Origin of the sequence: Sulfoacidibacillus ferrooxidans, assembly GCF_022606465.1 — a bacterium.
Taxonomy (GTDB): Bacteria; Bacillota; Bacilli; order Alicyclobacillales; family SLC66; genus Sulfoacidibacillus; species Sulfoacidibacillus ferrooxidans.
Map to the genome: position 1 here is coordinate 288,358 of NZ_JALBUF010000001.1, position 57,671 is coordinate 346,028.

Genomic DNA, 57,671 nt, shown 5'->3' on the forward strand with positions numbered 1-57,671 from the left:
CATATCAAGTTGGATTAACCTTTAGAAGAATACAATGCACACCAGATATGCTGCCAGCGGATATCCTAGGGGCACTCATTTTTAATCCTAAAACAAGCGAATTTCAACTTCGCAAAGGTCCTATCTTTAGCCAACTATTGCTTGTCGATGAGATCAACCGCGCGTTACCACGCACGCAGTCTGCATTACTAGAAGCGATGGCGGAGGGACAGGTCACCATTGACGGTGAAACGCACATGTTACCACAACCATTCATGGTCATCGCGACACAAAACCCGATTGAGTCACAAGGTGTTTTTCCACTTCCTGAAGCACAACTTGACCGGTTTCTTTTAAAAACCTCATTGGGTTACCCTAATTCCGAACATAGCTATCATCTATTGAGTTACCATCTGAATTTACCTGTTGATCTGTATACAAAAAAGAACACCACACCAGAATCTTCTACAAATGATGCCGATACTTATGAGTCAAGTCTAAAGACGTTCTCTCCTTTATTTAATACTGTACAACATGTACAGTTACATGAAGATATTTTGCGCTATATGATTGCCATTGCCGAAGCGACACACTCTCATCCGGATATTGAAATTGGTGCAAGTCCACGCGGTATGATCATGATGGCAAAGGCTGCAAGAGCCCTTGCAGCAGTAAAAGGGCGCAACTTTGTCATACCAGATGATGTGAAACGCGTCGCTCCTCTGGTACTCTTTCATCGCCTCGTATTTCGCGGCTTTCACCAAGAACAAGATCTCCATCCACGCGAATGGATGATGAATTTGCTTGAATCGATACCCGTTCCCGTGGAAGAAGGCATGTAATCATGAGCGTTGCCATTCTCCTATTCATTTTATTTTTATTGGTATTATTATTTTCCTGGAATTCTATATGGCAACGCTATGTACCTCCGCATATTCAAGTACAGTTATCTGTTTCCAACCCATCCATTCGGTATGGTGAACAGGCAGAACTACACATTATCATAGAAAATCGCTCCTCTCTACCTGCACCAAATGTACTGTGTTTTTTTGAACTGCCACCACAAATTAGCTTGCATCAGAAGTCAGATAACACAGAATCAAGTATCCTTTCAAAAACAAAAAAGGCGGAAGAAGTTTCATTTGTTATCGCAATGCGACCACGTGAAAGCGCAACGGTTAGTTATCCGATTTTCGGCATACATAGAGGTCACGGCCATATTCAAAAAATTCGCGTGGAGCTTTCTAACGGATTCTCCACTTACCAATTTACCGATATCGCAACATACTGCGATATCGTCGTTCATCCCGCTCATCGATCATCATCCCTAATACAACAGTCTTTACACAAACGCCCAGGGACAATGCCTACGTTGCGAAAATTATTCCCCATGTCTACCGATTGGGTCGACCTTAGACCCTATCAGTCCGGTGATTCAATGCGAGACATTGCGTGGATGATCAGTGCAAAGCAGCGAGAACTTGTCGTATTTGAACGTGCCACTTCTTTACGCCAGCAAGTGCTGATCGTGTCAAATATTCAACTGTATAAAGACTACTGGTCAGGCAATATCCCTAGTGTCATAGAACGCATTTATGAAGAAACCATGGCATTAGCACTATCTCTTCTCTCAAGTTCAAACGCATTGATCACCATATTAACTAATGCAATAAAAGGACAACGATCACATGCCTACCAATTACTACACATAGAGGGAGCAGCTACTTCCCGCAATCAATTTCGCATTGGTCATGAACTAGGAAGGCTTTCCACTTATGCAATGGATCCAATGTCGGCTGTGTTAGCATCCATCTATAGATCACAACTGGCTCCTACTCACATCATGATACTCACTGCCTATGAAGACGAAGATATGTTGCAACAGTATCATCGACTGACTCAAGTCGGCCATGAAATTCATAAAATAATGATCCCTATTCAACCTATCCAAGATCAGGAGTGAGCAGTATGAACTGGCCAGCTGCTTTATCAGACCTAACCATGAGTGCTGGCCTTACGGCTATACTTAGCGGTTTAATCACAACCACAGATATCTCTTTAACGCTTTTTATTACCTTCTTTATTGGCCTCTTATACATATATAGCTATCATTTTTTAAAAACACAGCGCACTATTCTTGGACTGCTGTTTGGTGCGATGATCTTACTGATCGTATGTACGATGATTTTCACTACGGTAGGTATTGCCGTGATGAGTATGTTTGGTTTTATGTTATTTTTTGTACGCTCCTATCTCTCTATCGGAACAACGCCAGATGATACACCAAGTATGCGCAACTTATTCATCGATCTTGTCCTCATGATCATTTCGCTGACAATTGCTTTCAATGCCAATGAATATCTCGCTTTGCCAGCTACGCTATTTGCGCTTGTGGTTCTGTGGCGTATTGCGGCTTTGCGTTATGCCGATATCTATAGTTTACGAAAGGTTACAAAACAACACATTCCATCTTTATTTAGTTCCATGTTTAGCTTGGGGTTAATCATCACTGTGGTTTCTGTGATCCTTGTCTCTATGCATCAGGCAATCTTCACTCTCTTTGGAAAAATAATTTGGCCCATTGTCAATATCATTGGAAACGCATTTTTTGCATTATTTGATATGCTTATTGCACATTTACACGACTCGAACCATCACCACCATCAAAAGATCGCATCAAAGGGTCCATCTGCATTAGAACAACTACAAAAAGCGCATGCAAGTGCACATGTACCATGGTGGTTACACCAAATTTTCCTCCTTATTTTAGCGTGTGTCATCATTTATCTGTTCATGATTCTATGGAGAAAACTTGCCATTCATCAAAAGATAAATACTGACGTCGTCAGTCCAACGATTGTACGATCTAAGTTACCAAAAAAGAAAATGAAGACGAACGTACCACCTACCCCTTTACGTACACTGTTTAAAGAATGGGTACATGATATTGAACAAAAAGGCGTACTAAAAACACGACATCATTCGACTGCTCGCGAACTCTTTATCAGTAGCAAGGCTCATGAACATGACAATTCCAACAGTCATGAGCGCATGCTTCCAGATGTGACAGAAACTTTGATTACACGGTATGAAAGAGAACGATATGGGGGGGACATTGCAAGTGGACAAGAAGTTGAAGACTTACGAGCTGCTTTAAAACTCGCCAAGTCACTGAAATAATAAAAACGAACAAGAAGAGGATACCAAGCTAATTGGCATCCTCTTCTTGTTCAGTGGCTGCTTCTGTATTTTTCTTCACGGTTACAGCTTGACTGCCAATCTGTTTCCAGCTACCCCAAAACAGTTTAGCATTGACGCGTTCCGCCTGATCTCCGTTTAATGGATTATCGAGATACAAACTACCATGTCCGTAACCGACTAACACAACTGCATGTTCATCAAATGTTGCGTGGACAGGTCCATGATCACTCATCCATGTGACCCAATCAGTAACGGGACGAAAATAGACATTCGTCCATACTTCAACAGGGCGACCACTTTCTAGCACACGAATAATCTGTTGCGGACTATCCCCAGTCAAATCATCAACGTCGTGCGGAAGATATCTTTTCATAAGTTGCGCAATGGGGCCATTGTATACACCATATCCTGGTTGACCAGACATCTTACCCACGAATCCATCATTTGGATTACCCCAACGTACCACTTGCCCATCATCTTCAACTAAAGGCGTCTTTGCTCTCGCTACTTCACTTGCAAGAGTCATATTGGTCACCGGAATTCCTTCGAATTGGAGCAAAATTGATAGTGAAGTGACCTCGCACCCATTGGGTAACTCAGGCATTTGGCAAATTGATTTGACAGGAAGAATCACTTGGCGCGGCATGGGTAAAAATACGCCAGTGGTATTTGGCAAGTTGCCATTTAACAAATAACTAAGGTTATTTAAGATTTGCTGTGCCGTGACTGCAGTTAAAGTCTGTGCAGAACTCGTTATACCCGTTGCATGAAATAATGATAACTGAGTTGCCCACATATAGGGACTCATATCCAAATGATCCATCATCCGTGAAATATTTTCATGCTCTGCAAATACTTGAAGCCATTGTGCAGCCTGACCTGCCGTTATGGTCTGATCAGAGTCGACATTCAATCCTGCTAACCAAGATGCAGGTGAGAAGGAACGGTTGCTAAGGTGGGTTACTGTATATTGTAAGCCAGCCATAAACCCACCTTCAGTCGTAAGCGGTGCGCGATGCAAGTCTGCCCATCCCACTGGGCTTAGTAAGGCCTGCATATGTTGGTGCGCTACATATCGTTTAACATTTTCTATAAACGTGTGAGCACTATCTACCGTAAAATAAGAGTTATGTGGCATGGACTGAAACCATCCCGCCTGTGTTGCAAATGCCATAGGTGTTTGATTGTGAAGCGTAATACCAAACATAGCCGTAAGCATGCTCGCTGCTTCACCGCGACTAAACGGCTGCGAGACGCTAAATGTATACGAATTGATGGTGGGAATGTGATCTAACCACCCATTGTCTCGATCAAAAGAAATAATATTCCCCATTGGCGAACCAGACTGAAGAACATCCCAATAGGGTGTTGATCCTGCAAAAGAAGGTACTGAAGGCACAGCGATCGCCGTTAATTCAGTCATCATATCCCCTGCATCCATCCACTGTGTTGCATCAGGATTTGTTGAGGACGCAAATGCAGACGTAATGTACGCTGCAGATCCGAGTGTTACAACTACGACAATCATATATGTCAGCCATTTACGCCTCACCACTATACCCCCATCGTGTACCTAGCTGCTCCTCTGATGTCGAATTGTATGTTATGTTAAAGAGGAAGATGCTAAGACCACTATGTTACTGTAAATATACTATATGAAAAGTTAACGAATATGCAATGATAACTATTGAAAAGCTAGTCAATCACCCAAATTGCCGGTCGCTCATACATTCGTCCTTCGTATTGAACTTGCTGATAAGCCCACTCCCCGCTATGCGTTAAGAATTCATTTCCAGTACTGTTAACAACCAATGTATCTTCTGATTTAAATCCACGAATAGCTGGATTCCATGCAAATGCTTGATTCTCATCGATCAGCTGATCTGAGTTCATGGTTGCAAGATATTCACGAGATGCGTAACCAGTTGGGCCACCTTGATGGAGCAACTTCCAATCATCTGGATATCCAATATCCGCATAACCTGCAAGGCCTGCTTGAAACACATCTCCCACTCGGACACCTTTTTGCGTCATGGCATTCATACGCACGTCAATTGAAGCACATTGTTTCTGGCTTATGTCTAACTCATGAGGAAGCTTGCCCAGATGTACAAAGCGAGTAACATTAGCAACCAGCCCATATTTTTGTACACATAAAACAAGCATAGCGTATTGCAATAACGGTTTATGGGTTGGAATGGGGTGGCGGTAACGCATGATTCGTTCATCTGTGGCAACAAGCGTAACCACAGGAGTGCCTCCGCCTGTCATCACTGCACTTGCAAGATCTGCTGCTATGACATGTTCAGTGAGTCCAGGGTGTAACCTTTTCCCTATGCTTTCAATGGTATTGACAGCTAACCCGCACACTTCGCGATACTGAGCAATCTGTACTATAGATAATGATTGACGAGCTTTTGACAAAGCAACCGTGAGGTCTTTTGTACCTGACTGAAGTCCATCCGTTCCTACTCGTAATCCCTTAAGTAACGATTCCATGATGACTTCTATCCCACGTGTCCAGTCACCTGAAATCACTTCAATACCTAGAGCGGATAGCTCCTCTTCTTGTATGCGCCGCTCTTCCATACTGGTTGTCACACAGAGAACGCGATCTTTAAAGACAAGAAGAAAAGCCACACCCAATTCTGATGTATTGATAATATGATTGTCGCGGCCGCCTGTCATCCAAGCAAAATTTGCTCGCGTCCGCAAGACAGCAACATCCAATTGTTGTTCATCGAGTACACTTCTTATGCGTTCATGTATTGACTCCACATGTTCACGTCCGCCGAATATCTCATCATTTTGATTGAACACTATAGTCTACTTCTCCTCATAGCCATTTGGATGACCTTGGTGCCACCTTACTGCAGAAGATACGATGTTCACAAGATCACTATAAATTGGAATAAACCCTAACATATCACGAGCCTTAGTAGAAGAAGCGACAAGTTCAGCTGGATCTCCAGCACGTCTATCCCCATAGGTAACAGGTACTGTGCGACCCGTCACCTTTTCGACAACGTCAATCACTTCTTTCACAGTAAACCCCTTACCATTTCCAAGATTAAAAATCTCGGCTCCACGATGTGTCATCAGGCGTTCTACAGCAAGTCTGTGAGCAGTTGCTAAATCTAAGACATGAATATAGTCGCGCACGCATGTTCCGTCTGTTGTTTCATAATCAGTTCCAAACACAGTTAAATGATCACGTTTTCCAAGCGCAGCTAAAATGACTAGGGGGATTAGGTGCGTCTCTGGACGGTGATCTTCACCTATAGGCAATGTATGATGTGCTCCAGCTGCATTAAAATAACGAAGACTAATAGAGCTTAGCCCATACGCTTGATAACACCATGACAACATGTGTTCTATCGCTAATTTTGTATCTCCGTAGGGGTTGGTTGGAATCGTAGTATGTTCCTCCGCAATCGGTATCTCTGTCGGTTCTCCATAGACAGCAGCAGTTGAAGAAAATACCACTCGTTTGATCCCGGCCATAACAAGTGTTTCGAGTAAATTACGCGTCTTACAGACATTGGCTTCATAATAAGCTAGTGGTTCATGTACACTTTCACCGACAAGTGAGTGTGCGGCAAAATGCACAACCGTATCAATTGAATGTTGTTTACAAATTTCTAGTACTAACTTTTGATCAGAAATATCGCCTTCATAAAATGGGGTATCGAAAATGGCCGCACGATGTCCTTGGCGCAAATTATCTAATACGACGACTTCATATCCCATCGTGCGTAATTCCTGCACAGTATGACTACCAATATACCCCGCTCCACCAGTCACTAAAACGGCCATCGATCCATAACCTCCTCTGTCACTTCATGAACACCATCTCCAACGTCACTCACGTAAAAACTTGGTTGATAACCAACCTTACGCTGATACACTTGAGTAACAAACCGTTCAAAAGACGCTAGCTCTTGTGTTTGTACAAGGCTGACTGTGCAACCGCCAAAACCTGCTCCAGTCATACGCGAGCCAATGCAACCTGGTGCCTCATTGGCAGCCGACGCCAGTGCATCCAAATACTTACCAGTCACCTCATAATCATCGCGTAATGATTGATGAGATTCGTTCATAAGTGTGCCAAAACGCTCAATGTCATGTTGGCGCAATGCATTAGCTGCTGCAATCACTCGAGCACTTTCTGTCACTACGTGCCGCCCGCGTTTCACTAATGTATCATCTTTCATATGACTGGCGACTTCTTCCCACATACTCTCCGTTACATTTGCCAAATGCAACACATCTGGATAAATAGAATGTACCGCTACAAGCACTTCCTCACACTGACTGCGCCGCTCATTATATTTTGAATCAGAAAGTTCTCTTCGAAAATTTGTATTAGCAATGACTAACTGTACATGATCCGTCTTAAAAGGAATCTGTTCATAGCTGAGATCCGCCGTCTGCAAAAGCAAGGCATGATGCGCCTTGCCAAAACCCACTGCAAATTGATCCATAATACCGCATTTAACACCCACAAACTGATTTTCAGCCTGTTGTGCCAGTAACACTAACTGCTTTATAGACATTTCACAGTGCGATAAACGATTGACAGCAAAGGCTGTGACTACCTCCAAAGCAGCTGAACTCGATAGCCCAGCTTGGCTTGGCAAGTTACTCGCGAAAAGAAAATCCGCACCTTCAAATGTCGCACCCGCTTGACGCATGACCCACAACACGCCTTTAGGATAATTGGCATATCGATCATCTTCTTGATACTGCAGATGTTCCATATGCGCCGTTACCTCATGGTCAAAATTCAATGAATGAAATCTCACGATGCGATCGGTACGCGGCCTAATAAATAGCCAAATACCTTGTGTAAGGGCAGCTGGAAATACATATCCTCCATTGTAATCTAAGTGTTCACCAATTAAGTTCACTCTCCCAGGAGCAAAAAATACGCGCACTTGATGTGCTGGACCTGGAGAAAACGTTGTAAAAGCTTCAGCTACTTGCTTCAATAATTGATCATTCATCTTATTTCTCCCTCCGCAGTTGTGGCGCGATCCACAGCCGCACGCAAAAATGCAGCCGTTTCTTCCACCGCCATCGGATTGCATGGCGCCCATGCACCAGTCTCTGAGGAAGCTAAATACTTCATTTTAGACTCGTCACGTAAAGGGGGATAAAACTCAATATGAAAATGATAATAGGATTCCACATCAGATCCATCCACAGGTCTTTGGTGTAGTACCATCATATACGGAAATTCACGCGAGAAAAGCTCGTCCATACCAGCTGTGAGACGCTTTACGATCAGTGCAAGATCATCTCGTTCATCTAAAGTGAGATCAGGCAATGCAGTTTTATGAGCCTTACTAACAATAAATGCTCCATACGGATAATCAGAAAAAAAGGGGATATAACTAATAAAATGCTCCGTTTCTACTACTACCCGTTGTGAAAATCTTTTTTCTTCCTGATTCATTTGACAAATCAAGCACTCTCCATGTTCATGGTAGTGTGCTTTCGTTGCATTTAGCTCTGTGGCTATTTTCATAGGGACATACGGATAAGCATAAATTTGACCATGTGGATGTGGCATTGTGACGCCGACCTCGCGCCCACGATTTTCAAAAATCAGCACATAGTGATGGCGAGGATCTTTTTCTAATGTAACAAATCGGTCCGTCCACACATCGACAATCTTGCGAATATGCGTGACCGTCATCGTTGATAATGTAGCCACATGATCTTCTGAATACAATATCACTTCACATTTCCCATAAGCTGGAGCTGTTTTATATAACGGCGTAGATAAGACATCTGATTGTGGGGGATTCCCTGATAGTGCAGGAAAATCATTGTCATATACGTATACATCGTAATGATCAGGTACTTTACCTGACCCAGGACAAAATGGACAATCATCTTTAGGAAGATTCGGCCTCCCTTGTCTCCCTGAAGCTACCATGGTCCAATCTTGCAATAAAGGATTATATCGGAGTTCTGTCATGATCATTCTCTTCTTTCAATAATATCATTCATCATATGATCGCATAAACCTCTTGAAGTATAAAGCAAAAAAGACAAAGATAACACAAGACTTATGTACATGCGCCTTCGCGCACACAGAAGTCTTGTGCTATCAAGCAATGACACTGACACCATGCAAAAACCATGATTTTATACTACTGTGTAAGCATCTCCATCACAATAAAACGCAATAAATCACCGCGACTAATCACACCGATCACCTTGTTTTCTGTGTTCACAACAGGCAATTTTTTAAATCTCCGACCAGCAAATACCTCAATGATTTCTTCAAGTGGTGCATCTACTGTTGTAAAAATAAGTTGACGGCTTGTCATGATCTTCGTTACAGGTTCTTCTAACATGACTTGAACGCGCTCAGGCAGTGAATTTTGTGCTGTATAGAATGTCATAAATGTAATCGCATCAATTGAATGATTCACCTGTGGTTGCAAATGGCGAAAGACATCGCCAACCGTAACCATTCCCTTAAGCTTACCATCTTTTGAAGTGACAATCACTCCACTCACATTGCGTTTTGCAAACAGCAATAATAGTTCCCGAATCGATGCATTAGGGTCAATGGAAATGACATCACGAATCATAAAATCCTGTGCAGTATTCATAACATATCACGTCCTCTATAGAAATTAATGAGGCAACCCATTAGGTTGTGCTACTATTTCTCTATCATACGTCATGTTGGATGTGATGTGTTCATCTAATTGTAAATCTTTGATGTCTTGTAATATTACCGCATTTGCACCAGTAAGTTTCGTCTTGACACCAGGAATACTGGAAAAGGGGACAGTCAATTGAACATTCATTTGCTCACTATTCAGTTGATAGCCATTTGCGGTTGCTAATACGGTAAACGTAACTTCTGTTTGCATTTGATTTAACACACGAGTCATAAACTCTTCAGAGCTTTTACTACTCATACCGCTAGATTGTGACAACATGGGCATAGAAGAAAACAATCCTTTGATTATTGCATCCATTTTTTGTGTATTTAATGAACCCTCAAACTGATACCCTCCGCTTATAGGAATAATAGTCATGTCCTGCAAAGCACCAATGGTTAGCGCTGCACCTCCCAATTGATTCGATAATACAGACTGGAGGTCATACAAACCAGGAATGTTTTTCCACCCAGAACCCGAATTCATATAAAGATTCCCATTTGCCACATACTCCTGAACTTCTGTTAACGCAGAGACAGGCATGTTATCAGATGGTGATGGTATCATCGTCACTTGTGAGGACAAGACCGGTTCCCCATCGTTAAAACCCTTATTTTCCTCAATATTCATGTGCAGCGTATTTTTCATTTGTTGAAGGATACCCTGAGCCAAACTACTTTGCGCACCCTCTGTCGTCAGATCACCTGATGTCTGCATGATCATACTAGCTTTCAATTGCATGTACGGAGACGCCATGCTTTTCTTCAATGCTTCACGCAACACGGATGCTTCTGTTTGAGTCATGTGCCAAGACGCAGGTACACGTTGCGATGTAGTCTGCATATCATTTTCGATACGAGTTACAAACAGCACCTCATCTCGCAATGTCATATACGGATGATTGATCAACCCATTCAAAAATCCTTGTTGTTTAGCAAAAGCAAACGCACTTTCTCCATTATTTAAATGAACATGAAGAAAATTCACTGCAATTTGTGCAGCCTGACTGGCTGTCACATCGGAATTTGCCCCAAAAAATGTAGACGAAACAGGAGACAATAAGTGTAACTGCAATGCTTTATGCACATAGCCCCACAGATAAGAATGAGTTGCTACATCCTTAAATGGAGAATGACCTGATTGATCTGGTGCTTGTCCCAAAATAGCTAAAAAGTCATAAATAAACTGTGCTTTCGTCTGATAGTAAGGTTTAGCTACTGGACGCGCCAAGATGGCTAACCCTAGCTTCGCAAGTTCTTGTTGACCGGCAACAGTTGGATGAACATGTCCAGGTAGTACATAAGTAGACAACTGCTGATTAAATGCTTGATATGCATCAGCTACAGCCAGATGATCCTCTGAACCTTCTGTTGCAATGATAGCATTCTCAGATCCAATCAGCAGTTCACTGATCATACGCAGTTTTACATAAGATTCCGGAATGGGATCATAAATATTGTAGAGAATAATTTGTGCCTGTGGATTGACAGTGTGTATTTTTGTAAGAATAGCATGGAGGTTTTGCCCAAATGTAGCGATTGCATCAACAAACTGCAACTTTTCTGCGGAAGTGAGTGTGGGTGGTTGACCTGATGCATGTAACAGGCCATCTTTAATCGCTGGCTGTAAGATATCATTGCTACCAATATCTACTGTAATAACCTTTGCACCACGAATAGCTGTCATAAAACGTGGCGTTGTCAGCGCCTGCAGCAAATTCCCAGATGTCCACCCCGGCACTCCAAGATCAGTGACTCGATACCCCTTTGCAGAACCTATTACATATGGGAAAGCTTTTTGTGATGGCGCTTTATTATTACCAAGATTGTAACCGAATGTAATCGAATCACCAAGTGCAACTAATGATGGCTGTGATGTCTGCGTCGTTACGGAAGTGTCTGCCATTGCAGCTGGTGCAGATAGCATGGCAAAAATGATACTCATGATAGCGAGACGAGATCGTTTACCGCGTTTCATGGAATAACCCCTCTCTACAATGTGCATTCTATGAATTTTATTTATTCTATTCGCGATTGTAGACCTATTTCCTTCTATAAATAAATATCATTTATGCTATATTATACCTGGATAGCTTGGCCGAAATGATTCATACTGACATGGAGGTTTAATGAAGTCGTCACTATTGACATGCACTGATTAATACAGTATTATGATTAAGTCATTACAGATGACCATGAAGGGATGGGATCATATGAATACAAAGTTTCTCATTATTGTACATGCGAGTGATACAGAAGGTGCAAAAGCTGCTCACGCTTTACTTTACGCAAAAGAATTGAATGAAGCAGGGATTGAAGTTAAGATCATGTTTGATGGTGCTGGCGTAAAGTCGCTTGCTGGATTCATCACAAATACAGAGCGTCCAACACACAATTTATATCTGCAGTTAAAAGAACAGGGAATTATAATTGGCGTGTGTGAGTATTGCACAACAGCCATGGGTGTTGCCGATCCTGTACTACAATCCGGCATTATGGCACTTAATGAAGTCAATGGCCATCCAAGTATTGCAGAATATGTGAAGCAAGGCTTTACACCTATCATTATGTAATCCCATCGTAAAGGAGAGAACGATTGATGAGTGATAAAACAGCAGATCAACTGAGGGAAGAGTTAGTACAAGTTGCACATCGTTTATTTGATGCAGGTGTTATGTTTAAAGGAGAACACGCCAATTTGTCAGCGCGTTTAGGAAAAGATCAGATGGTGATTACACGGGGTGGAAGCGTAGCAAAATTATCAAAAGAAGATTTTGCTATCGTAACATTAGATGGTACCGTTGTAGAAGGTCATGTTGAACCAGTACTTGCAGAAGTCATTGAAATGCATGCTGCAGTATATCGGGCACGTGAATCAGTGGGCGGTATCATTCATAACCATGCGCCCCATATCACTACGTTTGCGATTGCACATCAACCTATTCCTGTCGTGTACGAACCATTGTTGCGGTTTGGCATCACAGAAGCAGTACCAGTTGTTCCTTGGGCTCCTAGAGGGTCTGCAGAATCAGTAAATGGCATTGTAGATATTGTTAAAAATCACCCTGGTTTGCCAGCAGTCATTTTAGCTAATCATGGCGTCTTAGCATTTGGTGCAACACCACTTGCAACAGCGCAGATTGTTACAACTCTTGATGAAGCTGCAGAACTGGTTATCCAAGCACGTATGATCGGTGGAGAAAAAGCATTACCACAAGCAGCATTTGCAAAAGTGCAAGAGCATATGTTGCAGTTTGCTCAAAAATAATCGTTTCTCACATACAGCCACATAATCTGTGTTGTTCATGACACTGATTATGTGGCTGTTATTCATGCTAGATAGGGTTGTTATGGGCGTACAACGATACCTTCACCCGCGGCCACTCGACCAATCACGTGTCCCACTTGACCTTTAACTCTTAAATCTGACAAAACATTCTCAAGTTTATCAGCAGAGACTGTTACTAAAAGACCCCCTGAAGTTTCTGGAGAAAACAAAAGATCTTTTTGGAAAGACTGTAAGTTAGGTGAAAACTCTATCGTTCCTCCAAAATACTCTTGATTTTCCCATGTTTTCGTTGGCCAATAACTCCCATCTTTCGCCTGAATAAGCGCTCCTGGTAATACAGGAATGGAATCATACGAAATATCAAACTGTACATGAGAAAGGTTAGCCATTTCTGACATATGCCCAAGCAAAGCAAAACCTGTTACATCAGTTCCTGCGCTCAACCGATGTGTTATCGCAACCTCTGAAGCCACCTTATTACTTGTTAGCATACTTCGCTGCGCTATGTCTAGATGTTCCTTGGCTATCACAGCGTGTTTTCCGCATTTAGCCAATAATCCCGTTCCAATTGACTTTGTCAACACGACATAATCTCCAGGTTTTGCATTGCCTTTACGCAATAATTGGTTAGGATTCGCAAAACCAATAACAGCTAATCCAAACTTTGGCTCTTCATCTTCTACTGTATGTCCACCGACCACCAGAGCGCCTGCTTCACGAACTTGCGTAAAGCCTCCCTCCATGACTTTGGTCGCAATTTCAGTAGGCATATCTTTTGGAAACCCAACAATGTTTAACACAAGTGCTGGTCGTCCGCCCATCGCATAGACATCACTCATAGAATTAACGGCTGCAATGGCACCCCACATATATGCGTCATCCACAACAGGTGTAATGAAATCCGCTGTAAAAACAAGTGCCGTTTGGTCATCCATCTGGTACACTGCTGCATCATCCGGTTCAGAGATACCAATTAGTAACCGTTCATCTGTACGTTGTTGTTGCAATAATGGCCTCATCATCGCTGCAAGGTCCCCCGGACCTAATTTAGCTGCTCAGCCAGCGCAAGAAGTAAAGGCGGTCAACTGAGACCAATCTCGTTCAAAAAAAACATTCATGATAACTCCCCCTTTCATTGCGCAGGTTGTGGCATCTGAATCATTGTAAGACATCGCAGAGTAAGAGACAAACTTATTGACATAAAAAATCCTTTATCGCAAAACAAATGCGATAAAGGATCCACTCTCACCATGCTTTGTTACAGATGATGAAATGCGCTAAAATTCACATACAACATGTAAATAGCCACCACGATAATGACGCCTGAGAACACATAATTGAGCATTCGCTTACTCTTACTTAGCCTTGTGGCTAACATGGTGCCAAGAATTCCACCGACTATACCGCCTGCAACATATTCAAGAACGACCATCCAATCCACAAGTCCACTCGAAGCGTAGTTTACAGCTGTCGTTAATCCAAATGTACCTACCGAGAAGAGTGAACTCCCAATAGCCCAAATCATAGGCATGCCCGTTGAGAAGAGCAATCCAGGTACGATGAGGAATCCCCCACCAATACCAAAGAATCCAGATACAATACCAACGATTAGTCCAGCAGGAATAACCTTCGAAAACTTAACGTCAACATCTTTTGTAAAATCTGTTTCTACATTCTTTTTTGGTTTTAACATGATGACTGCAACGACCATCATCAAGATAGCAAAAAGAAATAATAAAGCCTTCCCATCCATATCTTTACCAAGCGTCGAACCAATATACGCACCGATTGCACCAGGTATTGCAAATGACACGGCAGCTTTCCAACGTACATTTCCTGCTCTTGCGTGTGGAATAAGATTTAAATAAGCATTAATTGCTACTGCAAGCGCAGTGGTTCCAATCACAAGATGGGCATTATGCATACCCACAACATATAGCAATAGCGGAACGGCAAGTATCGAGCCACCCCCGCCGATTAACCCTAAAGCAAATCCGACAACACCACCAGATAGAATAGCGAGTACGACTTGCAAGGGCGTTAGATCCATTGACATCGCTCTTCCCCCTTAACATCCATTCAAATATACATTAGTTTACCCATTGTTCCGTGTGTCTAGAGTGCGCTGTAACGAACCGTATCACACGGATGACCCGCGCTTCATCCAGATTTCCCCCTTGATGCTTGCTACAACCCATAAGTAGCCGCTTTGTCCGGTTATTCCTCCATGATATGATTTCAGTGGTCCTCTTTATCGTAGCGTGAAACAGTACAATTTTTGATCGGGAATTACCCTACCTTACAGGCCAAAAATCGGGTAATGTACGAATTTGTTCACGACATTGGCAAAGAATTTACCACAGGGGGTATAATAGCATAGGTGATTATGTGCATTCCACTAAAGTAGTTGGGATTTCATAGAATCGGTTTTGAAATTAGCCCATGTTGCAATGCATACTGTATCAAATCCACACGTGACTCCGCACCGATGCGCTCCACAATACGTGCTCGATGAGCTTCGACCGTCTTAACACTAATATGCAGACGATCCGCAATTTCTCGATTGGTATAACCTTGTGCGATCAGTGCCAATATCTCAGTCTCTCGCGGAGTAAGAACGCTACTAGAAAGGGATTTGGATGGAGCCTTTAATAAGTCAAGTAACTTTTGTCGTATCTCCGGGCGAATACGTGGCGGCAAATACGGTGTTCCTTTGGAAGAACTTGTGGATCGAATCGCACTAATAATTTCTTGACTAGAGTCGTGTTTGAACAATACCCCATCCACTCCAGCTAGTAACATCCGTTCTAAATGAACCTCATCATCAAACATTGTCAACATGAAAATACGTGTATGTGGTACAGCTTCCTTAATTCTTCTTGCAGCGGTTACCCCATCTACTCCACGTGGCATATGAACATCAACTAACATCACATCTGGTTGTTCTCGAATCGCTAATGGAATGGCATCGTCCCCCGTCTCGGCCTCTCCAACAACGTGAAACCCAGGTTCTTCTTCAAGTAATGTGCGCACACCTTGACGCACCAATGCATGATCGTCAACTAAGATAATTCGGGTACTTTGCATTGTGCTCACTCCCTTGTTCCACTACGTGGAAACTGAATGCGAATCTTCGTCCCTTGACTAGGCGACGTTTCAATGTCAAATGTTCCTGCGATCGCTCGTGCCCGCTCTTGCATATTGCGTAATCCATAGCCCATATGCTCTCGATCTTTATCAGGCAATACAAATCCGACTCCATCGTCTTCAATTTGTAATAATACATTTTCATGATCATCTGATTGAAAGAGTAAAATACTCACATAGCGTGCTTGGCTATGCTGCAAGGCATTGCGAATGCCTTCTTGAACAATGCGATATACCTGGACCGCAACAGATGCAGTCATTTCATCATCTTCCTCTAAGTCTGTAAGAAACTGCACAGCGCAATGATCTGTTGTCAATTCGTCCCGAAGCGATCGAATGGCTGCCAATAATCCAATATCGTGAAGGACTGCCGGATACAAGCTGCGCGATAGAACTCGTACTTCTTGCATACAAGATCGCAAACGCTCCTGCAATTGATTTAACTTATCGGTTAATGATGCATCTTTAATATGACGTTGCAAGTGTTCCATACCCAGGCTAATTCCATAAAGTGTCTGCGAAATACCATCGTGCAATTCTTGGGATAACCGTTTTCGTTCATCCTCTTGCACGTTTAATGTGTGATGTGTGAGCCTTCGACTCACTGCAAGTTCTTCCTCTTGTCGTTCAACGGTGACATCCCGCACTGTAATCACCATATCACGTCGAAAGTTGCCCTCATCAGCTGTTAAGAACGTCCGACTCATACCAACTGGTACTGGTCTGCCCATTTTAGTCGGCATTTCCGACTCAAAGTAATGACGCTTCGGATCAGCCGCAAGTAAACATCGCTCACTGCCAGTCTCTACTTTGCGAGTCTGACAGTACAGACAATAAGGGACTACATCACCTAATAGCCAGCCTGTAAGGCGAATCGCGGCAGGATTCACAAATACAATTCTACGCTGTGGATCCATCACGATAATTCCATCGCTTAATAGAAAAAAAAGTTGGCGTAACCTGCGATATTCCTCTAAACGCATCGCACTAAAACTAAATGTAGAATTACTTAACCGAATCACTCGCCGTGGCAAATGTACACTCACACTACCCATTCGATCACCCCGTCACAAAAAATTAGAATGTAGAGTCATTCATAAGGATTTGCTAATTAGACAAACGTTTGACTACTAACTGTAATGATTTTACTAGCCTATTGGCTATTTAGTGACGAAACAAGGTGAGAGAATTAGACTTGCCACGGTTTAGCCTTAAGTGTACGGTAAACGTGGCACATTCGGAAACAAGGGTTTTGCCCTAGTCGGGTTTTACCTGACACCTTTTCATTGGTATGCTAGCTTAAGATAATGAAGCAAACGCATCATTACATGCAAGAGGAGGTTAGCATTTATGAACGAGACCGATATGGTCCGTGCGCTCTTCGGAATTACGTTAGCTTATCATATCACTTATGCAACGATGGGCGTCGGAACACCATTTCTCATCTTTTTAGCTGAGATTATGAGTCTACGGACGAAAAATCCACTCTATCGACTATACGCTAAGCGTCTAACGCGAGTAGCAATTTTAATAGTAGGTGTTGGAATTGTAACAGGAACTACAGTTGCTGTTATGCTGTCTGTACTTTGGCCGAAGTTTATGGAAGTCGTTGGCCAAATCATTAATTTACCGTTTGAGCTTGAAGTATTTGCGTTTATGTTAGAGTCATTATTCCTTGCCATCTATGTCTACGGTGGTGATCGACTCAGTCAAAAGGCGCGAATATTTACATCTTTGTTTGTAACCATTGGTGCTGGATTATCAGCATTACTGGTTACGGATGTCAATGCCTTTATGAATACACCAACCGGCCTTATTTATGCACACGGTCAAGTACAACATGCAAACCCTTGGGCAGCTATGTTCAATCCATCGATGCCTACAGAACTTGGCCACGTACTGGCTTCAGCATATATGGCTGTTGCTTTCGTTTTTGCAGCAGCTGCTGCAAAAGGACTGTTGAAACCACATATCACAGAGTTTGAAAAACGCTATCACAAACAAAATTTAACGCTAACCGTTGCAGTAGGAGGAATCGCTGCTGTATGTACGGCTTTTTTGGGAGACGCATCTGGAAAAATGCTTGCAGTCTATCAACCAGAAAAATTAGCCGCAGCAGAAGGACTCTTCCATACAACACGTTACGCTCCATTAGTCATTGGCGGTATTGTCAGTGCATCGAAGCAAAAAATTATTGGTGGCATTCCAATACCAGGGCTTTTAAGCTGGCTTGCAACGCTTCATTTTAGTGGTAAAGTACGCGGTCTAGATACATTTCCACGTTGGACTTGGCCTGCTCTTATGCCAGTTCACTTGATGTTTGATACGATGGTTGGTATTGGCACATTTGCGATCGGCGTGGCATTTGTCTATTTCTTTTATCGCTATAAAATGCGTTCAAACCCAACACCTCGTTGGCTTTTACGTGTGATTTTTATCACAGGGATCCTATCCATGATTGCGATTGAAGACGGCTGGGTATTTGCAGAGGAAGCTCGTCAACCATGGATTATCTACGGGATGATGACCGTTTCTCAAGCCGTAACTACGACACCTGATATCGGCTGGATGTTTGGTGGTTTCATGCTTCTTTATACTGTATTACTTATCGCTACCGTATGGGCACTACGTCATTATTTTAAAAATCACCCATTGCGTGAAGATGACAACATCGATGACATCACTGGCGCGCGCACAGATTCGGGGGTGCCACAATGAGTTTGAGTACTTTTGGAGCAGGCTTTCTATGGTTATTGGTCCTTGTATATTCGATCTTAGCTGCCATCGACTTTGGTTCGAGTTATTGGCGCTGGCATTTCCATCTACGAGGTAATTGGCGCGCAGAAACGGTCGCAGTTACCTATGTCTCTCCTACGTGGGAATTGATCAATTCATTTTTGATCGTCATTCCAGTAGCCTTAGTTGGTCTATTCCCTGTAGCAGCGTTTGCTTACGGTACAGTGTTAGCCTTACCGGCCACCATTCTACTCATTTTACTTGCACTGCGTGGTGCATACCTCCAATTCGGGTACGCATCAAGTCGCTTTAAAAAACAAACAATCTACATTGCAGGTATCACTGGTTTCCTTCTCCCTGGTGTATTTATCAGCTTGTTGCCGATGTCACAAGGTGGATATGTCACTCAGTCAGGATCAAATTATGTACTCTTGCTCGGACGATTTTTTTCAAGCCCTGTCGTCTACATCTTTATGGCATTTGGGATCTCCCTAGCGCTTTATCTGTCAGCGCTCTTTCTTGCTCGCTATGCAGACTTAGGTGGTCTTAAAACTCCATATCAACGGTTTCGTAAAGCCGCGTTGTTGACAGGGCCGCTCAGTCTATTTTTAGGTGCTTTGGCATTTACTATTCCTACGCCAAATGGAATACAGTTAATGGCACCAAGTGGCAATAATCTTGCATGGGAAGTACTGATGACTATTTCCATCCTATCGTTCATTGCCAGTTTTGCACTTCTGTTCTTCAAGCGAAGTCGATCGAAGTCAACGTTAGGTTCATTGTTTATTCTCGGCTTAGCCATCACACAGATTATTACTGCACAGTCTGCTTATGCGATTAGTCATGCAAAGTATATTTTGTATCCTTTGCTCACCTTTCACGCAGCTGCGTCAAACACAGCGATGTTTACAGCGACGCTACTTGTTCTCATTGTAGGTCTAGCGGTCATGACACCTGGACTCTTGTGGTTCCGACGATTATTTATTGTGGACGCAAAATATGTGGCTACACATACAAGTGAACCGCACTAGACTAATCGTACACACGCAATACCGTAATTGAACTTACGGTATTGCTTTTTTTACATGAGTTTTTTACATGAGTTAGAGATGGACTAAATCATATGATTAACAAATCACATGAAGTGCCAAGACCTTTAGCAAAAAACAAAGGCCTACATAAGATACCAGTGCACGCAACCACATCAAACAAGAAATACAGTAATCATGCAGTATAGATATTGCGTCCATTGCACGCCACATACATCCTGTATCATGATGATCTTGTAACAAAATTCTTTATCATTTATATAACGATCACTGCCTATTCATTGCGAGAATCATTCCTACTATATCGTGCAAGTTTTTTAATAAATAAATGTAAAATTTTACGGCAGAATAGCGCTACATGCCAGTCAGTTATGATACGATATACATGTAAAAGTATAGACATATGTGAAGAATCTTCATTCATTAAGACATGCGCTACTCAGAGTATCCATGAATCGGGAGGAAAATTAAGGGTATCGTTACCGATGCAGACAAGTGATTATACGGTTCTTATTACAGGTGGTTCCTCTAGAATTGGACTAGCATTTGCCGAGCGTTTTTTGGATGCTTAGATCGTTGATAGTCATACAAAAAAATACATATGCTGAAAGGGGTATTTTCTTGGCATCAGTAGAAACCACAAAAACCGGAACTTCTATCGTGACTCGTTTAGTAGCTGTCATCTTACTTCTTGGTGTTTCCTATATACATCTTGTACTTATTTTTAAAGTGATGGGTATTAACCACACGCTCGCGATATTATTTATGTTAAATACAGTAGGTGCCATTGTTGCTCTCATAGGTGTACTTCGTGATGCTCGGTGGATGGGATGGGGATTTGGCATCGTAATGGCAGGTGGAGCCGCTCTTATACGCACAGCAATGAATAGCTCCCCTAGTGTGACTGCATTTGTAATGGGCAAAATGAGTAAGATTCATGGGGTCGATCATGCTATACATGGTCATGCAACAAGTGTCATTCATAAAAGCATGGGTTTTTTACCCGCCATCCCAAATGCAGACCCTGTTTCCCTAGTGATTGAGTACGCTTTTGTCATAATAGCCATTTTTGCACTCATTTCGCTTTCTCGTCATCAACAACACCCTATGAACTAGTTGCGCTTCCAAGTGGATCAAGCAGTGAGGATTGGTGTGTCGTATGACCCAAACAGTTGAATAGATATTGATCCATCTGTAATAGTTACTTATTGAGGCACTTCAACCGCCCTAAATACAAGTAACCGTAGTACCATATAGCTAATAGAAGAAGAGGTAAACATGGCAATCCCTTTTGACAAATCGCTATTAACCAAAGCCGATTTAGTCAAGTGAGCAAGTACTTGGTTCGAAAAAATAGCTAGTATGAGATCATTGATCACCATATTCACAGCGCCTTGAATCCAAAACAACCATATTTGTCTCTGACTAGAGTTTGCCGAATCAGCAAATGTCCATCTTCGATTAAGCAGATAGCTTGTTGCAAGGGTGCACAAAACAGCGATGGTATTATATGTTAGAAGTTGAGCGGAAAAATGGGTTGGCCACAGGACCATGAAACCATTCAATATCCCAATATCTACAGAGGCATTGATCATGCCCACTAAAAGGAAGCGATGATACCGTCGAGTGAAAAAACGCTGTTGTATACGTAATGTTTTGTTTTGCACCTGAGCAGCGATGTAGTCCACTATTGACTCCTCCTAGGGTCGTGATCCATACCTGTTGTAGACAAACGGCACATGCAATCCCTATTCACCTCAAATTGAGGGATTGCGGCACTAGATGACCAATACGCAATGTATCATTTAGTTTAATGAAGAATGAGCATGCCATTCACCCATGATTCCTGTGCCATTCATCATGTCACCTACATGAGCATTAAACTGCGTGATGATCTTGCTCTTGAGCAGCTGTCATTTTTCCACTACTAACTCGTTGATTTAATTGCGCTTGAAAATTGGCTTCCACATCAGAAGTCAATATAGCTGTAGATACACTTTGCTCTTGTGTTACAACTTGATGGGTAGGCGTTGTCGTTGGAGTCGCTGCAAATGCACTGACCCCTCCTAAACCTCCAAATATACCAGCTACACTCAATACCGCAATAGAATGAAGAGCAAAGGATTTCCGTCTTTTTTTCATCAATCGAAATATCTCCTAAGTGTTTAGTTTGTGTTGCTAAACTAGTTATATCAATATCATTTTTAGATTCTATTAGAAATCAGTGTCATTTTCTTCTTGACAAAGTCAAACACTTTTAAAGATAATCCATAAAATATACATTAGACTTTGTGAAACTGATGCTTATGCTTTATCTACATCTTTATGACACGATCCGATTTTGCGCCATCCATCCATAGAAGCGATAGACATATTCTTGTCAACCTGCAATACATCTTGTTTGCAGCATATTATACAAAATAGATGTGTCGAAAAGCATCTAAAAAATCATAAAAGTGTTTCTTGAGAAACACACGACAAAGACGTATGATCAGATCATAACCATGTACTGTACGCAACGAAGAGAGCGCACGGACCACTCTGACATTCAATGCGTTTTAGTAGTGAAGATGGATATTCATGAATGGTTTTCCATATTAATAAAGGGGAAGTGTCAGAGGATGTTGTGTCCACATTGCGGATCCAAAGGTCATTTAGAACAAACAGGATTTCGCTCAGAATACGAGCTTTTTCATTGTAGTGTGTGCGGTATCGATTACATTGCATATGCTTCAGGCAACGGTGAATTTAATGAACCCGTTCCACTAAACAGACACGAGCACCATGCAGCCGAAGAGCAGTAACTCTTCTTAAACCTAAAAGCAAACGAAAAAATAAACCTTATCACAAACTCGATACTCAGAGTTTGCGATAAGGTTTGCTATTTGTATACCCTTGTAACATAAAAGGAAAGCTTACTTCTCAACAGCTAACCCATCTTTATGCCACTGAGTAAAACCTCCAGCTAAATTGCGGATCTTTGTAAATCCATTTGCACTAAGAATACTTGTGGCAATCGCTGAACGTGCACCAGACTGACACTGTAAAATAATCTCTTCGTCACGAGGTATTTCGTTCAATCTACCGCTTAGCTTTCCAAGCATGATATGTTTTGCGCCAGGAATATGACCTTCGCCCCACTCCGCAGCATTGCGCACGTCAATGACATGAACGTTACCCGCAAGTACATGTTCAACAATTTCAGTAGGTGTCGTTTCTTCGTATTTATTTAGTGTAACACCTGATTTTTCTACCTCAGCAATAGCGGAGAGATTGAAGAAACCAGGTACATTGTCGATTCCAATTGAGTGGAGATCATGTACCACTTTTTCCACACTATCACTTGCAGCTAAAAGATACACTGGCTTACTGTAATCAACAAGCCATCCAGCCCAGTTAACAAATGCTTTATTGTGAGGAATGTTAATCGTACCAGGTACATGACCTTTACGGAATTCCGCCGCTAACCGCGTATCCACAACAAGTGCGCCTGACGCAATGAGATCCATAAGCTCAGATGCAGGCATTTCTTTCGTTTCCACTGCATCACGAAGTAAAGCTGGACCCTCTTTGTTAAATTTCTTCATCATAGCAAAGTACGCAGGTGGCTCAGGTTGTCCTGCAAGCAATGCCGCAACAAACTCATCTTCATTCGTATGCGCGAGTGCCCAGTTAAACTGTTTTTCATACCCTACAGTACTCGATGGAATTGCACCGAGAGCTTTTCCACATGCACTTCCTGCACCATGTGCTGGCCACAATTGCAAGTAATCTGGAAGTTCTTTAAAGCGTTTGAGCGATTGAAACATTTGCTTTGCTCCCACTTCTGAAGAGCCAGCTACACCAACTGCTTTTTCTAGTAAATCTGGTCGACCTACATCTCCCACAAAGACAAAGTCCCCTGAGAAGATACCCATCGCACCACGCGAATGATCACCGCCATGATCCTCAAGTAAGAAGGAGACACTCTCAGGTGTATGACCAGGTGTGTGCATAACTTGGAAGAAAATATTTCCAATACTAAAGCGGTCACCATCTTTAATAAGAACATGTTTCACTTCATTAATATATTGATGTCTCCATTCAGGATCACCTTCAGCAGACAAATACAGTGTTGCGCCGTGTTCAACACCTAGTTCACGAGCGCCTGAAGTAAAGTCAGCATGTAAGTGTGTCTCAGTCGCTGCAATGATCTGTAAACCTTCTTTTTTTGCCGCCTCTAAATATGGAGTTACATCACGTGCAGGATCGATCACAATAGCAACACCACATGCTTGACATCCTACAAGGTAAGATGCTTGTGCGAGTTTCTCATCGAAAAAATAACGAAGTAACATTGTTTATCCCCCTCAGATTATGAATTTAGAGTCATTCCAGGTGTATGTGAACTTGTTGCCGTTTTCCCTTTAACCGTACTTGCACGATCACGTTCACTCATCACAGCGAGCATTGCATTGGCAAAACGAAGTCCACGCTGCATCGTCGGATCTTTTAGAAGCTTAAGTGCTCCAAACACAGATATAGAACTGCGATCTTTGCTTGCGCGAATTTTAGCTTCATTCATCATTGACAGCCCATCTTGCATTTTACCACGAACAGGCTCTGTCCATTCGGCTACATTATGCGTCAACTGCGTTAATGTATCTTTATCCGTCACAATAGATTCAGCTAAATCCGCAACCTGCTCCACCAAAGATAAAACTTTCACCAACTTTGGCAGTTTATCAAGTAATGAGATGAGACTAAGAATGGTGTTTTTATCAATACTAACGCCACCTAAGTCCGCATCAAATCCTGCCAACATCCCTTTTAAACTCTCCTTGTCACTAAGTACTGTCTGTACAAACTCCATGGAGCGTTCCGCTGAATCAAGCATCCCAATAAGTTTCGGCAATTTTTGCAATGCTAATACAAGCGACTCCTGAACATCTGTATCAGAGAGGGTGAGAAGGAGTGCATCGTCAATCGTCGTATTCAATCCCGCTTGCACGTCTTCCATACTCTATCCCTGCTTTCCCTATAAATTTGCATGAAAAAGGCATAAGGCTTTCTCAATCGCTTATAACAGGCCCTTTAGCATGCCGTCCCAATACACAACAGGGAGCAGTTCTTTTTTAAGCAAATACATGCTAAAACGCTCTACACCTTGATCAAATGGGAATGTTTCCATTGGATTTAGATCGTAGTCAAACTCGGCTAATATGAGACTTCCATAACCTGTTACTAGCGGACATGATGTATAACCGTTGTATTTTTTAAGCAACGCCTGATCATGCATCAATGAAAGAAGATTTTTTTCTACAGTTGGTGCTTGCTTACGAATCGCAGCACCTGTCTTTGACGTCGGTAAATTAGAAGCATCGCCCAAACCAAAAACATTAGGATACTTCTTGTGTTGAAGCGTAAATTTATCCACATCAACCCAACCATTAGCATCTGCAAGAGGACTTTTCTTGATAAAGTCAGGTGAACTCATCGGTGGAACCACATGGATCATATCGTATTTCATAACCTCTTGTTGCTTGGTATCCATATTTTCAAATACGGCTTCTTTTTTATCTGCGCGAATCTCTACTAAATTGCGTTTATAAGCTGTCTTAATACCTTTACGCTCAATAACCTTATCCAGTGCGTCTGCATATTTTTTTACCGAGAAAATACTTCCTCCAGCTGAAGCAAATACAACTTCAGTTGCATCGCGTACACCAGCTTTTGCAAAATGCTCTTCTGCAAGATACATAATTTTTTGTGGTGCACCACCACATTTAATGGCTGTATTCGGATAAGAGAAGATCGCCCGACCGCCTTTAAAGTTGCGGATGCTTTCCCATGTGCTATCTACATAGTCGTATGAATAATTACTGCATACACCATCTTTACCAATCGCCTCTTTGAGGCCTTTAATTTTATCCCAATCAATTTGAATGCCTGGTGCTACTACGAGATAATCATAGTGAACTTTCGTACCACTTTTTGTCGTAAGATAATTGGCATCTGGTGTAAACTCCGTTACCGCATCTTGCATCCACTTCACGCCATCAGGTATTACACTAGCTTCATCGCGTTCTGTAGCTTGCTTTTGAGCGGCCCCACCACCTACTAACGTCCACAGTGGTTGATAATAATGTTTATCAGATGGATCAATAACAACTACATGATCACGAAGTGATTTTGCTGCTCGTACGAGACGCGATGCAACGGAAATACCACCGCTTCCTCCACCAACAATAACGACTGTATAATGCATATCTTGCGCCATTTCTTTTCCCTTCCTCTCGTTACGCTCTTTATTCCAAGCGACGAGCCTCCCCACAAGTTGCTATATCAAATAAGCAACACACCTAAAACATATGGGGTCGGGAGTTTCATCGCTTCCTGCTAAACTATCATAACTCTTATAAAAAGCTTTTCTATCGGGAAAAACCCTACCATGTATATTATTCGTAAGCGGATACATAAAGTCCTTCTTTTTATGGTGATTTGTGCACTTGTGAACTGTTCCATTTTTCGATAAGCTAAATCGACAAAAGAACGTTTCAATGTACATGTTGAATGTCCATCATTTTTCATAAAGGAGGATCGCTTGATGTGGATCATACAAGATACATTTACGAAGTTCGTATACCCCTTTTGGCTAGATTTCGAAAAGAACTTTACCTTTTCTACAGCATCTGACATGATTACACAATTATCTGTGCCAATACCAGATGATGAACATACTGTTCCATTGTGGGTTGAGTCACCGTTTCAGGATTCAGAGCTAGACAACATGTTGCCTTATGTAAAACGCTATATGAGATTGACCCAAAATCAACGGCGTTTTCGAATACACGAAAAGGTCCTTGAACTATTCGATGATATGCAAACAAGTACTGGCGAAGATTCATCTGCGGGATTTCGCATGGCTGCTATCGAGTTGTATTTATTTTTTAATGGCGTTGGCTTCCTTACTATTGAAATCGAACCTACATTATCTTCCATGAATGAAATAACAATAGAGTGGATTGAGAGTGTCAATGCAGATCTGGCATCACTCTCTCGCGGTAAACCAATGAGACAGCGCACACCTAAGTATGCAAAAGAAGAATATTGTAGACATTCTTCCTTATTGCCACTCATGTGTGGGCAACCAGGAACCATGCGCGAATGGATCCATCATCTACTTTCACCCTTATCAGAGCAACTCGGTAAAGACTGCTGGCAGCCTATGTGCGATTCCTTTTTACCCGTATATGGTGCAGTATTATTACGCCGATCAGAATCTTTACATGTAGAAGAACAAAATAAGTGGGATCTAAACTTTCGTGAGTTTGCCTTATCTCATCTAATTGTACTACGAAAAACACTTCCTCCACACAACGGCAGTCGTTTCGCAAGGCAGAGTTTTGAGGATTCTCATTATAACTATATGCCCTATCACAATGTGATCCACACACAATCACTTGAGGGTGGATTCGTGCTTGCATACGATACTGGTGTTCATCATTTTAGTGGTAAAAATTCTCCTGCAATGCTCTCCTTTCGCACAAATTATTTCTACATGATGTTACTTGCATTGCATCAGAGAATGAGTATCTTGCGCTATGCCATGAAAGCTGCAGAGGCATCTACGATGGCTACACACGCCATAGAACTGCGTGCACTACGAGAACAGATCTACGACTTCACAGCACGCTGTTATTTTAGTCAAGCATCTTTTAGTGAAGAACGCGACCAATTATATAGGCGTTGGCAACGCGCTTTTCACATCACGCAAATGTACAATGAATTAAAAGAAGAGGTTCACGATATTGATGGCTACCTTGGACAGCTTGCGAAGGAACGAGAGATAGAAACTAAAGAGCATGAACTGCGTCAAGAAGCAAAAAAAACGCAACTTGTGACTTATATTTCCTTCATCCTATTACCGCTCTCTATTACAAGTGGTCTCATTCAAGCAAGTCCGATCATCATTCGCTGGCTTAACTTCACAATACACCCAGTACTATCAAGTTTTATTCTTATTATCGCAGCCACAGGTATTTTATTTTTACTTCGTACATTGTGGAAATTAGTCATTATGAAAAAATAATTGATCCGCCGACACAGGTCTATGGCAAACAACATGTAATAGTTGGTAGTGGCTTAGTGAATGAAGGGACGATTGTGTCGAAAGAAGGCGATAGTATGCATAATATGCTTCGAATAATTGTTACTGTTGGGCTTGTAACTGGTTACTTCATCCTTACATGGGATGCCATCAGCAACAAAAGTGCGCGGCAGTTCATCGGCAACGCCATCTTGCTCCCCGCAAGCATAATTTGGTTATGGTTATTACGCGGTACTTCACAGAACACCTAAACCGCATGTTATTTTACATTTCAATATGTGATGTATACAGAAATATCTTTTATTTCAATTTGTATAAACTCATACGTATGGAGGGTATCTTATAAGGGACATAAAAGAAAATGGTGATGATATGAGCACTTTTACAGATACCATTCAAAGTACAGCCAATCAAAATATTCAAAAAAAATCTGAGTTAGATACAACTGCTCATGAATACTGGCAGCAATCACAAGAAACATTAGAAAAAATCAGTACTATTGTACAAGAAGTCTTTCAGGAATTTGCAGGAGCAGATCCACGAATTAAACTCTTTATGCCTCATTCCACACATCTTACTGGCGCACTAGCACTGATCAATCATCATATTTTTGTAATACATTACTTAGCTTTAGGTCAACACGCACAGATATTATCCATGAAAGATCCACAGATGACACCCAATGAAGTATACTCTCAAGATTTTGATCAAAATAGCATTGTACAAAAAGTACAAGATGCACTTTCTACATGGTTTGAAACAGCTATTCAATAACATTCATACACAAAGCGCAACATGAATCAACTGTTTAAATAACAAAACAGCATCTCCAGGTGTCTCACATCGCACAATCTCATCACTATAACGTCCCAAGAGACCAAAGCGCGCTATTTTTTGTGCCATAGGATCACTCATATCCACCATGTCATGCGAATGTGCACGAACATCACCCAGCTTTTGTGCACATATCGCACCATCCTCGTACAAATGTGGATTAGGCGTAGCGATAAATATCTTTTGGGTGCGTTTTGAAAGTTCGATCATGCCATGCACTGTGCGTTCCCATTCACCGTTTTCTAAACTAAATCCTCCATCAGTAAATAGCACCACAATAGTTTCATCCGTAAGTGTTGCTTCTCCAATAATTTCCTCCAATGCTGTCCCAAGCAGTGTTCCATATTCCCAGGATAAAGCATTGTTTTTCAAATGAGTGAATTGTTCACGAAATGATCCTTCTATAAGAAGAGGCCCAGTATGTGTAACTGCATCAGAAAAAATATAGCTATCGACCACAGCAAGTGCACGCAAACTAGACAGTAAATATAGCGCAACACCAACATAACGGCCCATGGAACCAGACACATCCCCTATAATTAAGAAGCGAACCGGAAGTCCCCGCTTTGTCATAACGGATGGACTTTTGCGATACGCAAAACGAGTAATTACACCAGAACCCGAACTCATATAGTGGCGAATAGTTCTCTTTGGATCTATATACTTATGTCGAGACTTTTGTACAACCTGTTGCATGTGCATCACTTCATCACGCTTCCATGCGAAAGATTGGCGCAATAATAATTGCCTGACATTTTCAATCGTCATATCATCAGCATCATCTAGTGCTTCGTTCATCACATGATCAACAGTTGACGACTTTTCTTGAAATTTTTCTACCCAGGATTCAATTTGTAACATCTGGGCTTCTTCTAGGGACTGTACGACTTCATCAGGTTCTTCCCTAGCGGATGGAGCATGGTCATAAGAGCTACCTGTAAGCACTCGATCTTGTCCCGAGTTTGTCGCTGGCGCAGAATCAAGATCACTCACATACTCGCCACCCCAGTTTTCATCAGCTTCATTGGATTTATAAAAAATACCACTCTCTTGTCTCATCGCTGTTTCTTTTGCTAAATAATCAGGTGCAGTTTTTACTTCATTGAACTGATGGTTTGGTTCATTCAAATGATTTGACGTCGTAGATTGTCTTCTTGCAGCCATAGCACGGTCAATCTGTGGATTGATCGATCTTTTCCACGCTCTTTTTTTCTTCCACTGTGCAATATGTGTACTTAGATCAATGAAGGACCTGTATTTTCGCCAAGAAACCACGACTGCATCGCCTCCCAGCCTTTACGTTCATCCTCTGCGTATTTTAATACAAAACCAAGGGTAACGTGTAGCGCATCAATCGTAAGATTGCCATCCGTTTCAAGCAACAATGCCTGTGCCCACTCAATGGACTCGCCAATCGAGGGTTTTTTTATTAATGATAGATCGCGTAATCGGCGCACAAGAAAACTAATTCTTCTTGCCATAACAAGTGGAATTTCAGCTTTAACTGATAAGATTTCTGCCAATTGCTCCTCACTCGGAAACGTTAAGTGTATCCATGCGATGCGCCTCATCAGTGCTGGATCGAGTTCGCGGTAGTCATTACTCGTTAAAAACACATAAATGGGAGCATGGGGATGCAGCGCCTTATCCTCTGCTACGAGATCATGGACAATCAATTCCCGCTTATCCAGATAACGCAAAAAGAAATTAGAAGTCGTCTCGTTTAATTTATCTACTTCATCAACTCGTACCACGACGGGGCTCTTCGCTAACAGACTTTGCAACAATGGTGTGCGGTTAAGATATGGTAATGAAAATGGCTCAAAATCAACTTTCAACATTTGAGCATCCATTAATTGCCTAAAAGAATTCCATGAAATTCCTATATCTGCAGCTTCAAGTTCACTATGGCACTCAATATCAATCACATCTGCACTAAGCAGACGAGCAATTTGTTGTGGCAATTCTGATTTCCCTACACCGGGTTCTCCTCGTAATCCAATTGGCTTATTTTGAGCTAAATAATGAACAATCTTTCTGCATACTTCTTCACTGATAAAATATTGATTTTTAGCTAGTCCTGCTTGCAAGTACTTTGCATCAAACTGAAAATGAGATGTTGCTTTTGCAACGGCTCGCTCTTTAGCTTCTTTAAATTCTCGATCTTTCATGCATTCACACCCAATCTTTGTGGTATACATGAGAAATGGCAATCAAAGAATCATAAGATTCTTTGATTGCCATTTCTTTAAAAAGTGCCGGGGACCGGACTCGAACCGGTACGGGCGCAATGCCCGGCGGATTTTAAGTCCGCTGCGTCTGCCTATTCCGCCACCTCGGCATAATATGTAGAAACTACACTGGAGCGGAAGACGGGATTCGAACCCGCGACCCTCGCCTTGGCAAGGCGATGCTCTACCCCTGAGCCACTTCCGCAATAAAGCCTTAAGACTCATCTATTATATCATATGTCAGTACAGGCGTCAAATGTAACAAGTTACAAGCCATGGTGGCTCGGGACGGAATCGAACCGCCGACACGAGGATTTTCAGTCCTCTGCTCTACCGACTGAGCTACCGAGCCATCATAATTACTATCATAAGATACATGATGACATGCTTATTTGTCAAACGCTTTCGTAAAAAATATCATTCTTCATATACTTTTGATTGCCCTGGCTCAAGCCACCATATTCGCTGTTCTAATTCTGCGTTATCTACAACGAGTGAGCGCAAGACTAAAGGTGGCTCGTGAATTTCTTCCCTCGTCAGTTTGAAAGCGCCCCAATGGATGGGTAACATATACTTAGCCTGGACGTCAATAAACGTTTGCAATCCATCTTTAGGGTCCATATGCATCATATGAAACCACTCACGCGGTTCATATGCCCCAATTGGAATTAATGCAACATCAGGATGCACACCTTGCATACCAGACACAAAATCATTGCGATAACCAGTATCACCCGCAAACCAAAAGGAGTGCGTCGACCCTTTCACAAAAAGTCCAGCTGATGATCGGTAGCGTTCCAACCAACGTTTTCCCCTATGGTTAACCGGAGTTAAGCTAAAGATAAAGTCCCCCTGCGTTAAGTGATCAGTTTTCCCTAATTCATAAACATGAGTAAAGCCCATATTTTTCAATAATGATAAATGTCCATTAGGGCATATGACACTAGCCTTACTACGCCTTGCAATTTTACGTAATGTCGCTCGATCTAAATGATCCCAGTGGGCATGTGATAAAAGTACGAAATCGATGTTCGATAGATCCTCCAATTGATAGCCAGCAGGTCTTTTTCGACGAACCACAAGAGCGCGGTTTGAGACGATAGGATCTGTAATAAACCGCGTTCCATCCACTTCAATAAGAACAGTAGAATGCCCGATGAATTTATAACGGATCATCGCCAAACAGCCCCTTTATCTTTCAAAAAAAAAAGCTCAGATAAATACTGAGCTTATCGTTACCAAACACTATGTAAAACATACAATGGCGGAGCTGACGGGATTCGAACCCGCGATCTCCTGCGTGACAGGCAGGCATGTTAGGCCACTACACCACAGCTCCAAGATATGATAAGGCGCAAAAAGCACGCGCTACTCACTATGCCTTGCAAAAAGTCTGGTGGAGAATAGGGGATTTGAACCCCTGACCCCTGCGCTGCCAGCGCAGTGCTCTACCACTGAGCTAATTCCCCATATACAATTAACCACTACCATTTATTCGGAGTAGTGCAACCAATTATAGCCCGCTCCAAAAAAGGTATGACACCAACTCATTCAAACAAGTTATAGTATACACTGGTAATCCTACAATTACAAGATCTCTACCGAATGATTCTTTTACTACAAAATCATTGTGTTCTATTAACTGTTGTTCTCACATGCACTGGTTCAGGCCAATTGACTAAAAATATACCTGCAAAAATAAAGATACCACCAACGAATACTTGCCATGTAATCGGTTCACCAAGCAATATCCAGCCAGAAAGCACTCCGAAAAATGGTGCAAGAAATAAAAAAGCACTCGTTTTACCAGGATCTCCATGTTGCAAGAGATAAAACCAAATAGAAAATTGTACGATAGACGCCATCACTGCCAGCCAAAGCACAATAAATATAGATGTTTTATCCACGATAAATACAGGGCGCTCAATAAACAATCCGCCAATCAATAAAATGATTCCGCCAAATAACATTTGATATGCGGTCAATACCCAGATATTAAAACGATGGCGCCACTGTTTAATCATCAGTGTAGCAACCGCCCAAAAGACCGCCCCTAAGAGACCAAGCCATGTACCAACATGAAGGTGCAGTTGTAATCCAAGGGTCAAAAAAACGCCTAAAAATCCTAGAATAACACCACCCCATTGGACCACTCGATAATGTGCACGCATAAATAGTGTCGCAAAAATTACGACAAGAAGAGGATTTACAAATGTCAAAATTGAAGATTCACTCGCTGTAATTGTACGCAGGCTCAAAAAAATACTTCCCATGACACCAACCGTTTGAAATAAGCCTATGAGTAAAATTCGCATCCAGTCTCCAAGTGTTCGAGGACGTGGCAAATGTCTAGTGAACAGAGCCATGAGAAGCCCTGCCAACGTGAAACGTATACCAAGAAGCAAAAAAGGAGACACATAGTCAAGCGCAATTTTAGCAATTGCAAAAGACGATCCCATGAGAGCCGTTGTTAGCAAGACAAGTGTCACAAACCATGAGCGACTTTTCATTTATTTAACTCCTGTCTACAATAAAAGAAACGATTAAGCCGTACGTTTTTCAGCATATGCAGCAAGTAACATAAAACCTTCTCGCATACTTTTTATAAATGCAAAAGATAAATCCAATCCCGCCTCCTGCTAATGTCCTACCACTCATTTTCCTAGCAACATAAGCTCGAATTTCATCTGGTAAGCGACGACGGCTCATCCATGCGCCAAACAAGCCGCCTAGCAGTATCTGCATGATCATCGTACCAATTCCAAAAAATGCACCAGGCGTCCATCCAACCCAAGCACTTGGCATCTGAGGTGCCAATACCGTGTATATAATCACTGCAAAAGCACCAATGCCCCACCCTGCAATAAAGCCATGTACAAGTGGCATGTAGCGCGGTAACGCTCGTGGTAAAGTGACAAGAGAATGATCCTGCCCCTGTTGTCGTTTCCTAAAATGAAATAAGTGCCATGAGTTCCCTTTATTTAAAATATACATCCCAGACAAAAACATCACAATCCCTACAATGAGGTAGACTTCAAATCCCACCCGGACTCGAATAGTTTCCTACTGAATAACTAAACGTAATCGGCCATGTGTATTCATCAGGCGTTATACCATGAACCATTCCAAGAAGTACTGCGGTAATTAAAATAGTCAGTACAGATAAATGTCCTGAAGGATTCCAAAGATTAATTCCCTTAACTGGCGTTCACCCTTTCATACACATATATAAGAACAAACTAAATAATAAGGGTAAACCACCTGTTTGTAAATAGTAATTAATACGATTTTATACGTAGCCAATATTTCCGTTATCAATTGGAATATGACACATAGTTAAAAAGCTACTGGGCAATCTAATGCAAGGCCACAAACCTTTGATAGGGAGATGAACTGTATCGCACATAAAATAAGAAGTCTACATGTATCTCGTTTGTTTCAACTCATTGTAGCAACCACAGCTATCTCATCCATATTCACAGTACAGGCGTATGCAACTGAAATGCAGCCACCTGCACCACCTGGGCGGCCGGAACCGGTGCATATTGAAAGTAGCATACAAGTCAATCAAGATACTGTCATGAAGGCCGCTAAGGCCGGTCGCGATGCGTATAGCAGCGTCCTTGCACCATTTGCAAAAATAAGTATCGATGACGCAAAAAAAGCAGCATTAGAAAAATTCCCTGGAACGGAATCCAAAGACGTTAGCTTGCATGCAGTCAGACAAAATCTCGTCTATCTCATCATCGTGGAAAACAGCGAGGCAAGACATCTCGTAATCGTCGATGCTGGCAATGGAAAAATTCTTGCTGTTCGATCAATGTCTATTCGTTCGCACATCACAAGTGCACGACATTTGTAATCCCACTTGGCATCCATACAGTCTCAAAAATAACACTTATCCTGCACATACAAAAAAGAGCTGGGATTTATATCCCACGCTCTTTTTCTTGTCGCTCGCTTTTTATCTAGATCAGACAACCTGAACTAGCTCAATACTTCAATTTTTTGCTCGCTAACAACAATCGGACCCACACCTCGTGGCAATTCTACCGATTCACGGCGAGTAGCTCCCAATGCCTTGGTAATATAATCACATGCTACATTTGGATCAATGCGATCCCCACATGTATAAACATCGATACTCGCATAACCATGTTCAGGAAAACTATGAATCGTCAAATGTGATTCAGATATAATTACAACGCCACTTACACCTTGTGGAGCAAACTTATGAAAAGCGACTTCACGAACTTCTGCACCAGACTCAAGCGCTGCGGATACCATCACCCGTTCAATGCCGTGAAGATCATTTAAAATATCTGCTTTGCAACCCCATAGTTCTGCAATTACATGACGTCCAGCTGTATCCATACCAAAACATCCCCCTTTATCATGAAAATCCCATACCCTCCCAAGCATGGCGGGACCTACGTCATCCACCACGGGGGAAAGTTAGTCTTGTGAGGTCCTAACCCTTTAAGAGGATGCTGGTACCTATAATGTTGTCACTTCTGAACTCTCTGTAAGAGGTACGAGTGTTAGTATAAGACCATAGGTTACAATTTGCAACCTCCAAATTTCCAGTACACATCAAAACAATTCAGTACCTGCTGCTATCTGATCTATTGTATCCTGTCTCCCTATCTACTGTGCATCAGCATTAGCCAATTTACTGCTTGTGCGCAATCGATCAGGACTTAGTCCCACATCGATCGAAATCCACCATATTCCTTCATAATTTGTTCGTAAAGATCGGGGCGTTCACGTTTTAACTTTACACGCATGCGTTTCCATGAATATGATTCTGGACCGTAATATTCATATACGAGATTCCATAATTCAGGATCTTGTTGCCGAACTAACTGAAACATCTCTTCTACTACAATACGCGTATCATGTTGTGCACCTGGGCTCCATATGCGTTGTGGGAATACAGCCTCTATCAAAGTGGCAAAGTTGATATCCAGAATATAATGCAGTTGAACTGAAACAGGAGCTACGTAACGAGCAGCCTGCAATCGTTTTTTCCCAATGGGATCCTCTGTTTGAGGGTCAATCCCATGGACTAATTGACGATACGCCTGTAAATGTGTTTCACCTAGTTGCCTATAGATCGGATCATCATCTTCGCCAGGAGGAATAAATACGGTAGCCTCGTTTGCTCGCAACCCTCCGCAAGCGCGCATATTGATCGTCGTGTATGTAGTCAGATGATCATAAACTACTTTTGATGTGTGAAATTCAAACCGAGCTGACTCTCCCCGAAAAATGGCCAATGTATCCCCTTTACGAATAATACTAAGTGGCCTTTTCACATTATCAATATCATCCTTGCCAAGATATACAGCAGCTGCATGAGCGAGCGAACTACGAAATGGATCAGAATAACGTAAAAGGTTTACTTGAGTATTCATCTATGAACGTAACCTCCAATTACAAAATAATATCGCAGTTGTACATTATGGTTATACTATGAACCAAGTCTTAACCAGTCCTTTCTATCATACTACGATTTTCACAGTGCACAAAAAAATGATTACATTTCACTTTATACCATAAAAAATCGACAGATAGGGAGCAGTAACACCCCTCTATCTGCCGTGTAATATGTGTGTACTACATCATAGATGATTGGCGATCCGCTTGCATCACTGAATTCACATTTTGATAGGATGTATCCATTTGGCCTCCATACGATGAACCATAGTTCATCCCATTGGCATAGCCACCTGAACTTCCTTTTGAATTGCTATAACCTGTTCCAGACCCCATGGATTGTGCCTGACGATCAGCATTCATGACAGACTGCATCGCACTCGCATTGACCTGGCTTGTATAGTTCATACTTTGTGATGGTGAGTACGATGGTGTTTGGGTATTGTAATTGCGATAACTAGGCGTATTTTCATCTTGCATAGACTGGCGATCCGCGCTCATGACTTGATAGACACCAGAAGATCGAGGCTCCATACTGCCACTAGAATACGTTGATTGATACGATCCTGTCGCTCCATACCCTGTTTGATATCCGGAAGATGAACTCCCAACGGTTTGCTGAAATTGTTGCATTTCTTGCGCTAGCTGCTGTGACAATGCGGATACTTGCATGCACATTTGATTCATGCGCTGCAATTGCTGTTGCATGGCTTGTTGCATTCAATCGCCTCCAAAGGTTTTAGTTGTGAATTCAAGCGCTAGTGTGCCCGATAGTGAGCAGAGTCTATACGAAACTCTATAAAAATAATGGTGCAAACATGTAACATGTTTGCACTCCCCATATCGATCGATCTATTCCCTGTAAAACTTGGATGCGTGAAATCAGCGTTACTTTTGCACACTATAACAGACGAACGCCCATAAGGTAGGTGACATCATTTGATCAATGGTTTTCTTCAACTCTCAAAAAACGCATGTGCAAAAACGTGGATATGGATGTTAACGGGCATCCTCATCGTGATGACACCTGCAACTGTCAACGCTCAAACAGAAAATTCTGCCCCAAAGGACACTCAACATATTCCTAAGTGGTATTCGCATGCATCTTCTCAATATGGCGTACATTGGTCTCTCTTGGCAGGCCTTGATGTCTATGGTGCAACAACAAAGCCACCTGCAGGAGTTATTCGAGCGAAAGGCGTTCCGATCGAGGTGACTGGATACCGTTTTACACAGCAAGAATGGCAAGGTCTGTTTAATCCAGTACAAAATGATGAGAATGCAAAGCGCATTATTTTATTTGAAGGACGCGGTTTAGATGGTGATCAAGATGGTAAGGCAGATCAGAACAATCCTTATGACAGAGTCTCTGCCATTGCAGCATGGCTTCATCAAGGTGGTACAACTGAACAAGATCAAAGCAATCAACTATGGAAGCACTTTGAAAACGGAACAGCTGTCGAACGTATTGTTGCTTTAAGCCATGTTTTTAAATATTTCGGTACTACGCAATTGTCCGAACGCACTTTCCCGTTACACAAACGCTATAGCTATTCCTATCGTGATACGTGGGGTGAAGGACGTAATTTTGGTGGACGACGTTCTCATGAAGGTACAGACATCTTTGCAAGTTATGGAACTCCTGTACTTAGTACATGTTATGGCTATATTGAATTAATTGGATGGAATCGCCTTGGCGGATGGAGAATAGGGCTTCGCAGTGCAGACAATACGTATTTTTATTACGCTCATTTATCATCTTATGCTAGAGGAATTCATCAAGGTATGATCGTTCGTCCTGGACAAGTGCTCGGTTATGTAGGGAGTAGCGGATACGGAAAGCCTGGAACATCCGGAAAATTCCCACCGCATTTGCACTTTGGTATTTATAAAGACACGGGGACTACCGAATGGGCGTTTGATCCTTATCCACTATTAAAGAGGTGGGAAAAAAATTCACAAACAGTCATTAACCCACCCAAAAAGGAAACAAAAGATCAGCCAAATCGACCTGTTACGTAATCCTCTGTTCGTTTATCATTAGGTGTGGTAAATAATTCCGTCGTTGTTCTCTCTTCAATCATCTCACCAGCTAGAAAAAAAGCGGTACGATTAGCTACACGTGCAGCCTGTTGCAGATTATGAGTCACGATGACAATCGTATAGTGCTCTCGCAATTGATCAATCAGTTCCTCAATTCGCAATGTAGAAAAAGGGTCTAAAACAGATGCAGGCTCATCAAGCAATAAAACATCTGGTTTAAGTGCAAGAGCTCGTGCCATACACAATCTTTGCTGTTGGCCGAGCGTAAGCTTGCCACTAGACTCATATAAACGATCTTTTACTTCAGACCACAGATTAGCAATGACAAGTGAATGTTCTACTTCATCTGAAAGATGTTTGAGACGTTTTCCATCCCTTAATCGTATGCCTATCGCCACATTTTCAAAGATAGACATCGTGGGAAATGGATTGGGCTCGGCAAAAACCATTCCAATTTTTTGTCGAGCCAATATTGGATTAAGATCATAAACATTCTCTTTTCCAAGTAGCACCTGTCCGGACATCGTTGCTCGAGTCGCCGTTTCATGTAATCGATTAAGACAACGAATAAATGTAGATTTGCCACTACCCGGTGGACCGATGATAGCAGTTACAGAATTGGAAGGCATATAGAGAGACACTTTATGCAACACCTCTTGCGTCCCAAAACATGCTGATACGTCCTTGGCATATAAAGTTTCACCCATACCTGTTCTCCTTTTTATTCAATGATCTTCTGATCTAACCACGCTGCGATAGTGTAGAGAACAAATACAATAGTAAGTAGAAAAAATGAACTGATTGCAGCTTGATTCAATTGTCCTGTTATTGCTGTGTGATAAATGTCTAAAGATAAGAAATGAATTGGCGTTCCAAATAACATGACTGGTGCAACCGTTCCAATCGTCCGAGCAATCCCCAAAAAAACACTTGCAATCAGTGCCCTTTTTGTCATAGGTAATAAAATCCGAAAAATCACTTGTATTCTACTGGCTCCAATTGCATAAGCAGCTTCACGATAATGCAAAGGGATTCCCGAAAATATTTGTGCAAATCCTTTTGCTAATTTTGGAGCAAGAAAAACAATAAGAGCTACCACAATCATTTGCCATATAATGAATCCTCTATCGATGAGTCCTATTCCATATACACTCATACCAATTAAGATACCTGGCATACCCGCTAGTACATCAATAAATAAACGAATCGTACGAATAACAAAAGATGTTCCATATTCAGTGATTAAAAATGCGCTGCCGAGAGCAAGTAACGTTGAGATGATCAATGCTATAGAAAGCAATGATAAAGTTTCCATAATAATATGTACAGCAAAATGAACATCATCTAATGCAGTTTGACTGAAGATACCACTCGCAAACAATGGTCTCATCACTAAATAAAGAACATTACCTACAATACTTATCAACGTAAAGACACTCAATATAGTAAGCAGGATAATAAAGATAGAAATCATAGAATTTTTAAATTTTCTGCGCAGACCATAAAGATGTATCTTTACCATAGTTGAAGTCTCGCTGCAGCAAGTGTTTTAGGCACATACATTCGAGCCACTGTGTAAAAGATAAAGGTGCATATATAAAGTAGCAATCCAGCCTCAAATAGGACGGAATGACTAAACTGCCCATGGCCGTGATTCCACTGTGTTGCAATCACACTTGTTAACGTATCCGTTTTGGAAAATAAAGAAGTAGCTATCTGTGGCTCACTTCCAATCACCATGACAACTGCAACCGTTTCTCCCAAAGCTCGTCCCAACGCCAGTAAAACGGCACCAAAAATACCGCGTCTTGCATAAGGCAGGATGACTTCGACCGTTGCTTCATTGATCGTAAGACCAAGCGCTAACGCTCCCTCCACTATACTCGTAGGTACTGCCATAAGCGTTTCACGAGTCACTGCAACAATCGTTGGTATAAGCATCGCACCTAATGTTAAGCCAGCAAGTAACAGTCCTTCGCCATCAGTATGATGTACTGCTAGGAGAATCGATTGATGCCTCATAGTAAGTGATACTATTGGTGCAATAAATGTAAGCCCCCACAATCCAAAGATCACACTAGGTATTAGTGACAACCACTGCACAAGTGCAGAAGAAAGTCTCCGTAACCATCTAAGTCGCATCCGCGTAATTACGAGGGCTGTCGCTGTGCCAACGACCGTGGCTAGCACCACTCCAATCAATGAACTGATCACAGTTGCTTCTATCCACGGCCACATCCCAAATAACTGGTCACTGGGACGCCATACTGTTGCCCATAAAACACTTGGACCAAACTTGATCATTGCCGGCCACGCATGTATAAGAAGTTCACCAAGAACTACGCCCATTAATAAAACGACGAAAGCGCCGGAACCCGCAATCAATAGGACAAATAGTATATTTCCTACCCCGTAGCGCTGCTGTTTCACTCTATATTGTCCTCTCTTTGCCACTCCATGTTCATGAATAGTAAACTCTAATCCATTCCATTTTAGAGGAGGATGCTCTATAGAGCAATATATATTTGGAGATGACCCTTCGGTCATCTCCAAATATATATTGCTTAATCCTGCCCCTCCACATCATGTTGTGGATGCATAAAACGATCCACCGTCATATTTGTCTGTAATCCTGCAATAGTATCTTCTGTCACCGCTTTATCCACGCCTGGGTCTCCTTTACCGACCCATACGTCACTTGCCATAATTGCGGGATCTACATCTGTCGACCAATGATCAAGTGGAGTATCTCGCCATGGAGCCTTTTTTTCAGTCATCTAACCCGCCCCTTTCGTCATTCTCTTTTTAGAATGTCCTGTTCTGACAGTCATATGTCCCCTCTTGCAATCGTATATATGTGGCAATGTATCCTTGTCCAATCATTAAAGAAAGGTGGCGAACGATATGACAGATGAAACGGTTTCCGATACCAATCTTCCCAAAACATCGCCAGAAAAAAATTATGCTCGTACTACAGGTTGGATTTACTTAGTTGTAGCTATTACTAGCCTGTTTACAGACAATCTCTGGCACATGCTGCACTTTTCTACATCGGCGACAATAGCCAGTTTCGCCATTGGACTCACTGGATTAACCATATCGCGATCAAGCAATAACACGTATCATCGTTACTATAACTTGTTTGCAGGAGCTACCCTTACGGTTTGGGGACTAACCGGTACACTGTATCCTCAGTGGTTCAAAACAACACCACTCCCACTTGATAATGGGTTACATGTCATTACAGGCATTTGGGGGTTTTACGGAGTTGGATCATTATTCTGGTCTCGTATATCGCGTAAATCATCGTGAACTAGCACACACTATCTCTGCATTCACAATTGAAGGAGGGGATCATTTTATGCTTATACGCGATCTGATGACAACAAACGTTTTGACATGTAACGAATCCACAACGATAACTGAAGTAGCAAAACAGATGAGCAGTCAGAACGTCGGATCTGTCCCTGTTGTTTCGGGCGGAAAATTGTCCGGTATCATCACAGACCGCGATATCGTTACCAAATGCATTGCCACTGGCTCGGATAGTCATTCGATGACAGTGAGTAGTTGCATGACAAAAAATCCAGTCACCGTGTCATCAGATACAGATGCACACGATGCTGCGAGAATGATGGCCACAAAACAAATTCGTCGACTACCTGTTGTCGACAACGGAAAGTTAGTGGGTATATGCGCACTAGGAGATCTAGCTGTTGTTGATATTCATGTAGATGAGGCTGGCGAAGCACTTAGTGGTATTTCCGAACAAACCCAATTACACTAACAGAGTATTGTCCAAATCAAAAAGAAGGTCGCCGTGGTGCGATCTTCTTTTTGATTTGGACTCATACAATTAATGATGCCCCCGCGATGCGGGGGCTTTGGAATAAGTCAATTTGCAATTGTGACAAGCTACTTACTGTCGACCTGCTAATTGTTGCTCCGCTAATGCAACTAATTTGCGGGTGATATGGCCACCAATCGAACCCGTATCACGAGTTGTCATGGTACCCCAATATCCATCTTGCGGCGGCTGAATACCTAGTTCTCCTGCCACCTCATACTTCAATTGATCGAGCGCCCGACTGGCGCTTTTAACAAGTAGCGTGTTGGATTTTTGTCCTTGTGCCACGCTTACCACCTCCTTCATGGTAGTATTTTGCCCGTATTGAAGGAGTCTAGTCTGACACATATTGGAGATTAACGTTCTGACATGGAAATATAGGCGCGCCTTTTGATGCCAACATACTCAGCCCGTGGGCGAATCAAACGATTATTACGATACTGTTCTAACACATGAGCAGTCCAACCAGAAATTCGACTCACCGCGAACACAGGTGTAAACACGTGAATCGGAATTCCCATCATAAAGTACGTAGATGCAGAGTAAAAGTCCACATTTGGATAAAGACCTTTTTGTTCTTTTACTGCTTGCTCCACAATGCGAGACATTTCATAATAAGTGGTATTTCCTTCACGTTCACCGATTTCTTTGGACATTTCCCTCAAATGTGTAGCGCGCGGATCTTCCGTATGATATACACGATGACCAAATCCCATAATGCGTCGCTTCTTAGCAAGAGCATCTTTGATCCATTCAGGTGCTTTACTTGGCTCGCCAATTTCTTTTAACATGAGCATAACTTGTTCATTTGCCCCACCGTGAAGTGGACCTTTTAACGCTCCAATGGCAGAAACCGTTGCTGAGTAGATATCTGACAAAGTACCCGCAGTAACACGCGCAGCAAAGGTCGATGCATTTAATTCGTGGTCAGCATGAAGAATGAGGGCGATTTCAAATGCGCGCGCCGTATATTCATCAGGTTCTTTACCTTGTAACATATATAAAAAGTTAGCTGCATGGTTTAATCGTTCATTTGGCAAAAGAATCTCCTGCCCACTTCGATAACGCTCAATAGAAGCGACCATCGTGCTCATCTGTGCAACAAGTCGCGTAGCTTTTTTAATACTACCTTCATACGAATTATCTTGATCATCTGGATCGTACAACCCAGCAAGTGAAACGAGCGTCCGAAGCATTTCCATGACATTACCATCTTTTGGCATCATCTTTAATGCAGCCAATACTTCTTTATTTAATGCGCGATTTGCACGAAGTTCTTTATCAAAATCGCTCAACTGCTCTTTTGTCGGCAATTCACCATGCCACAAAAGATAAACAACTTCCTCGAAACTGGCAGATCCTTTCACAAGGTCGTGAATATCGTAGCCTCGATAAACCAACCGACCCTCGTCCCCATCAATAAAACAAATCTCAGAAGATAAGGCGACAACATCTTCTAAACCTTCAATAAAATGCCCGTCCGTCATATAAATCCCTCCAAAGCCGAAAGATTTTACACCCATTATACGCACTTCATTATACGCTTCTAGACAGAATCTACAACTTGTGACGAACTTCACTTATTCATTACATTGCACACATTGTGATATAATGGAATAGATTAGGGAGGTTTACTATGCACCAATATTGGTTTTTTATTGGCCATTTCCCTGTAAGGGCCTATAGTACCTTATTTCTTCTGGCCTTTTTACTTGGACTTGGGGTAACTGTATATTTTGCAAAAAACGAGGGAAAATCAGATCTCATTGAACATATTGTAAACCTTGGCCCATTGTTATTTATCGGTGGACTGATTGGTTCTCGCATTTGGCAGGTATTCTTTTTTGATTGGGGATACTATCGACTGCATCCAGGGCAGATTGTAGCTATCTGGCATGGTGGTTTATCCATTCAAGGTGGTATTGTGGGTAGTCTGATTGTGGGTTTCATTTATATCCGCAAGTACGACCTGCATTTTTGGGAACTTGCAGACTTATTTGCTCCAGGAATTATCTTGGGACAAAGCATCGGCCGCGATGCCAACCTAATGAACGGAGATGCATTTGGTTCGCCAACTGGAGGCGACTTTGGATTACTGTATCCCAAAAACACCCTAGCGCGTGCCACCTATGGTGATCAACCGCTTTGGCCTGCAGAAGTGTGGGAAGGTCAGGGCGATGTACTTATTTTCGCCATCTTGCTCATCTTGAAGCTAAAACGCTGGCCACGCGGATGGATTTTTCTCTTTCAAACGATTCTTTATAATATAGAGCGATTTCTCTTAGAAATGCTCCGTGGGGATAGTCCACGATTTCTCTTCCACTGGGATGCCGCACAATGGACAAGCGCACCAGTCATCGTCCTTTGTGTCGTACTTTTCCCCATATTACTATGGTTTGACAAAAAACATGGGCAGTCAGTTATCACTTCATGAACTGCCCCAGCAGTTCAGAGCGATGATGTTCCCATTGCAAGTGCTGGATCACATTCTTCAAAGAGGTCCTATCAGCTTGTACTCCTTTACCTCACCCCCATATATGCCACGATCATTTCTTACTTCTGTTCATATCATAAGTTGTATGTGTATGATCATCACTGGATTATGAGGAGTGGTGGTAGATGCCTCCAAATAAACCGGAGCCAACTAAAGAAGACATTCAAAATTTAACACTATGGGCAGACTGGATGATGCCAGTTGGACAATGGGTGATCACAGTTGGTGCGGCCATGGTCGCAGCAGGCCTTACAGTTAACTACTATATTGCTCGGCGCAAAATTGCCAAAGAAAGGATCACTGACTCTGATTCAGGGAAACGACCACTATGATAACTCAATCATAGATCACTTTAAAAATAACTCTCCCTTTGCAATTTCCCGTAGTATTTCGTAGGATATATGCTATAGGAAAAGATTCCTAACGAAAGGGCGCGTGGAATATTCAACTGCTATTTTTAGGGACTGGCGCTGGGGCACCCACACCAAAACGCAATGTCTCATGCACAGCATTAACATTTGACCAAGGTTCAGAGATATGGTTATTTGACTGTGGAGAAGGCACTCAACAACAACTAGCACGTGCAAGACATAGCGTAGCGCATGTCAACCACATTTTTATTACACATTTACATGGAGATCATATCCTTGGTTTGCCCGGATTATTAGGCAGTCGCTCGATGCAAGCGCGCGTGACTGAGCCACTCATGATTTTCGGGCCGCCAGGGCTACGGTCCTTTTTGACTTGTGTATTGGACGCAACACAAACGACTTTAGGATTCCCCCTTACTATTCATGAGATCGAACAAGATGGAGTTATCCTTGAGAATGCCCATATGACAGTGGAGGCAAGACAACTTGTACACGGTGTGAAAAGTTTCGGTTATGCTTTGCTTGAACATGAAAGGCCTGGTCGATTTCATAGAGATCTCGCCCAATCTGCAGGTATTCCTGAAGGACCGCTATACGGCCAACTGAAACGTGGGTATGATATACGCTTGCCTGATGGTCAAATCATGCTTAGCAAAGAATTTGTTGATCCACCCATTCGCGGTAGAAAAATTGTCATTTTAGGTGATACTATTTCTTGTGCAGCTTCTTTACAGTTAGCACAATGTGCAGATGTTTTGGTACATGAAGCTACATTTTCAGATGAACAACGTCAACTCGCACAAATCAGTATGCATTCTACTGCGGCACAAGCAGCAGAACTAGCTGTACATGCGCACGTCTCTACACTCATCATGACACATATAAGCGCACGCTATGAAGCACAGTCTACTGATCACCCTCTGCTACAAGAGGCAAGAGCTATTTTTGAGCACACCTATCTTGCTGAAGATTTTTCTGTTTTCTCCATACCTAGGACTGGCCTCGTAGCAGAGGACGCAAGATGACTTAGATCTTTTCCTGTGCCGTCTGTACAGCGCAGTCAATTTGATCTACATACTTTAACCCGCTACCTGTATTAATACTGACCACTCGCTCACTCGCTTTAATAAACCCGATCTCACGCAACTTACGAACACCTGCCAATGCAGCTGCCCCCTCTGGGCATGCGTGAAACCCATCAAGACGCACTATGTTTTGGCGTTCTTTACGTATATCCGCATCAGAAACTGCGTAAGCGATCCCTTCTGTCTTTGCAATAATGGATAGGATGTGGGCATCAGCAAGCGATTTTGGCACACGCATACCGTAAGCGATAGTTTCGGCATTTTCATAATAAGTAGATACTTTTTCGCCACTCTCATATGCTCTTACGAGTGGCGCACAACCTTCTGCTTGAATGACCACCATTTTCGGAAATCGACCTTCTTCAATCCAGCCTAGTGACTGTAGTTCTACTAGCGCTTTGTAGATGCCAACCACACCTGCTCCGCCCCCAGTAGGAAAGACAATCACATCAGGAACTTTCCATGATAATTGTTCAGCTAACTCAAATCCTATGGTCTTTTTACCTTCTAATCGATACGGTTCTTTAAATGTTGACACTTCATAAGCGCCCGTTTGCAACACATAATCTGCTACGAATATTCCTGCCTCTGCAATGGTCCCTTCGAGTAATCTCACATCTGCACCTGTATAACACGTTTCAAGATAGGGTACTCGCGGAGCTGATGTGGGCATCGCGATGAGCGATTTCATGCCAGCGCGCACTGCGTATGCGGCCCATGCTGCACCTGCATTCCCATTGGTGGCGAGTGCAATCTCCTTTACACCTAACTGTTTAGCGCGAGAAATGCCAACAGATGCTCCACGAGCCTTAAACGTTCCTGTGGGAAGTACACTTTCATCTTTAACTAGTAACAAGGGGACATCCATATCTTTCGAAATATTAGGCAGTGTCATTAGAGGTGTCATGACCTCATTCATACTGATCATGTAGTCAGGGTGAGTAACTGGAAGTAATTCGTGATATCGCCACATACCCTGCTTTCTTTCCGCCAACTGATCGCGTGTCCATTCTCGTTTTAAGGAGTCCATGTCATATTGCACAAAAAGTGGTGAACCACACTCACACATTTGTCTGCGGAACTCCGTGCCATACGTTTTGTCACATGTTGAACAAGCCAAATGGGATAGCCCACTAAACATTCCCAAACGCCTCCATGTAAAGATCCTGATTCAACAGCGTGAATACCCTGCCAATCCTCAATACGATATGACAAGATCGATCAATGAGTGAATAGAACCATTCTATAGAGAAATAGAGATGACAATCTCGAGTGACAAGCACACTCTGTGATACACTGAAACTTGAAATGTCCATGGGTGCTTTACTATGTAGGAGGAGGTAACATTCCATGATGCGTACAGTGTGTAAGGGTAAGATTCATCGGGCAACAGTCACAGAAGCACGATTAGATTACGTGGGGAGTATTACTATTGATCAAGATTTACTTCTTGCAGCCAACATCCGCCCGTATGAAATGGTCCAAGTCACCAATGTTGCAAACGCCACACTATGGCAGACATATGCTATACCTGCTGAAGCTGGATCTGGTACCGTTTGTTTAAATGGCCCTCCGGCACGTTTATTTCAACCAAGCGATCTTGTCATTATTCTCTCACTTGGCATCATCGACGATAAAGAATACGAATCTACCATATCCAAAGTCGTGCATGTGGATCAAGTCAACCACATCACCTCAGTAGAATCACATCCTCTCGCACAACTACTAAAAGAAATGCTAGAAACAACCCAATCCATATAACAGAACCGCAGTCATCAACCCTTCCAGCGTACCCATCACCACACCAAAGTACGCTGGAAGGTTAACCACCCTAAAAATCTTTACTGACAACCCTATCAATTCATAGTATAGTTGACAAGAATTCATCAAAAGGAGGTTGCAGATTTGGTTGCTACACATCACCATGTAATTCGTTGGGTACTGCTTGCGATAGTCATCGTCGCATTAGGCATTTATTTCGCTGTTCGCCGTAAAAAATAACTGATTTTACACATCTATACCGTTTTCACTATGTAAATACATAAGGCGCAAACATCAGTCTGCGCCTTATTATAAGGTTGATACTGTCTATGACTCCTATGATTCCTTTACACTTTGAAGCAGCAATTGGTGGCTTACTCATTGATACCGTTGTCGGAGACCCCACATTTTTCACTCATCCTGTGATCTGGATCGCACGCCTAGCACATTTTATAGAACATAAGTTGTACGCACAAACATCCTCCGCTTTATCGAAACGCATTCGAGGTACTATTTTGGCATTCGCTGTTTTAGCCATTGTTTATACGGCTACCGCATATTTCATTTGGCTTGCCCATTTGGTCAATCCATGGCTTGGCATTGCGCTAAATGTATGGCTACTCTCGACGACCATCGCTGCAAAAGGGCTAGATCAAGCGGGAAAAAGAGTGTTACGCCCACTACAAGAAGGAAATCTCTCTGATGCGCGAATGTATACAGGATATATCGTTAGCAGGGAAACAGATCATCTTGATGAACCAGAGCTGGTTCGTGCAACCGTGGAAACGATAGCAGAAAACATCGTAGACGCAGTCGTATCACCGTTATTTTTTGGGATTTTAGGTGGTGCACCGCTCGCCCTGCTGTATCGAGCAGCCAATACTCTTGATTCTTTATTTGGTTATAAAAATGATCGCTATCTAGATTTTGGATATGCTAGTGCTCGTATCGATGACGTGCTCAATATGATTCCAGCACGAATCACGCTCATTCTCTTAGCTTTGGCCGCACTTTTTTTGCATTCTACTCCAGCCAAAGTAATTCGCATGGTGCATCGGGATGCTAAAAAACACCCGAGTCCGAATAGCGGTATTCCCGAAAGTGCCTGTGCAGCTATTCTTGGCGTTCGCTTAGGCGGAGAAAATCGATATCACGGAAGTACACACTTTCGAGCCTACTTAGGCGATCCTATTCGACCACTCAATCAGCAAACGATCATCGGTGTCACACATATATTATGGACGACTGTCATTTTGTTGTTTGCCATTTGCTTCATTGGAATGATTATCTAACGTTATGCAAAAACCAGAACAAGCGTTCGCTAAAAAACTCAGGTTTTTCTAAATGTACATTATGTCCCACGTCAGGACACTCTATCATCGATACAGATGACATGAGAGCACTTATTTCCTGCGCAATATTTGTAAATTTATGATCTAATTGACCAGTAAAAAGAAGAGTTGATGCCCTTATATTTCCAACCAAATCCCAATAACTCATTTGACTTCCTGTGCCTACGCCAAGCAAACTATAGGCTAAACCATCAGGTGATTGTGAAAGGCGTGTTTTTTTTTGTCTCAATAAACGCTCGTTTGGCACTTGATGTTGTGAAGCAAACAAAGGTATTTTTTCCCAATAACGTACGAACTCCTCGATTCCATTCCTTTGGATACGCTCTGCTAATTCTGCATCCTGGCGTGACCTAACCTCTCGTTCTTCACGTGTACGAAGACCTGGCGACGCACTTTCTAATACCAGTTTTGCTATTCTAGAAGGCGCAAAGAGTGCATACGCAAGTGCCATTCGACCACCCATTGAATATCCGACAAGATCGATCACTGGAATTTGTAATGTTGAGAGTATGGAATCGAGATCTCTCATAACATATGTCATTCCATATCGCTTTGCATTCAAAATGATATCTGTTTTACCATGACCCAGTGCATCAATGGCCAAACATCGTTTATTAATCGCGTATTGTGATTCGCCAAGAAATAAAAAATCTTCTGCTGAACCTGCAAATCCATGCAATAAAACAACTGGTGCTTCTCCCTGCTCTACTTCACCACTAGTAAAGTCAAGCACATGATAAGAAACATCATTAACTACTATATGACAAGATGTGCTTATCACAATAAAACATCCCTGCAGGCAGAGAATATTTTACGATGCATCTCCACATTCAATGCTCGTACCGTACGTAGCTCAAGAACTTGCAATCCATGATTCTCCATAGCCGCATTCATTTTGACTTCGAAGTCTGACCAAGTATGCACCTGATGATAGGAGCCTCCATACATCTCAATGACCGATTGAAATTCAAGGCCATGTGGTGTCTCAAAGTATGGGAAAACATCTTCTTGTGTAGCTTGCGGTAGAAAGGAAAATATACCTCCCCCATCGTTATGCACTAAGATAATCGTCAAATCCAGCTGATATTGTTTCGCTATTAAAAGGCCATTTAGATCATGATAAAAAGATACATCGCCAATGACCAATACTGTTTTTCTAGAAGTTCCTGCGCAAGCCCCAAGCGCACTTGATACGATCCCATCGATGCCACTTGCCCCTCTATTGGCCAACATAAAGAGTGACTTATGCATCTTTGGAAAAAAAGAATCAACATCGCGCACTGGCATGCTATTGCCGACAAATAATCTTGCATCAAGTGGCAATACACGTGCAAGTTCTGTAAAAATGCGCCCTTCAAATAAATGGGGTAAATCCTCACCTACATACTGTTCCTCAATGTGCTCTACCTCAAAAACTTGACGCTTCTCTATACTGTCATTCAACGATAACCAATGTTGTGCAAACAATGATGTTTCACGTTGTGGCAACAACTCTTTTAACTCAGAAAAAAGGATAACCGGATCTGTTAGCCATAATTCAGAAGCCCGAAACAGAGGATCTCTCCACTCATCACTCTCATCTACTACAATTTGTCGCACATCATCTAACTTACTAAGATATGCTCCCAAAACTTTAGACGTAGGTGCTTGCCCTAAACGAATAACGACATCGGGTTTTAACTTGTCCCATATCTCCCCCTGCATCAGATCGCTATGACGCAATAAGGTGTCGTAGCGATCTACCACACAAGTAAGATCCACCTCTTCTGAAACTGCGCGCATTTGCGATAAGGGATCTGCCAGAACTGGAAACTGTAGACGAGTCGCAACTTCTAACAAAGGAGCGGCTAACTCTTGTTGAAACTGTGGTCCAACAACAAATAGACCATTTTCTATCGATGTGAGCATCTTAGCAAGATATTCTAGCCTTGATGCCGTCAACTGTCTTTGCCCACTCTCTATATGCAGCCCTTTTGGCAACTGTGTGTTTACTTCATCTTGTACTTCATACGGCGGCAACAACGGCTCACGAAATGGCCAATTGATATGAACAGGTCCTTTGGGTGTAGATAGTGCGATCGCAACAGAACGCGCAGCAGTTGACCGAGCATGCGCCAACAGCTCCTTGGCTCCATCTGGAGTAGGCATTTCTATACTCCATTTAACGTGTGCGCCATATAACCCTACTTGCTCGATGGTTTGATTGGTTCCTACATTTCTTAATTCTGTTGGACGATCAGCAGTAAGTACGATGAGCGGTACGCGACTATACCGCGCTTCTACCACCGCTGGCAAGTAATTGGCCGCAGCAGTTCCCGAGGTACAGACTAGAACAACTGGTTCTCCAGATGAACGCGCGAGTCCTAACGCAAAAAATGCAGCAGAGCGTTCATCAAGTAATGTCCACGTCTTACATTCACCATGCCGAGCAAAAGAAATAGTAAGCGGTGTGGATCTAGAACCAGGAGATATACAGACATGCTTCACTCCAAGCTGTGCAAGTTCCGAAACAAACGCTGTAACAACATCTAAATGGGGATTGATTGACATATATTTCACTCCTGCTCTAACGCCGTTTGCATAGGCAATAACTTCCATTTAGTTTCAGCAAACTCTGCTAACGGATTGGAATCAGACACAATTCCTGCACCTGCAAAGAGCACCGCTTGCTGATCATCGATCAATGCACAACGCAATGCTACATTAAAAGCTCCATCACCTTTTACATCCATGAAGCCCAGAGGACCCGCATAGAAGCCGCGATCCATCCCCTCTTGTGAGCGAATTTCTTGCATTGCTGCACGTTTTGGCAAACCAGCAACAGCTGGGGTTGGATGTAACCGTAACACTAAGTCAAGCACAGTGCTCTCATGTGAAATATCCCCGGAAACAGGTGTATACAAGTGTTGTACATTGGCAAGTTGGCGAATAACAGGTATTTCGGGAAATGTGAGATTACGAACAATATCTTGAACATCTTGTACGATACCATTTAAAACGTGCGCATGTTCATTGCGATCTTTAGAACTCTCAAGCAAATTTCTAGCTAGCTCGCGATCTGCCTGTTCGTCTTGACCACGTATGGTTGTCCCTGCTAAGCAATCAATTTGGATATGGCCGTTTGTACTTTGCACGAGACGCTCCGGTGTCGCACCCATAAATATTTGATTCTTCCACATGACAGCAAACAACACACCGCTACGATACCGCATTTGCAAATCACGTAAAGCAGTTCCCATAGAAAAAGATTGCTTTCGTTGAAGGACAACACGACGTGCTAATACCACTTTTGCAAACTTACCTTGTGTTATCTTTTCCGAGACATCTGCTACTGCCCGTTGAAATACTAAGCGATCCGTCGAGGTTAGCGTTGGATTGACTACTTTAACACGATCCTCTGCTTCTTTGACACGACTTTTGAAACCCTTTTTTTCACATAACATCTGTACTTCGCGCGAAAGCAACTCTACCTCGCTTTGGACGTCTATCTCATGTGTCACTGCAACAGTCATTAATAATGTGGTCCCATGCTCATCGTCGCGAAAAAGTAAATGCGGCAGAGTAAATAGGCCACTTGGCCACATACTCCACACGTCATCGCGCGGTGCACGTGGATCAAAAGCAAGCTCACAAAAAAACTGCACGTGAGTAGCATCTTCTCCGACCAATTGTTTATTTACGCTACTCCAGTATGACCGAATATCATCTAACACAGTTGCATCCTGCCACATCTGACTCACAGTTGTGCCAACCGCTAACATATGTCCAAATGGTTGATCAGCATCGTGCCAAAGCACTTGAAAATCTACATTCAGTTGATTTTGTTCAAATGAATCAATCCAATCAAACTCTCTAGTAAAGCGAATCTGAACACACGCAATAGCTGTTACTCCAGAGTCCATAGCTTGCATTTTTGCGCGAGTCACAGTAGAGATCAATCTCTCTTCATCTTGTTCCGTCCATAGTCGTTGTATTTTCCCTTGATCTATAGCCATGAGTGTAGCTCCCTTCGCAACAACTTACCAGATGCGTTGCGCGGCAATGCATCTGCTGTCACGATGCGCTTTGGCACTTTATATCCTGCCAAGCGCTGTCTGCAATACTCTTCTAGCGCCTCTTGATTCAATGTTGCACCAGCTCTCAAAGTGACAACCGCAAAAGGAATTTGGCCAAATCGCTCATCAGCCATCCCAGCAACACCTGCTTCAACGACATCTTCGTGCGTTAGCAAAGTAGCCTCTATTTCCGCAGGATACACATTTTCACCACCGGAAATAATTAAGTCCGCACGCCGATCAAGTACAAACAGATACCCCTCATCGTCAACGTATCCAATATCACCAGTATAAAACCAACCATCGCGAAACGCTTGCTCGTTTGCTTTAGGGTTATGGGCATATCCTGAAACAATAGTAGGTCCACGTAAAATAATCTCGCCTTCCTGATACGAAGGCACAAGTCCATCTTTACCCATGATGCGCACTTCTGTGAATGCTAATGGCTGACCTGCTGAACCTAACTTGCGCAAGCTATCTTCTAGACCGAGTGTAGCTACTTGAGAATTAGATTCTGTTAAACCATAACTCTGAGACACTGGTACATTTTCTTTTACGCAAACTTCTAAAAGAGAGCGCGCCGCTGGGCCCCCACCTAAAAGGATATTTCGAAGTGTCGTAGGGTAAGCTTTTGTCTTTGCGCGAAGCATCTGTGTTAACATAGCAGGCACAACAGATAGTAGCGTAACGCCATCTTCATCTATCGCCCGATTCACCTCTACAGGATCAAAACTCGCATGAATCATCGCAGTTGTGCCATAGATGACACTTCGCAGCAATACAGATTGCCCACCCACATGAAATAAAGGGAGCGGAGTTAGCCAGCGATCATTTGGCTGCACACCAAGACGAATGGCCGATCCAAGTGCCCCCCACAGATGATTGCCAAAGGAGATTAACGCTCCCTTTGGTAAGCCTGTTGTACCCGAAGTATACATGATACACTGCGTTGCCTTTAGATCAATGTATTCCCTGTACACAGGCGTTACCTGATCGTCCCAGCGTTCTCCATTTAATTCCAAATGAAGTGGAGGTGCATCTTGTAATTCCATAAGTGCTTTTGTTGTTTGCATAGCAAGTTCCCTGTGCGCGGAATCAAAAACCAAGATGCTTACACGTGCATCATGTAACTGAAAAGCTAACTCAACAGGTTGTAAACGCGTATTTAGCGGGACAAGAATGCCTTCTCGTTGAATCACACCGTGAACCGTCGCTGCAAACACAAGACCGTGCCGCGCAAGTAAGGCAATGCGATCCCCAGGCATAATGCCAAGGCTCTTCAATGTTCCCGCGAAAAGTCCCGCACGTTCATACAGTTGACGATATGTCCACTGTTTACCTTGAAACTCAATAGCCAATTTATTGGATATGCGTTGTCGATCCAGCCAATCTGGCACACGTTGATCTACTGCATGCGCAAGCATAGCTTCTATCGCCATGAACCACACCCCGCTCACTTTAAAGTTTGCATGTTAGGGAAGTCGAGGGAATTTCCCGAAATCAGGCGTGCGTTTCTCTAAAAATGCATTTTTACCCTCATGCGCTTCTTCTGTCATGTAATACATCATGGTTGCATCGCCAGCCATTTGTTGTAACCCTGCTAGCCCATCTGTATCCACGTTGAAGGATGCTTTTAAAAACCGAATGGCCATCGGACTCTTCGCTAGAATCTCACGCGCCCAATCAACTGCTTCTTCCTCTAGTGAAGCAAGTGGTACAACTTTATTAACAAGTCCCATGTCAAACGCTTCTTGCGCTGAATACTGGCGACATAAAAACCAGATCTCTTTAGCCCGCTTTGTGCCAACTGTCCGTGCCATAAGTCCTGTTCCATAACCAGCATCAAAACTCCCAACGCGTGGCCCTGTTTGTCCAAATACAGCATTGTCAGCCGCGATCGTTAAGTCGCACACTAAATGCAATACGTGTCCTCCGCCTATCGCATATCCTGCCACAGCAGCGATAACTGCCTTTGGAAGTGTACGAATTTGTCGTTGCAAATCAAGCACATTGAGCCGCGGTATTTCATCTTCACCTACATACCCGCCTTGTCCGCGAACACGTTGATCTCCCCCAGAACAAAACGCTTTATCTCCCTGTCCTGTAAAAATAACCGCCCCAATCTCAGAGTCATCACGCACCCTATTAAAGGCATCACTAAGTTCGGCGACTGTCTTTGGCCGAAATGCATTGCGAACCTCTGGACGATTAATTGTTATCTTTGCGATACCCTCTGCTTTTTCATAAATAATATCCTCGTAGTCATAAACTTTTTCCCATGTTATCATCATGCATCACAACTCCCTATTCAATCAGTATGAGCAGACCGGTAAGTCTCTAAGTCAAAAGTATAACAGACTCATCAGTCTGTGCCAAGATCGTTACTCCTATATACGACTTGTAGGAATGTCCAAGACATGTTATCGTAATTTCGATTTCATTAGAAAGTAGGTTTTGTCATGTTCTCTCATTGGTTCGGAATTTTATGGCGATTAATGCGCCCCCCCACTCTTACAGCCTCGCTGACACCTGTCCTTGTTGGAACAGGTCTTGCATTACAACACACTCCGCTTCGAACAGGACTTTTTATTGCGATGCTTGTCGCAGCCCTTCTCATTCAAGCTGCAGCCAACATGATTAACGAATACGCTGATTTTAAACGCGGCCTAGATACAAAAGAAATGGTTGGCATTTCAGGAACGATCGTACGCGATGGTGTTGCACCCAAAACAGTACTCACTATATTTTTTATTACTATCGCTATTTCGCTCCTCCTTGGTGTCTATATCGCAATGTCCACATCCATATGGGTAGCAGTAACGGGTATCCTTAGTATGGTCTTTATGTATCTCTACTCAAGTGGCCCACGCCCTATTTCATATACGCCATTTGGTGAAATTACCGCAGGGGTATTGATGGGTCCTATCATTGTCTTAATTAGCTATTTTATACAAGCTGGCACACTCTCCATCACAGCAGCCGTTGCATCCATTCCCATCGGCCTTCTCATTGGAGCCATTCTTCTTGCCAATAATATACGCGATCTTGAGCATGATCGTCCCGGTGGACGCAAGACGCTCCCTGTGATTCTTGGACGCACACGTGCCATCACACTGTTGAACTCGGTATTCATCATCTCCTATCTCATACTTGTTATTCTCGTCATCACAAAGACGCTTACCCCGTTTAGTTTAGTAGCATTACTGGCTTATCCATTTAGCGCACGAATTAGAAGCATGTTTACACAAGCAAAAAATTCCACGCAATTGCAGAGTGCATTTAAAGCCACATCCCTTACCTTAATACGATTTGGGTTTCTCCTATTCATCGGACTTATCGTTGGTGCTTCATTCAAATAAAAATCACAAAAAGGAGGATGGGTGTCTGCATGATCGCAGACACCCATCCTCCTTTTAAAACAAGTGAATCTTACGATTGCGCTGTAGTTGCCCAGTCCTGAACGCTTGATCCCTCAAGAAACTTTTCTACATCCATAGCTGCTTTACAACCTGATCCAGCTGCAGTAATTGCTTGGCGATAATGAGAATCTGCTACATCTCCACATGCAAAAACGCCAACAACATTTGTCTCAGTAGTAACGCCATTAGTGTTAATATAACCTACCGCATTAGCATCCAATTGACCATTTAAGAATGCTGTATTTGGTGAATGTCCAATGGCTACAAAAATTCCTTCTGTTTCAATGACACGCTCTTCTCCTGTCGTAGAATCTTTAACAGAAAGACCTGTAACTTTTTTGCCATCAGTTACGACTGCTTGTGGCGCTGAGTTTAAAGCCCACTTAATTTTAGGATTTTGACGAGCTCGATCTTGCATGACTTTTGATGCACGTAGTGAATCACGACGATGAACAATCGTTACTTCAGAAGCAAACTTGGTTAGAAAAGTCGCCTCTTCCATCGCAGAATCTCCGCCACCAACTACAATAATTCGCTTACCCCGAAAGAAAAACCCATCACAGGT

General features: G+C 42.6%; 56 protein-coding genes, 5 tRNA genes and 1 pseudogene (2 of these 62 only partly in view). 20 read left to right on the forward strand and 42 right to left on the reverse strand.

The annotated features are described in order from the left end of the window. The 3 genes in view from MM817_RS01555 to MM817_RS01565 are tightly spaced (at most 5 nt apart) and all read left to right on the forward strand, a layout consistent with a single transcriptional unit that may run on beyond the window. Positions 1-821, forward strand: the 3' portion of a protein-coding gene (locus MM817_RS01555) for an AAA family ATPase (RefSeq protein WP_241711680.1). 199 nt of this gene lie to the left of the window's left edge; 821 of the gene's 1,020 nt are visible here — the last part of the coding sequence; its start codon lies off the left edge, out of view; its stop codon occupies positions 819-821. A gap of 2 nt (positions 822-823) precedes the next feature. Further along, on the forward strand, positions 824-1,942 hold the full coding sequence (locus tag MM817_RS01560; protein ID WP_241711681.1) for a DUF58 domain-containing protein: 1,119 nt from the start codon (positions 824-826) through the stop codon (positions 1,940-1,942). A gap of 5 nt (positions 1,943-1,947) precedes the next feature. Beyond that, positions 1,948-3,159 carry a DUF4129 domain-containing protein gene (locus tag MM817_RS01565; RefSeq protein ID WP_241711682.1) on the forward strand — a complete coding sequence of 404 codons (1,212 nt, stop codon included), beginning with the start codon at positions 1,948-1,950 and terminating at the stop codon, positions 3,157-3,159. Between the two features lie 28 nt (positions 3,160-3,187). On the opposite strand, the gene MM817_RS17175 is transcribed toward MM817_RS01565, so the two are convergent. The 7 genes from MM817_RS17175 to MM817_RS01600 all read right to left on the reverse strand — a co-directional run bounded on the left by MM817_RS17175 (position 3,188) and on the right by MM817_RS01600 (position 11,843). Next, positions 3,188-4,732: a C39 family peptidase gene (locus MM817_RS17175; protein ID WP_241711683.1), complete on the reverse strand. Its 1,545-nt coding sequence runs from the start codon at positions 4,730-4,732 to the stop codon at positions 3,188-3,190. Between the two features lie 143 nt (positions 4,733-4,875). Further along, positions 4,876-6,000, reverse strand: coding sequence for a M24 family metallopeptidase (locus MM817_RS01575; RefSeq protein ID WP_241711684.1), 1,125 nt, complete (start codon positions 5,998-6,000; stop codon positions 4,876-4,878). 6 nt (positions 6,001-6,006) lie between these two features. Then, positions 6,007-6,996, reverse strand: a complete 990-nt coding sequence (galE, locus tag MM817_RS01580; protein WP_241711685.1) for a UDP-glucose 4-epimerase GalE — start codon at positions 6,994-6,996, stop codon at positions 6,007-6,009. Then, a complete protein-coding gene (locus tag MM817_RS01585; RefSeq protein ID WP_241711686.1) occupies positions 6,984-8,186 on the reverse strand; it encodes a galactokinase in 1,203 nt (400 codons plus the stop codon). Before MM817_RS01585 ends, galE begins: the two co-directional genes overlap by 13 nt. Then, positions 8,183-9,166 (reverse strand): galactose-1-phosphate uridylyltransferase, encoded by a 984-nt coding sequence (gene galT, locus MM817_RS01590; protein WP_241711687.1) that lies wholly within the window; start codon positions 9,164-9,166, stop codon positions 8,183-8,185. Before galT ends, MM817_RS01585 begins: the two co-directional genes overlap by 4 nt. Positions 9,167-9,341: 175 nt before the next feature. Next, a complete protein-coding gene (locus tag MM817_RS01595) occupies positions 9,342-9,809 on the reverse strand; it encodes a CBS domain-containing protein (RefSeq protein ID WP_241711688.1) in 468 nt (155 codons plus the stop codon). 24 nt (positions 9,810-9,833) lie between these two features. Next, positions 9,834-11,843: an SGNH/GDSL hydrolase family protein gene (locus tag MM817_RS01600; protein WP_241711689.1), complete on the reverse strand. Its 2,010-nt coding sequence runs from the start codon at positions 11,841-11,843 to the stop codon at positions 9,834-9,836. Positions 11,844-12,078: 235 nt separating this feature from the next. On the opposite strand from MM817_RS01600, the gene MM817_RS01605 reads away from it, so the two are divergent. Next, on the forward strand, positions 12,079-12,438 hold the full coding sequence (locus tag MM817_RS01605; protein WP_241711690.1) for a DsrE family protein: 360 nt from the start codon (positions 12,079-12,081) through the stop codon (positions 12,436-12,438). A gap of 26 nt (positions 12,439-12,464) precedes the next feature. After that, positions 12,465-13,133 (forward strand): class II aldolase/adducin family protein, encoded by a 669-nt coding sequence (locus MM817_RS01610; protein ID WP_241711691.1) that lies wholly within the window; start codon positions 12,465-12,467, stop codon positions 13,131-13,133. Positions 13,134-13,213: 80 nt separating this feature from the next. Here the strand turns inward: MM817_RS01610 and selD are convergent. The 4 genes and pseudogenes from selD to MM817_RS01630 form a co-directional block, all read right to left on the reverse strand. After that, positions 13,214-14,197 (reverse strand): annotated as a pseudogene (gene selD / locus MM817_RS01615) (selenide, water dikinase SelD); the annotation flags it as partial. A gap of 215 nt (positions 14,198-14,412) precedes the next feature. Further along, complete coding sequence (locus tag MM817_RS01620) at positions 14,413-15,210, reverse strand: sulfite exporter TauE/SafE family protein (RefSeq protein WP_241711693.1); 798 nt, start codon at positions 15,208-15,210, stop codon at positions 14,413-14,415. A gap of 359 nt (positions 15,211-15,569) precedes the next feature. Next, positions 15,570-16,241, reverse strand: coding sequence for a response regulator transcription factor (locus tag MM817_RS01625; RefSeq protein ID WP_241711694.1), 672 nt, complete (start codon positions 16,239-16,241; stop codon positions 15,570-15,572). 5 nt (positions 16,242-16,246) lie between these two features. Then, complete coding sequence (locus tag MM817_RS01630; RefSeq protein ID WP_241711695.1) at positions 16,247-17,356, reverse strand: PAS domain-containing sensor histidine kinase; 1,110 nt, start codon at positions 17,354-17,356, stop codon at positions 16,247-16,249. Between the two features lie 295 nt (positions 17,357-17,651). Between MM817_RS01630 and MM817_RS01635 the strand changes: the two genes are divergently transcribed. The 3 genes from MM817_RS01635 (at position 17,652) to MM817_RS01645 (ending at position 21,202) form a co-directional block, all read left to right on the forward strand. Beyond that, on the forward strand, positions 17,652-19,019 hold the full coding sequence (locus MM817_RS01635) for a cytochrome ubiquinol oxidase subunit I (RefSeq protein WP_241711696.1): 1,368 nt from the start codon (positions 17,652-17,654) through the stop codon (positions 19,017-19,019). Continuing rightward, positions 19,016-20,068, forward strand: coding sequence for a cytochrome d ubiquinol oxidase subunit II (locus MM817_RS01640; RefSeq protein WP_241711697.1), 1,053 nt, complete (start codon positions 19,016-19,018; stop codon positions 20,066-20,068). The genes MM817_RS01635 and MM817_RS01640 overlap by 4 nt, the downstream gene beginning before the upstream one ends. 639 nt (positions 20,069-20,707) lie before the next feature. Then, positions 20,708-21,202 carry a hypothetical protein gene (locus tag MM817_RS01645; protein ID WP_241711698.1) on the forward strand — a complete coding sequence of 165 codons (495 nt, stop codon included), beginning with the start codon at positions 20,708-20,710 and terminating at the stop codon, positions 21,200-21,202. A gap of 89 nt (positions 21,203-21,291) precedes the next feature. On the opposite strand, the gene MM817_RS01650 is transcribed toward MM817_RS01645, so the two are convergent. From MM817_RS01650 to MM817_RS01670, 5 genes are all read right to left on the reverse strand, one after another. Continuing rightward, positions 21,292-21,774 (reverse strand): GtrA family protein, encoded by a 483-nt coding sequence (locus tag MM817_RS01650; RefSeq protein WP_241711699.1) that lies wholly within the window; start codon positions 21,772-21,774, stop codon positions 21,292-21,294. Positions 21,775-21,964: 190 nt separating this feature from the next. Continuing rightward, positions 21,965-22,228: a hypothetical protein gene (locus tag MM817_RS01655; RefSeq protein WP_241711700.1), complete on the reverse strand. Its 264-nt coding sequence runs from the start codon at positions 22,226-22,228 to the stop codon at positions 21,965-21,967. Between the two features lie 773 nt (positions 22,229-23,001). Next, positions 23,002-24,423 (reverse strand): MBL fold metallo-hydrolase, encoded by a 1,422-nt coding sequence (locus MM817_RS01660; protein ID WP_241711701.1) that lies wholly within the window; start codon positions 24,421-24,423, stop codon positions 23,002-23,004. Between the two features lie 17 nt (positions 24,424-24,440). Continuing rightward, positions 24,441-25,085 (reverse strand): DUF1641 domain-containing protein, encoded by a 645-nt coding sequence (locus tag MM817_RS01665; RefSeq protein ID WP_241711702.1) that lies wholly within the window; start codon positions 25,083-25,085, stop codon positions 24,441-24,443. 60 nt (positions 25,086-25,145) lie between these two features. Then, entirely contained in the window at positions 25,146-26,345 is a 1,200-nt protein-coding gene (locus MM817_RS01670; RefSeq protein WP_241711703.1) for an NAD(P)/FAD-dependent oxidoreductase, read from the reverse strand. 327 nt (positions 26,346-26,672) lie between these two features. On the opposite strand from MM817_RS01670, the gene MM817_RS01675 reads away from it, so the two are divergent. Together MM817_RS01675 and MM817_RS01680 are read left to right on the forward strand one after the other, a co-directional pair. Then, positions 26,673-28,157, forward strand: coding sequence for a hypothetical protein (locus tag MM817_RS01675; RefSeq protein WP_241711704.1), 1,485 nt, complete (start codon positions 26,673-26,675; stop codon positions 28,155-28,157). 390 nt (positions 28,158-28,547) lie between these two features. Further along, positions 28,548-28,949, forward strand: coding sequence for a hypothetical protein (locus MM817_RS01680; protein ID WP_241711705.1), 402 nt, complete (start codon positions 28,548-28,550; stop codon positions 28,947-28,949). A gap of 3 nt (positions 28,950-28,952) precedes the next feature. Here MM817_RS01680 and MM817_RS17180 read toward each other — a convergent pair whose 3' ends face one another. The 10 genes from MM817_RS17180 to MM817_RS01730 form a co-directional block, all read right to left on the reverse strand. Further along, positions 28,953-30,284 (reverse strand): VWA domain-containing protein, encoded by a 1,332-nt coding sequence (locus MM817_RS17180; protein ID WP_241711706.1) that lies wholly within the window; start codon positions 30,282-30,284, stop codon positions 28,953-28,955. Beyond that, complete coding sequence (locus tag MM817_RS01690) at positions 30,245-31,180, reverse strand: AAA family ATPase (protein WP_241711707.1); 936 nt, start codon at positions 31,178-31,180, stop codon at positions 30,245-30,247. Before MM817_RS01690 ends, MM817_RS17180 begins: the two co-directional genes overlap by 40 nt. Positions 31,181-31,265: 85 nt before the next feature. After that, a tRNA-Leu gene (locus tag MM817_RS01695) sits at positions 31,266-31,350 on the reverse strand. Between the two features lie 20 nt (positions 31,351-31,370). Further along, positions 31,371-31,445: transfer RNA gene (locus MM817_RS01700), tRNA-Gly, on the reverse strand. A gap of 71 nt (positions 31,446-31,516) precedes the next feature. Then, positions 31,517-31,592: transfer RNA gene (locus MM817_RS01705), tRNA-Phe, on the reverse strand. Positions 31,593-31,657: 65 nt separating this feature from the next. Further along, a complete protein-coding gene (locus MM817_RS01710) occupies positions 31,658-32,416 on the reverse strand; it encodes an MBL fold metallo-hydrolase (RefSeq protein ID WP_241711708.1) in 759 nt (252 codons plus the stop codon). 86 nt (positions 32,417-32,502) lie between these two features. After that, positions 32,503-32,579: transfer RNA gene (locus tag MM817_RS01715), tRNA-Asp, on the reverse strand. Between the two features lie 55 nt (positions 32,580-32,634). Next, a tRNA-Ala gene (locus MM817_RS01720) sits at positions 32,635-32,709 on the reverse strand. A 156-nt stretch (positions 32,710-32,865) separates the two neighbouring features. Next, a complete protein-coding gene (locus MM817_RS01725) occupies positions 32,866-33,750 on the reverse strand; it encodes a DMT family transporter (protein WP_241711709.1) in 885 nt (294 codons plus the stop codon). Between the two features lie 49 nt (positions 33,751-33,799). Beyond that, positions 33,800-34,285 carry a hypothetical protein gene (locus MM817_RS01730; protein WP_241711710.1) on the reverse strand — a complete coding sequence of 162 codons (486 nt, stop codon included), beginning with the start codon at positions 34,283-34,285 and terminating at the stop codon, positions 33,800-33,802. Between the two features lie 343 nt (positions 34,286-34,628). On the opposite strand from MM817_RS01730, the gene MM817_RS01735 reads away from it, so the two are divergent. After that, positions 34,629-35,102, forward strand: a complete 474-nt coding sequence (locus tag MM817_RS01735) for a PepSY domain-containing protein (RefSeq protein ID WP_241711711.1) — start codon at positions 34,629-34,631, stop codon at positions 35,100-35,102. 125 nt (positions 35,103-35,227) lie between these two features. Here MM817_RS01735 and speD read toward each other — a convergent pair whose 3' ends face one another. The 3 genes from speD to MM817_RS01750 form a co-directional block, all read right to left on the reverse strand. Then, entirely contained in the window at positions 35,228-35,614 is a 387-nt protein-coding gene (gene speD, locus MM817_RS01740) for an adenosylmethionine decarboxylase (protein ID WP_241711712.1), read from the reverse strand. A gap of 326 nt (positions 35,615-35,940) precedes the next feature. After that, positions 35,941-36,657, reverse strand: a complete 717-nt coding sequence (locus tag MM817_RS01745; protein WP_241711713.1) for an FAD-dependent thymidylate synthase — start codon at positions 36,655-36,657, stop codon at positions 35,941-35,943. 202 nt (positions 36,658-36,859) lie between these two features. After that, positions 36,860-37,399 (reverse strand): hypothetical protein, encoded by a 540-nt coding sequence (locus MM817_RS01750; protein ID WP_241711714.1) that lies wholly within the window; start codon positions 37,397-37,399, stop codon positions 36,860-36,862. Between the two features lie 276 nt (positions 37,400-37,675). Here MM817_RS01750 and MM817_RS01755 point away from each other — a divergent pair, with 276 nt between their 5' ends. Then, the gene (locus tag MM817_RS01755; RefSeq protein ID WP_241711715.1) at positions 37,676-38,701 is read left to right on the forward strand and encodes a M23 family metallopeptidase; all 1,026 of its coding nucleotides are present in this window, start codon (positions 37,676-37,678) and stop codon (positions 38,699-38,701) included. On the opposite strand, the gene MM817_RS01760 is transcribed toward MM817_RS01755, so the two are convergent. The 4 genes from MM817_RS01760 to MM817_RS01775 all read right to left on the reverse strand — a co-directional run bounded on the left by MM817_RS01760 (position 38,677) and on the right by MM817_RS01775 (position 41,499). Continuing rightward, complete coding sequence (locus tag MM817_RS01760; RefSeq protein WP_241711716.1) at positions 38,677-39,429, reverse strand: phosphate ABC transporter ATP-binding protein; 753 nt, start codon at positions 39,427-39,429, stop codon at positions 38,677-38,679. The two genes, MM817_RS01755 and MM817_RS01760, sit on opposite strands and share 25 nt — an antisense overlap. Positions 39,430-39,443: 14 nt before the next feature. Next, positions 39,444-40,244: an ABC transporter permease subunit gene (locus MM817_RS01765; protein WP_241711717.1), complete on the reverse strand. Its 801-nt coding sequence runs from the start codon at positions 40,242-40,244 to the stop codon at positions 39,444-39,446. Then, the gene (gene pstC / locus MM817_RS01770; protein ID WP_241711718.1) at positions 40,238-41,152 is read right to left on the reverse strand and encodes a phosphate ABC transporter permease subunit PstC; all 915 of its coding nucleotides are present in this window, start codon (positions 41,150-41,152) and stop codon (positions 40,238-40,240) included. Before pstC ends, MM817_RS01765 begins: the two co-directional genes overlap by 7 nt. 134 nt (positions 41,153-41,286) lie before the next feature. Next, the gene (locus tag MM817_RS01775) at positions 41,287-41,499 is read right to left on the reverse strand and encodes a DUF3905 domain-containing protein (protein ID WP_241711719.1); all 213 of its coding nucleotides are present in this window, start codon (positions 41,497-41,499) and stop codon (positions 41,287-41,289) included. 127 nt (positions 41,500-41,626) lie between these two features. Between MM817_RS01775 and MM817_RS01780 the strand changes: the two genes are divergently transcribed. Continuing rightward, entirely contained in the window at positions 41,627-42,034 is a 408-nt protein-coding gene (locus MM817_RS01780) for a hypothetical protein (RefSeq protein ID WP_241711720.1), read from the forward strand. 49 nt (positions 42,035-42,083) lie between these two features. Continuing rightward, positions 42,084-42,509 carry a CBS domain-containing protein gene (locus MM817_RS01785; protein WP_241711721.1) on the forward strand — a complete coding sequence of 142 codons (426 nt, stop codon included), beginning with the start codon at positions 42,084-42,086 and terminating at the stop codon, positions 42,507-42,509. 132 nt (positions 42,510-42,641) lie between these two features. On the opposite strand, the gene MM817_RS01790 is transcribed toward MM817_RS01785, so the two are convergent. Together MM817_RS01790 and MM817_RS01795 are read right to left on the reverse strand one after the other, a co-directional pair. Beyond that, complete coding sequence (locus MM817_RS01790) at positions 42,642-42,857, reverse strand: alpha/beta-type small acid-soluble spore protein (protein WP_109430220.1); 216 nt, start codon at positions 42,855-42,857, stop codon at positions 42,642-42,644. Positions 42,858-42,925: 68 nt separating this feature from the next. After that, the gene (locus MM817_RS01795; RefSeq protein WP_241711723.1) at positions 42,926-44,056 is read right to left on the reverse strand and encodes a citrate synthase; all 1,131 of its coding nucleotides are present in this window, start codon (positions 44,054-44,056) and stop codon (positions 42,926-42,928) included. Between the two features lie 149 nt (positions 44,057-44,205). On the opposite strand from MM817_RS01795, the gene lgt reads away from it, so the two are divergent. The 3 genes from lgt (at position 44,206) to rnz (ending at position 46,459) form a co-directional block, all read left to right on the forward strand. Next, positions 44,206-45,003 carry a prolipoprotein diacylglyceryl transferase gene (gene lgt / locus MM817_RS01800; RefSeq protein ID WP_241711724.1) on the forward strand — a complete coding sequence of 266 codons (798 nt, stop codon included), beginning with the start codon at positions 44,206-44,208 and terminating at the stop codon, positions 45,001-45,003. A 185-nt stretch (positions 45,004-45,188) separates the two neighbouring features. Further along, positions 45,189-45,395 carry a hypothetical protein gene (locus MM817_RS01805; RefSeq protein WP_241711725.1) on the forward strand — a complete coding sequence of 69 codons (207 nt, stop codon included), beginning with the start codon at positions 45,189-45,191 and terminating at the stop codon, positions 45,393-45,395. Between the two features lie 116 nt (positions 45,396-45,511). Next, on the forward strand, positions 45,512-46,459 hold the full coding sequence (gene rnz, locus MM817_RS01810) for a ribonuclease Z (protein WP_241712260.1): 948 nt from the start codon (positions 45,512-45,514) through the stop codon (positions 46,457-46,459). A gap of 1 nt (position 46,460) precedes the next feature. Here the strand turns inward: rnz and MM817_RS01815 are convergent, their stop codons facing one another. Next, entirely contained in the window at positions 46,461-47,660 is a 1,200-nt protein-coding gene (locus tag MM817_RS01815) for a threonine synthase (RefSeq protein ID WP_241711726.1), read from the reverse strand. 209 nt (positions 47,661-47,869) lie between these two features. On the opposite strand from MM817_RS01815, the gene panD reads away from it, so the two are divergent. Further along, positions 47,870-48,280: an aspartate 1-decarboxylase gene (gene panD / locus MM817_RS01820; RefSeq protein ID WP_241711727.1), complete on the forward strand. Its 411-nt coding sequence runs from the start codon at positions 47,870-47,872 to the stop codon at positions 48,278-48,280. Positions 48,281-48,609: 329 nt separating this feature from the next. Then, complete coding sequence (gene cbiB / locus MM817_RS01825) at positions 48,610-49,572, forward strand: adenosylcobinamide-phosphate synthase CbiB (protein WP_241711728.1); 963 nt, start codon at positions 48,610-48,612, stop codon at positions 49,570-49,572. Here cbiB and menH read toward each other — a convergent pair. From menH to menB, 5 genes are read right to left on the reverse strand one after another with little or no spacing between them, the layout of a single operon-like run. Then, positions 49,565-50,413, reverse strand: a complete 849-nt coding sequence (gene menH / locus MM817_RS01830; protein ID WP_241711729.1) for a 2-succinyl-6-hydroxy-2,4-cyclohexadiene-1-carboxylate synthase — start codon at positions 50,411-50,413, stop codon at positions 49,565-49,567. The genes cbiB and menH overlap by 8 nt on opposite strands. Further along, positions 50,410-52,182, reverse strand: a complete 1,773-nt coding sequence (gene menD / locus MM817_RS01835) for a 2-succinyl-5-enolpyruvyl-6-hydroxy-3-cyclohexene-1-carboxylic-acid synthase (RefSeq protein WP_241711730.1) — start codon at positions 52,180-52,182, stop codon at positions 50,410-50,412. The genes menH and menD overlap by 4 nt, the downstream gene beginning before the upstream one ends. A gap of 5 nt (positions 52,183-52,187) precedes the next feature. After that, on the reverse strand, positions 52,188-53,627 hold the full coding sequence (locus MM817_RS01840; RefSeq protein ID WP_241711731.1) for an isochorismate synthase: 1,440 nt from the start codon (positions 53,625-53,627) through the stop codon (positions 52,188-52,190). After that, the gene (gene menE, locus MM817_RS01845) at positions 53,618-55,126 is read right to left on the reverse strand and encodes an o-succinylbenzoate--CoA ligase (protein WP_241711732.1); all 1,509 of its coding nucleotides are present in this window, start codon (positions 55,124-55,126) and stop codon (positions 53,618-53,620) included. Before menE ends, MM817_RS01840 begins: the two co-directional genes overlap by 10 nt. 33 nt (positions 55,127-55,159) lie before the next feature. Beyond that, the gene (menB, locus tag MM817_RS01850) at positions 55,160-55,978 is read right to left on the reverse strand and encodes a 1,4-dihydroxy-2-naphthoyl-CoA synthase (RefSeq protein ID WP_241711733.1); all 819 of its coding nucleotides are present in this window, start codon (positions 55,976-55,978) and stop codon (positions 55,160-55,162) included. A gap of 168 nt (positions 55,979-56,146) precedes the next feature. Here menB and MM817_RS01855 point away from each other — a divergent pair, with 168 nt between their 5' ends. Further along, on the forward strand, positions 56,147-57,046 hold the full coding sequence (locus tag MM817_RS01855; RefSeq protein ID WP_241711734.1) for a 1,4-dihydroxy-2-naphthoate polyprenyltransferase: 900 nt from the start codon (positions 56,147-56,149) through the stop codon (positions 57,044-57,046). Positions 57,047-57,116: 70 nt separating this feature from the next. On the opposite strand, the gene trxB is transcribed toward MM817_RS01855, so the two are convergent. Beyond that, a protein-coding gene (trxB, locus tag MM817_RS01860) for a thioredoxin-disulfide reductase (RefSeq protein ID WP_272879671.1) crosses the window boundary here: on the reverse strand, positions 57,117-57,671 show its 3' portion. It continues 387 nt past the right edge of the window; the window shows 555 of its 942 coding nt (coding positions 388-942); its start codon lies beyond the right edge, outside the window; its stop codon occupies positions 57,117-57,119.

What these genes read in the sequence shown, in the direction of transcription:
- MM817_RS01560 (WP_241711681.1), top strand. Translation starts at nt 824, where the DNA reads ATGAGCGTTGCCATTCTCCTATTCATTTTATTTTTATTGGTATTATTA.
- MM817_RS01565 (WP_241711682.1), top strand. Translation starts at nt 1,948, where the DNA reads ATGAACTGGCCAGCTGCTTTATCAGACCTAACCATGAGTGCTGGCCTT.
- galE (WP_241711685.1), bottom strand. Translation starts at nt 6,996, where the DNA reads ATGGCCGTTTTAGTGACTGGTGGAGCGGGGTATATTGGTAGTCATACT.
- MM817_RS01585 (WP_241711686.1), bottom strand. Translation starts at nt 8,186, where the DNA reads ATGAATGATCAATTATTGAAGCAAGTAGCTGAAGCTTTTACAACGTTT.
- galT (WP_241711687.1), bottom strand. Translation starts at nt 9,166, where the DNA reads ATGACAGAACTCCGATATAATCCTTTATTGCAAGATTGGACCATGGTA.
- MM817_RS01595 (WP_241711688.1), bottom strand. Translation starts at nt 9,809, where the DNA reads ATGAATACTGCACAGGATTTTATGATTCGTGATGTCATTTCCATTGAC.
- MM817_RS01600 (WP_241711689.1), bottom strand. Translation starts at nt 11,843, where the DNA reads ATGAAACGCGGTAAACGATCTCGTCTCGCTATCATGAGTATCATTTTT.
- MM817_RS01605 (WP_241711690.1), top strand. Translation starts at nt 12,079, where the DNA reads ATGAATACAAAGTTTCTCATTATTGTACATGCGAGTGATACAGAAGGT.
- MM817_RS01610 (WP_241711691.1), top strand. Translation starts at nt 12,465, where the DNA reads ATGAGTGATAAAACAGCAGATCAACTGAGGGAAGAGTTAGTACAAGTT.
- MM817_RS01620 (WP_241711693.1), bottom strand. Translation starts at nt 15,210, where the DNA reads ATGTCAATGGATCTAACGCCCTTGCAAGTCGTACTCGCTATTCTATCT.
- MM817_RS01625 (WP_241711694.1), bottom strand. Translation starts at nt 16,241, where the DNA reads ATGCAAAGTACCCGAATTATCTTAGTTGACGATCATGCATTGGTGCGT.
- MM817_RS01630 (WP_241711695.1), bottom strand. Translation starts at nt 17,356, where the DNA reads ATGGGTAGTGTGAGTGTACATTTGCCACGGCGAGTGATTCGGTTAAGT.
- MM817_RS01635 (WP_241711696.1), top strand. Translation starts at nt 17,652, where the DNA reads ATGAACGAGACCGATATGGTCCGTGCGCTCTTCGGAATTACGTTAGCT.
- MM817_RS01640 (WP_241711697.1), top strand. Translation starts at nt 19,016, where the DNA reads ATGAGTTTGAGTACTTTTGGAGCAGGCTTTCTATGGTTATTGGTCCTT.
- MM817_RS01655 (WP_241711700.1), bottom strand. Translation starts at nt 22,228, where the DNA reads ATGAAAAAAAGACGGAAATCCTTTGCTCTTCATTCTATTGCGGTATTG.
- MM817_RS01660 (WP_241711701.1), bottom strand. Translation starts at nt 24,423, where the DNA reads ATGTTACTTCGTTATTTTTTCGATGAGAAACTCGCACAAGCATCTTAC.
- MM817_RS01665 (WP_241711702.1), bottom strand. Translation starts at nt 25,085, where the DNA reads ATGGAAGACGTGCAAGCGGGATTGAATACGACGATTGACGATGCACTC.
- MM817_RS01670 (WP_241711703.1), bottom strand. Translation starts at nt 26,345, where the DNA reads ATGGCGCAAGATATGCATTATACAGTCGTTATTGTTGGTGGAGGAAGC.
- MM817_RS01675 (WP_241711704.1), top strand. Translation starts at nt 26,673, where the DNA reads ATGTGGATCATACAAGATACATTTACGAAGTTCGTATACCCCTTTTGG.
- MM817_RS01680 (WP_241711705.1), top strand. Translation starts at nt 28,548, where the DNA reads ATGAGCACTTTTACAGATACCATTCAAAGTACAGCCAATCAAAATATT.
- MM817_RS01690 (WP_241711707.1), bottom strand. Translation starts at nt 31,180, where the DNA reads ATGAAAGATCGAGAATTTAAAGAAGCTAAAGAGCGAGCCGTTGCAAAA.
- MM817_RS01710 (WP_241711708.1), bottom strand. Translation starts at nt 32,416, where the DNA reads ATGATCCGTTATAAATTCATCGGGCATTCTACTGTTCTTATTGAAGTG.
- MM817_RS01725 (WP_241711709.1), bottom strand. Translation starts at nt 33,750, where the DNA reads ATGAAAAGTCGCTCATGGTTTGTGACACTTGTCTTGCTAACAACGGCT.
- MM817_RS01735 (WP_241711711.1), top strand. Translation starts at nt 34,629, where the DNA reads ATGAACTGTATCGCACATAAAATAAGAAGTCTACATGTATCTCGTTTG.
- speD (WP_241711712.1), bottom strand. Translation starts at nt 35,614, where the DNA reads ATGGATACAGCTGGACGTCATGTAATTGCAGAACTATGGGGTTGCAAA.
- MM817_RS01745 (WP_241711713.1), bottom strand. Translation starts at nt 36,657, where the DNA reads ATGAATACTCAAGTAAACCTTTTACGTTATTCTGATCCATTTCGTAGT.
- MM817_RS01750 (WP_241711714.1), bottom strand. Translation starts at nt 37,399, where the DNA reads ATGCAACAAGCCATGCAACAGCAATTGCAGCGCATGAATCAAATGTGC.
- MM817_RS01755 (WP_241711715.1), top strand. Translation starts at nt 37,676, where the DNA reads ATGTTAACGGGCATCCTCATCGTGATGACACCTGCAACTGTCAACGCT.
- MM817_RS01760 (WP_241711716.1), bottom strand. Translation starts at nt 39,429, where the DNA reads ATGGGTGAAACTTTATATGCCAAGGACGTATCAGCATGTTTTGGGACG.
- MM817_RS01765 (WP_241711717.1), bottom strand. Translation starts at nt 40,244, where the DNA reads ATGGTAAAGATACATCTTTATGGTCTGCGCAGAAAATTTAAAAATTCT.
- MM817_RS01775 (WP_241711719.1), bottom strand. Translation starts at nt 41,499, where the DNA reads ATGACTGAAAAAAAGGCTCCATGGCGAGATACTCCACTTGATCATTGG.
- MM817_RS01780 (WP_241711720.1), top strand. Translation starts at nt 41,627, where the DNA reads ATGACAGATGAAACGGTTTCCGATACCAATCTTCCCAAAACATCGCCA.
- MM817_RS01785 (WP_241711721.1), top strand. Translation starts at nt 42,084, where the DNA reads ATGCTTATACGCGATCTGATGACAACAAACGTTTTGACATGTAACGAA.
- MM817_RS01795 (WP_241711723.1), bottom strand. Translation starts at nt 44,056, where the DNA reads ATGACGGACGGGCATTTTATTGAAGGTTTAGAAGATGTTGTCGCCTTA.
- lgt (WP_241711724.1), top strand. Translation starts at nt 44,206, where the DNA reads ATGCACCAATATTGGTTTTTTATTGGCCATTTCCCTGTAAGGGCCTAT.
- MM817_RS01805 (WP_241711725.1), top strand. Translation starts at nt 45,189, where the DNA reads ATGCCTCCAAATAAACCGGAGCCAACTAAAGAAGACATTCAAAATTTA.
- MM817_RS01815 (WP_241711726.1), bottom strand. Translation starts at nt 47,660, where the DNA reads ATGTTTAGTGGGCTATCCCATTTGGCTTGTTCAACATGTGACAAAACG.
- panD (WP_241711727.1), top strand. Translation starts at nt 47,870, where the DNA reads ATGATGCGTACAGTGTGTAAGGGTAAGATTCATCGGGCAACAGTCACA.
- cbiB (WP_241711728.1), top strand. Translation starts at nt 48,610, where the DNA reads ATGACTCCTATGATTCCTTTACACTTTGAAGCAGCAATTGGTGGCTTA.
- menD (WP_241711730.1), bottom strand. Translation starts at nt 52,182, where the DNA reads ATGTCAATCAATCCCCATTTAGATGTTGTTACAGCGTTTGTTTCGGAA.
- MM817_RS01840 (WP_241711731.1), bottom strand. Translation starts at nt 53,627, where the DNA reads ATGGCTATAGATCAAGGGAAAATACAACGACTATGGACGGAACAAGAT.
- menE (WP_241711732.1), bottom strand. Translation starts at nt 55,126, where the DNA reads ATGGCGATAGAAGCTATGCTTGCGCATGCAGTAGATCAACGTGTGCCA.
- menB (WP_241711733.1), bottom strand. Translation starts at nt 55,978, where the DNA reads ATGATGATAACATGGGAAAAAGTTTATGACTACGAGGATATTATTTAT.
- MM817_RS01855 (WP_241711734.1), top strand. Translation starts at nt 56,147, where the DNA reads ATGTTCTCTCATTGGTTCGGAATTTTATGGCGATTAATGCGCCCCCCC.